The organism is Sphingopyxis indica (genome assembly GCF_900188185.1).
GTDB classification, from domain to species: domain Bacteria; phylum Pseudomonadota; class Alphaproteobacteria; order Sphingomonadales; family Sphingomonadaceae; genus Sphingopyxis; species Sphingopyxis indica.
In genome coordinates this window covers 173015-230685 of sequence record NZ_FZPA01000001.1, presented here as the reverse complement: position 1 = coordinate 230685, position 57671 = coordinate 173015, and the positions used below count along the sequence as shown (strand labels likewise).

Below are 57671 nucleotides of genomic sequence, written 5' to 3'. Positions count from 1 at the left end.
CGCGATCCCGCCTGCACCGCGAGGCGGAGCAAGGTGAGCATCATGTCCCATTCGCCGGGCATCGCGGCGAGTTCGGCGACCATCGGCTGCGAGATGCACGCGAGCCCGCCCCAGCGCCGCGTCGCGTCGATCCGCTCGAACCCCTGCGTCAGCACCGTGTCGCCGGTGACGAGGATCGCGGGCGACCCGGGCTTGGCGATCGCGGCATAGTGCGTGCCCCCGGCGCGCAGCCCGTCGGCGACGAGGATGATGCGGTCGTCGGGCTCGACGAGCGGCAGCAGGTCGCCGGCACCGCGCACCGGCGTCACCTTCATGCCGCGGCGCCGGATGCGGTCGCAGGTGGCGAGCAGTTCGCCCGGCACGGCGCCCACCGACACCGCGATGTGCGTGACGCCGACATCGGCGAGCCGCGCCGCCTGCCGTTCGAGCAGAGTCTCGCCCGCCACCGACACGAGCGCGCGCAGCCCGCCATCGGGCAGCGGCTCGCTGGCCCCCACCAGCGCGATCAGGGCCATGGGCCGTCAGGGATCTTGGAAAAGCGCATGGCGCCGAACCTTTAGGCGCAGACCGTCGATTGGCAAGCCGCTTCTGTGCCGCCATGCCGCCGCAATCCGGCGCGAATTCGCCTCCGCCGGACGCCGCTTTCGGCCCGTGCCGCAAAAGTGAAAAAATCCCGCCGAAACCGCGCGAATCACTGGCATATCGGCGCCCCATCGGCTAGGCCCGAAGCATCTCCCGATAAGCAGAAAAAAGGCCGGGTCTTGACCGAAGAAAATACGCCTATGCCGCCGTCCGAGGATGGCGTGTCGCCGATCAACATCGTCGATGAAATGAAGACGTCCTACCTCGATTACGCGATGAGCGTGATCGTTGCCCGCGCGCTTCCCGACGTGCGCGACGGCCTGAAGCCCGTCCACCGGCGCATTCTCTATGCCGCGCAGGAAGGCGGCTTCGTCCCCGGCCGCCCGTACAAGAAATCGGCGAAGATCGTCGGCGACGTGATGGGCAATTATCACCCGCACGGCGACAGCGCCATCTATGACGCGCTCGCACGCATGACGCAGGACTGGTCGCTGCGCGTGCCCTTGATCGACGGTCAGGGCAATTTCGGCTCGATGGACCCCGATCCGCCGGCGTCGATGCGTTACACCGAGGCGCGGCTTGCCAAGACCGCGATGGTGCTGCTGAACGATCTCGACAAGGATACGGTCGACTTTCAGCCCAACTATGACGCGAGCCGCGAAGAGCCGACGGTCCTCCCGGCGCGCTTTCCGAACCTGCTCGTCAACGGCGCGGGCGGCATCGCGGTCGGCATGGCGACGAACATCCCGCCGCACAATCTGGGCGAAGTGATCGACGCCTGCCTCGCGACGATCGACCGCCAGCTCGAGGGCGGCGCGCCGCTGTCGACCGAAGAGCTGATGCAGATCATCCCGGGTCCCGATTTCCCGACCGGCGCGATGATCCTGGGCCAGGGCGGCATCCGCAACGCCTATACCACCGGGCGCGGCTCGATCATGATGCGCGCGACGCACGAGATCGAGGAAGGCCGCGGCAGGGGAGAAGGGCGCCGCTCGATCGTCCTGACCTCGATCCCCTTTCAGGTCGGCAAGTCGGGCCTCGTCGAAAAGATCGCCGAAGCGGCGCGCGACAAGCGCATCGAGGGCGTCGCCGACATTCGCGACGAATCGAACCGCGAAGGGGTGCGCATCGTCATCGACCTGAAGCGCGATGCGACCGCCGACGTCGTGCTCAACCAGCTGTGGCGGCACACGCCGGCGCAGTCGAGCTTTCCCGCGAACATGCTCGCGATCCGCGGCGGCCGCCCCGAAATGCTGGGGCTGCAAGATATTTTGACGGCCTTCATCGCCTTCCGCGAAGAGGTGATCACCCGCCGCTGCAAATATGAGCTCGCGAAGGCGCGCGACCGCGCGCACATCTTGCTGGGGCTCGTCGTCGCGGTGTCGAACCTCGACGAGGTGGTGCGGATCATCCGCGGCGCGCCGAACCCCGCCGCGGCGCGCGAAGCGCTGCTCGCGCGCGAATGGCCGATCGGCGAAATCGCGCCCTATATCCGCCTCGTCGAGGCGATCGAGGGCGAGATGGAGGAAAGCGCCGTCTATCGCCTCTCCGAAATACAGGTGAAGGCGATCCTCGACCTGCGCCTCCACCGCCTGACCGCGCTCGGCCGCGACGAGATCGGTGACGAATTGAAGGAGCTGGCGGCGGTCATCGAGGAGCTGCTGTCGATCCTCGCCGATCGCGTCAAACTCTATGGCGTGATGCGCGAGGAACTCGTCGCGGTGCGCGACGAATTCGCGACGCCGCGCAAGACGCTGATGGCGCCCGCCGCCGACGGAATCGACGACGAGGATCTGATCGAACGCGAGGAGATGGTCGTCACGGTGACGATGGACGGCTATATCAAGCGCACCCCGCTCGACACCTTCCGCGCGCAGCGCCGCGGCGGCAAGGGGCGCGCCGGCATGGCGACGAAGGACGAGGATGTCGTCACCGAGCTGTTCGTCACCTCGACGCACACGCCGGTGCTCTTCTTCTCGACCCTCGGCCGCGTCTATCGCATGAAGGTGTGGCGCCTGCCCGAAGGCGGCCCCGCGACGCGCGGGCGGCCGATGGTCAACCTGCTCCCGCTCGAAACCGGCGAGACGATCTCGACCGTGCTGCCGCTGCCCGAGGATGAGGAGGAGTGGGGCAAGCTGCATGTCATGTTCGCGACCGCGAAGGGCAGCGTGCGCCGCAACAGCATGGACGCCTTCACCAACGTGCCGTCGAACGGCAAGATCGCGATGAAGTTCGAGGGCGAGGATGCCGACGACCGGCTGATCGGCGTCGCTCTGCTCGACGAAAGCGACGATGTGCTGCTCGCGACGCGGCAGGGCAAGGCGATCCGCTTTGCCGGCGACGATGTCCGCGAATTCCAGAGCCGCAACTCGACCGGCGTGCGCGGGATGCGCCTCGCGGCGGGCGACGAGGTGATCTCGCTGTCGATCCTGCACCGCACCGGCATCGCCGATCAGGAGGAGCGCGAGGATTATCTGCGCCACGCGCCGTGGAAGGGCGAAGACCCCGACCGCACGCCGCGCCGCATGGACGACGCGCGCTATGCCGAGCTGGCGGCGCGCGAGCAGTTCATCCTGACCGTCTGCGCCAATGGCTATGGCAAGCTGTCGTCGGCGGTCGAATATCGCCGCACCGGCCGCGGCGGCCAGGGGATCACCAACATCGACAATATCGGCCGCAACGGGCCGGTGGTCGCGAGTTTCCCCGCGACGCAGGCGCATCAGCTGATGCTCGTCACCGACCAGGCGAAGCTGATCCGCATGGGGCTCGACAGCCTGCGCGTCATCGGCCGCGGCTCGGCGGGCGTGCGGCTGTTCGACGTCGCCGAGGGCGAGCATGTCGTGTCGGCGGCACTGATCGAGGAGAGCGAGGAAGAGGCCGGCGAAGCGGTCGAGCCGGCGGAAGCGGCCAAGGACGGCGACGCATGAGCGCCGCCACCGCCTTCAAGATATTGACCGCGCAGCAATGGGCCGAGTTCGAGCGCGACCGGGTGTTCCGCGGCGCGCCGATCGACATCGCCGACGGCTATATCCACCTGTCGAGCGCCGAACAGGTCGAAGGGACGCTCGAGAAGCATTTCGCCGGGCAATCGGGGCTGCACATCGCCGAGGTCGATCTGACCCTGCTCGGCGACGCGATCCGCTGGGAGGAAGCGCGCGGCGGCGCGCTCTTTCCCCATCTTTACGGGGATTTGCCCATCGACGCGGTGGTGACGGTCACGAAGCGCGATTGACCGGCGGGCGGCGCCTCAGTCCCCTTCGGGCTGCGGCAGCAGCAAGGCCAGCAATATCGCGCGGCATTCGCCGTCGATCGTGCCGTCGATCAGTTCGGGGCGAAAGCGGCGCTGGAACGCCACCGTCGCCGCGAAACCGTCGGTCACGTCATAGCCGAAGCGTTCGAGCGCGAGCAGGAAACCCGCGTCGGTCCATAGCGGATCGGTGAGCTTTTTCGTCGGGCGCGGCAGCGCGAGGCGGCGGCGCGCGAGTTCGCCCCAGGGAAAAAGCTCGCCGGGGTCCTGCTTGCGCGCGGGGGCGACGTCCGAATGGCCGACGACATTGCCGCGCGTGACGGCATGGCGGTCCTTGATCAGATGGACGAGCCGGACGACCGAGGCGATCTGCTCGTCGGGAAAGGGGACATAACCCCATTCGTGCCCCGGATTGACGATCTCGATGCCGACGCTCGCCGAATTGACGTCGTTGATGCCGCGCCAGTGCGACGCGCCCGCGTGCCACGCGCGCTTGTCCTCGGGCACCATATGCGTGATCTGCCCATCCTCGCTGACGACATAATGCGCCGAGACTTTCGCGGCGGGGTCGGCGAGCCGGTCGATCGCTTCGGCGCCGGTCTTCATGCCGGTATAATGCAGCACGATCATCGAGACAGGCAGCGCGCGCTCGTCGAAATTGGGAGACCAGCGTTCGATAAAATCGCTCATGCGTGTCGCTGTCCATCCCTGCTGCCGCCCCGCCTCCGCTTGCGCCAGCGGGGGGCAAATTGCAAGTCAGGCCGCGCGCCGCACCTTCTGGTCGGCGGGCTCGTAGAGGCCGCGCAGCCGCGGGCTGGCGACGAACTGATCGGTCTGGCCGAGCACCGTTTCGCCCGCGCCGAGGACGAGGAAACTCTGCGGCGCGGCGGCGGCGCGCAACCGCGCGAACGCCTTTTCGCGCATCGGCTTGGCGAAATAGAGCAAGAGGTTGCGGCAGAAGATCAGATCGGCGGCACCGCCAAGCGGCGGCCGGTCGACGAGCATATTCTGCACCGAAAAATCGACGCGCCGGCGCAGATCGGCCTTGGCCAGCCACCCCGCCCCGGTCTGGTCGAACCAGCGCACCATGCGCTGCACCGGCAGCCCGCGCTGAATTTCGAACTGCGAATAGATGCCGGCGCGCGCGCGCGAAATCGCATGATAGCTGACGTCGGTGCCGACGATCTGGATCGTCCAGCCGGCCCAGCGCGCCTCCTGTTCGGCGAACAGCATCGCCATCGAATAGGCTTCCTGCCCCGTCGACACGCCGCAATGCCAGATGGTGATCCGGCGCGACGCGGCGTTGATCGTGCGCAGATGGTCGAGCGCGGTGGCGGCAATATCGTCGAAGACGCTGTGTTCGCGATAAAAGAAGGTCTCGTTGTTGAGCATCGCGTCGACCGTGTCGTCGAGCAGTTGGCGGCTGGTCGAGGTGACGAGCGCCGCGACGAGCGCGTCGAGGTCGGCGATCCCGTGGCGCTGCATCACCGGCTTCAGCGACATTTCGATGCGCCAGATGCGGCTCGGCGACAAGGTCTGTCCGGTGCGCGATTCGAGCACGGCCATCAGTACGCGATAGGCCGAATCGCTGCCGCCCCCACCGCCCATCATGGCTTGCGTCCCCCCGCGAGGCTGCCGAGCATCAGCGCGATGGCGTCGGGATTGAGCGTCGCCGCGGCGATGCCGGTCTTGCTCACCGCGCCGGGCATACCCCAGATCACGCAGCTTTCGGGCGCCTGCGCGAAGACCGTGCCGCCCGCCGCCTTGAGCCGCGCCGCGCCCTGTGCCCCGTCGCGTCCCATGCCGCTGAGGACCACCGCGACCCCGCGCTTGCCATAGAGTGCGGCGACCGAATCGAGCATCGGGTCGGCCGACGGGCAGCAGCCGTTCTCGACCGGATGGCGGTCGAGCGCGATTTCGGGGCCGCGCGCGCCCTCGACGACGCGCAGATGCGCGTCGCCCGGCGCGAGATAGACGTGGCCGCACTCGACCGCCATTCCGGCCGTCGCGACGCAAACCTTGCGCGTGGTCATCGTCGCGATCTGGCGCGCGTAAAATTCCATGAAGGCGTCGGGCAGATGCTGGGTAAGGAGGATCGGTGCGGTCACGCGCGGATCGAGGTGGGCCAGGAAATTGGCGAAGGCGGGGATGCCGCCGGTCGAGGCGGCGACCGCGATACATTCGGCGGGATGAATCCCCTCGAGCGCGGGCGCCGGCTTCACCGCGGCCGGCGGGAGGGCGCAGAGCACCGGAACCGCAAGCGGCTGCTGCCCGAGGGTCAGGATGCGTTCGGTCAGGATGTCGGCGAAGCGCCCCGAAAAGCTGCCGCGGCCCGGCTTCGCGAGCGTGTCGCTGGCACCGAGTGCGAGTGCTTCGATCGCCGCGGGACCGCCCTCGATGCAGTTCGACGACAGGATCAGCACGCGCGCCCCCTGCGCTCGCTCCAATATGTGCGGCAGCGCGGCGATGCCGTTCATGCCGGGCATCTCGATGTCGAGGACGACGACATCGACCGGCTCGCAGGCCAGATAGGCGAGCGCTTCGTGCGCCGAGGCGACCGACGCGCAAATCTTGAGTTCGGCACGCTGCTCGACGATCCGTTCGAGGATGCTGCGCACGACGAGGCTGTCGTCGACGAGCATCACGCGGACGCTGCGCGCCGTCGCGACTTCGGTAGCGCCGGCGGGCTCGGGAATCTCGGGTCGGGGTTGGGTCACCTTCAGCTCTCAGGCAACGCCGACGAGCTGCAGCTTTCCTTCGAGCGTTTCGCGATCGAACGGCTTCATCACATATTCGTCGGCACCCGCTTCGATCGCGGCGCGAATATGGTCGATGCTGTTTTCGGTCGTGCAGAAGACAACGCGCGGCCGTTCCTCAAGACCGAAGTCCAGATCATTGAAAGCACCGAGGAATTCCATGCCGCTCATCACCGGCATGTTCCAGTCGAGCAGGATGACGTCGGGGCGATTCGCGCGGCAAAAGCTGAGCGCCTCCTGCCCGTCGGCGGCTTCCTCGACCGCAAATTCCATACTTTCAAGGATATGACGCGCGACCTTGCGAATCACTTTGCTGTCATCGACGACCAGACAAGATTTCGACATTCTATATTCCCTCCGACCCCCCCGAGGTTCGCGCCGTTGTAACGCGAAGGAGTGTCCAGCCCGTTAATAAGCGCTCGCCACCGGTTCGGCGATGAGCCGCGCCGGATCGACGACGAGCAGCGAAGCACCCTGATGTTCGATCATCGCCTCGGCGATGCGCGCCCAGCCGGGCAGCAATTTGCCCGCGACGCGCGTTTCGGGTGCGTCGATGAAGCATACGTCCTCGATCGCGTCGGCGAGCAGCGCATAGCCGTGACCCGCAACGTCGACGACGATCACGCGCTGCCCCGCGGCAACCGGCACCGGGGCGAGCCCGACGACGACGTGCGGATCGATGAGCGTCAGCACGCGGCTGCGCAGCGCGAAGAGCCCCGCGACATGCGGCGGCGCGGCGGGAACCGCGACCGGCGTGCCGACGACGACGACCGAATTGATCGCGCGGCTGCGCAGCGCGACGCGCGTGTCGGCGATGCGCGCGACGAGGTAGAGCTTGTCCATCATGCGGCGCGGCCTCCCCCGACGCGCCGGCGCAACGCTTCGAGCAGCGCCTGGCGGTCGTAGCGATAAACGCTTTCCTCGTCGGACGCGGCCGCCTCCAACGAAGCGCGCAGCCGGATCATCGGCACATCGTCGCCGGCAACGCCGCACTGCGCCGGATCGTCGGCGAGACAGAGCATCACGTCGGGGCGTTCGCCGCCGGCTTCGTCGCTGCCGGCGACCCGATAGCCCGCCTGGCGGAGCAGCGGCGCGAGGAAATTGTCGCCCCAGCCATCCTGATCGCCCGCAAGAGTGCAGAGCGGCTGCCGTGTCTCGACGAGCGATGCCGCGACCGGTGCATAGCGTTCCATCAGCCAGAAAGGATCAATCACCTCGACCGGCTCGCCGCCGACGAGGACGACGCCTGCGATGAGTCCCGGCGTGGCGGCGGGCTGAACGGCGTCGGGCAGGCGGACGATGTCGATCACCGCGTCGATCGGATAGCAGAGCACCGCACGGCCGTCGTGGAGCCGCAGCAGCTTCACCGTGCCTTGCGTGTCGGGCAGGCGATCGGCGTGGACGGGGAAAATCTGTTCGCCGATCTGCGCGCGCACCTGTCCGGCGCTTTCGAAGAGCGCGAGGACGGGAACTTCTTCGACCCGCTCGATGACCGAAAGGCGCACGCCGCGCAGGCGTTGGTCGATGTCGCGGAAGAGCAGCAGTTGCGCCGCATCGCGCACGCTCGCGGCGGCATCCTCCGCCTCGCCGGCGCCGGCAGCGGCGCGCCCGCTTTCGGACGCGTCGATCGCCGCGGCGGCCATCACGCCCTGCACGTCGAGGAGCAGCACCGGCCGACCATTGTCGGGCAGCGTCGTTCCGGCGTAGAGGCCGGTCGCCATGATCGGCGGCGCGGCGGGTTTGATCACCAGTTCCTCATGGTCGTGGATCGCCGCGACGCTGATCGCATAGCTGAGCCCCTGCCCCGGCCGGACGATCACGATTGCGCGCTCGTCGGCATCGTCGCTTTCATCGACGTCGCAGTCGAGGATCGTTTCGAGGCGGAGCAGCGGGAATTGTTCGCCGCGCACGGTGACGAGTTCGCCGCCGCCGACGCGGTCGATGCGCACGCTGTCGCTGTTTTCGAGCAGAATCTCGCGAACCGCACCGCGCGGAATCGCGAAATATTGCGCCGCGGCGCGCACCATCAGCCCCGAAATGATCGTCAGCGTCATCGGCACGCGCAGCACGATCGCGAGCCCGCGCCCTTCCTCGTTACGCAGCTCGACGATGCCGCCGATCCGCTCGAGATTCGCCTTGACGATGTCCATGCCGACGCCGCGCCCCGACACCGAGGTCACCTTGGCGGCGGTCGAGAAGCCGGGGCGGAAGATCAGCTCGAGCTTGTCCTTCGGGCTGAGCGCGCGCGCTTCGGCGGCGGTCAGGATGCGCGAGGCGATCGCCTTTGCGGCCAGCGCGTCGGGCGACAGGCCGCGCCCGTCGTCGCGCACCTCGATCTCGATCTGGTTGCCCGACTGGCGCGCCGACACCGACAAGGTCGCGGTGACGCTCTTGCCCGCGGCGACACGCTGATCGAGCGGTTCGATGCCATGGTCGAGCGCGTTGCGGACGATGTGGATCAGCGGATCGCGGATATTCTCCATCATCTCGCGGTCGAGTTCGACCTCGCCGCCGGTGGCGCTGAATTCGACCTTCTTGCCCAGATCCTGCGCGAGATCGCGGACGATGCGCGGCAACGGAGCGAACAGCTTGTCGATCCGCTGCATCCGCATGTGGCTGACCGACTGGCGCATCGCGGCGATCGAATCGGAGAGGCGGTCGAACGAGGCGACGAGCGAGGCGTCGGCGCCGCTTTCGCGCAGCATCCGCGAAAATTCGTTGCGGGCGAGGACGATGTCGGTGACGCCGGTCATCACGCTGTCGAGCAGCGGCAGCGGCACGCGAATCGACCGCCACGCCTGAAGGTCGACCGAAAGATCGTCGGCTTCGGCGTCGGAGCGCGCGGGCTCGGCGGCGCTTTCGGCGGGGGCTACGGGCGCCGATCCGGTCGAGGCGAGCGCGGCGATGACCGCGCTGTCGTCGCCCGCGGGCTCGCTGCCCTGCGTGCCGAGCGCGGCGCAGAGATCGGACAGGCGATCGACGATGCCGAGGACTGCGGTGACGAGCGCCGCATCGGCCTGGCGCTGGCCGCGCCGCACCTGGTCGAGCGCATCCTCGGCCGCGTGCGCGAGCGCGGTGACGCGCGGCAGCGACAGAAAGCCCGAACTGCCCTTGATCGTGTGGACGAAGCGGAAGATCGCATCGAGCCGCTCGCGGTCGGCGGGATCGGCCTCCCACGCCACCAGCGCCCCGCCGGCTTCGGCAAGAATTTCCGACGTTTCGGCCAGAAAATCGTTCAGCAGATCGTCCATCGCGGTAACCGGTGCCCCCAATCGAGCGGCCACCATGGCGAACATTGGTTAAAGAGGGCTTTACCGGGGGAGCGACGAGCGGCCCGTCGCGGCTCAGGCCGGCTCCGGCAACCGTTCGATCCTGAGCGTCTTTGCCGCATCCTCAACTTGCGCCAGATCGAAAGCCGCCTGCATCCTCAGCAGCGTCGCCGCCGACACGCCGAAAGCCTTTTCGAAGCGAACCGCCATCTCCGGCGAAAGATCGGCGTGCCCGTTCAGCAAATTGCTCATCGCCGCGCGGCTCACCTGCAGATGATTGGCGGCCTGCGATACGTTCAGGCGATAGGGTTCCACCATATTGCGCCGCAGCCACGGCCCAGGGTGGACGGCTAAGGACGCATGAAGCTGGATAGTCATCAGTGATAATCCTCCAAATCGAGATCGCCGATGGTTCGATCATCGATCCGCGTGAACGTCAGCCGATAATTGCGGGTTACCGTCATGGCCCAACGTCCCGCGCGGTCGCCGCGTAACGGATGAAGCCCGAAATTGGGCGGCGTGCCAAGTTCGTCGAACGAGGCGGCGGCAACGATGAAGGCCAGCATGTCGCGGAGCCGGTCCGGCTGCATGACCCCTTTGGCCGAACCGCTTTCCGCAAAGCGACGCAGACCCTTGTGCCTGATACTCCCGATCTCCATGCCAATGTGTAAAGCATGGCTTGGCAATATGTCAAGTGTTAATTGACACGCGACATATCTATCGACCCTTGAGCACTGCGCCCACAAGCAGCGAAGTCGGGGTTTCGCGCGCGAGCATCACCTGTCCGTCATTCTGCGCCGCAACCGCCTGAACGAGCACGGCGGGGGCGGTGCGTGACGTCATGGCGGCGCTCGCCTCGCCTTCCTGCAGGATGCGTTCGACATCGGCATCGACGAGGATGCGTTCGGCCTCGGCATGGAGCGCGATCTCTATCCCCTCGCCCTGCCGTTCGCAGCCGATGTCGAGCCGCCCGCCGCGCACCAGCGCGTCGACGAGGATCAGCGCGAGGTTGAGGATGATCTTCACCGCGGGCTTGGGCAGCGGCTCGTCGCCGATCATCCAGTTGAGCTCGATCGGGCGGTCGGCCATGATCCCCTCGATCGCCGCCTTCGCCTCGGCGGGCGGCACTGCCTCGCCGAAACCGCCCGCCGAACCGAAGGCGAGCCGGAAGAATTTGAGCTTCGCCGCCGAGGTCCGCGCGCTCTGTTCGAGAAGATCGAGGCAGCGTGCGCGCATTTCGGGGTCTTTTTCGTCGGCGAGCAGTTCGAGCCCGTTGGCGAAGGCGCCCACGGGACTGAGCAGATCGTGGCAAAGGCGCGAGGCCAGCATGGAGGCGAAATCGACGCGGTCATCGGTCATAATGAATGCAAGGCTCCCCAGCGCAGCGTCCGGATGTTTCCGGCTCCCTCGCTCCTAGGGCAGCAGCCCCCGCGAGGGCAAGCGCAACCCCCTTGATTTTTGGCGTTTAGGGGCCACATCGCCGATGATGCCGGGGGACGATCAGATTTTGCATGTGACGCTGACCGAGGGTGCCGCCGGGCTGCGGCTCGACCGGGCGCTCGCCGAGGCGCTGCCCAATCTGTCGCGCGAGCGGCTCAAGACGCTGATCAAGGGCGGCCGCGTCGCCGATGCGAGCGGCGCGATCCTGTGGGACCCGGCGACGAAAGCCGCGGCGCCCGCTGTGCTGGAAATCCGCCTTCCCGTCGCTGCGCCCGCGCATAATATCGCGCAGGATCTCGATCTCGTCATCGCCTATGAGGACGTGCATCTGATCGTCGTCGACAAGCCCGCGGGGATGGTCGTCCATCCCGCCGCGGGCAATGCCGACGGCACGTTGGTCAATGCGCTGCTCCACCATTGCGCGGGGCAGCTTTCGGGAATCGGCGGGGTCGCGCGGCCGGGGATCGTCCACCGCATCGACAAGGATACGAGCGGGCTGATCGTCGCCGCGAAGCATGACAAGGCGCATGAGGGGCTGGCCAAGCAATTCGCGGCGCACAGCATCGACCGCCGCTATCTGGCGCTCGCGACCGGACGGCCGATGCCCGCGAACGGGACGGTCGACGCCGCGCTCGGGCGGTCGCCGACCAATCGCAAGAAGATGGCGGTGGTCGCCGCGGGACGCGGCAAGCGCGCGGTGACGCATTACCGGACGGTCGAGGCGCTGAACGGCGCCACCCTGGTCGAATGCCGGCTCGAAACCGGCCGCACGCATCAGGTGCGCGTGCATATGGCGCATATCGGCCATCCGCTCGTCGGCGACCCGGTCTATGGACGCGCCCGAAAGCCGCTGTCGGATATATTGAGAGCGCGGAATTTCACCCGCCAGGCATTGCACGCGGCCCATTTGGGTTTTATTCATCCGGTGACCGGTAACAAAGTCGCGCTCGATAGCGAAATCCCAGCGGATATGCGGGAACTGATCAATGAATTGCGCGTTTAGGTTTCGAATGAAAATCTATTTTGACCGCGGGACAAACCCGCGGCAGGATGATTTCAGGTTTTAGGGAAGACACTCTTTCAATGGCTAACAAAAGCAATGTCCCGGCCGTAGTGCCTGCACTGGGCGGCGAAGCCAGTCTGAACCGCTATCTGGCCGAAATCCGTAAATTTCCGCTCCTTACCCCCGAGCAGGAATATATGCTCGCCAAGCGCTTTCAGGAGCATGGCGACAATGAGGCGGCGGCGCAGCTCGTCACCTCGCACCTGCGCCTCGTCGCGAAGATCGCGATGGGCTATCGCGGCTATGGCCTGCCGGTCAGCGAGCTGATTTCGGAAGGCAATATCGGGCTGATGCAGGGGGTGAAGAAATTCGACCCCGAACGCGGCTTCCGCCTCGCCACCTATGCGATGTGGTGGATTCGCGCGTCGATTCAGGAGTTCATCCTGCGCTCGTGGAGCCTCGTGAAGATGGGCACCACCGCGGCGCAGAAGAAGCTGTTCTTCAACCTCCGCCGGATGAAAAACAACCTCGAAGCGTTCGAGGATGGCGACCTTAGCCCCGAGAATGTCGCAAAGATCGCCAAGGACCTTGGCGTCACCGAGGATGAGGTGGTCAGCATGAATCGCCGCATGGCGATGGGCGGCGACACGTCGCTCAACGTGCCGATGGGCGAGGATGGCGACAGCCAGTGGCAGGATCTGCTCGGCGACGAAGAGCCGTTGCAGGACGAACGCGTCGCCGAAGCCGAAGAGCGCGACGTGCGGCACGACCTGCTGGGCGAAGCGCTCGAAACGCTCAATGAACGCGAGCGCCATATCCTGACCGAACGCCGCCTGACCGACGATCCGAAGACGCTCGAGGATCTGAGCCAGGTCTATGACGTCAGCCGCGAGCGCGTCCGCCAAATCGAGGTGCGGGCATTCGAGAAGCTGCAAAAGGCGATGCTCAAGCTCGCCGGCGAGCGCCGCCTGATCGGCGCTTGAACCGAAGCATTTGCCGATGGCGCCGCCTGACCTAAGGTGGCGCCATGTGGCTTCTTCCCCTGCTCGCGGCTCTCGCCGCGCCCGTTGCAGCGGCGGCTCCGGTTTCGCCGGAGCACGCCGTCATCGACGCTTTCGATGCCGAAATCCCCTATCGGCCCGGCCCGGTGCGGATCGGCGACACCCGACATCTCGTCTATGAGTTGCACCTCACCAATTTCGCGTCGGAGCCGCTGACGCTGGACCGCATCGCGGTGGAGGATGCCGCGAACGGGACGGCCCTCCTCGCGCTGTCGGGCGAAGCGCTGGCGACGGCGCTTGGCCACATCCCGTCGGGAGGCGACCCGAAAGGGCCGACGATCGCGCCGGGCGAGCGCGTCATCGCCTATCTCGACGTTCCGCTGACGGGCGGCCGCGCGCCCGACGCGCTCGCGCACCGCGTGACGCTGGCGCGCCCGACGGGGGCGCACATCGTCGATGCCGGGCGCGTCGCGATCGACGCGCGCCCCCTCCCTCGTCTCGGCCCGCCGCTGCGCGGAGGTCCGTGGGTCGCCGTCTATGCACCCGAAATGGAGCGCGGCCATCGCCGGGTGCCCTATGCGGTCGCCGGGCACGCGACGATCCCGGGCCGTTTCGCGATCGACTGGATGAAGGTCGACGCCGAGGGCCGTTTCGACCGTTCGGACGGCAAGACGCTGGCCGATTCGCTGAGCTATGGCGCCGAGGTGCTCGCCGTCGCCGATGCGGTGGTGGCCGCGACGCGCGACGATTTCGCCGAGCCCGAATTGCGCGCCGACCTCCCAAAAGTCGCGATCGGCGACGCGACGGGCAATTTCGTCGCGCTCGATCTCGGCGACGGCCGCTATGCCTTTTACGAGCATCTGCAGCCCGGCCTCCGCGTGAAGCCCGGCGACCGGGTGACGCGCGGGCAGGTGATCGGGCGCCTCGGCCTGACGGGTCAGGGCAGTGCGCCGCACCTCCACTTTCACGTCGCATCGGCGCCCTCGCCGCTCGCCGCCGAAGGCCTGCCCTTTCTGATCGAGGGTGCGACGCGGATCGGCGGTTATCGGTCGATCGGCGACCTCGGGACGCCGTGGCGGCCGGCACCACCGCTCGCCCCCGGCCCGGCGCTGCCGCCGGCGAACAGCGTCGTCCGCTTTCCCGAATGAGCCGCTTGTCCGACCGCCCCGCGCTGCGATAGAGACGCGGCGATGAGCCCCGCGACCAAAGCCCGCCGCCGCAAACTCCCCTGGTATCTGCGGCCGTTCAAATGGCTGCTCTGGTTCATCGCGATCAGCGCGGCGTGGGTGCTGCTCTATGCCGTCGTGCCGCCGCCGGTGACCTTTACCATGCTCGCCGATTCGGGTGGCATCACCAAGGACTGGACCGGCCTGTCACATATCGACCGCAACATGGTGCGCGCGGTGATCGCGGCCGAGGACGGCAAATTTTGCAGCCACAATGGTTTCGACCGCGAGGCGATCGAACAGGCGATCGAACGCAATGCGAAGGGCAAGAAATTGCGCGGCGGATCGACGATCAGCCAGCAGACCGCGAAAAATGTCTTCCTGTGGCAGGGGAGCGGCTGGGCGCGCTATGTGCGCAAGGTGCCCGAGGTGTGGTTCACTTTTCTGATCGAGACGATCTGGGGCAAAAGGCGGATCATGGAAGTCTATCTGAACGTCGCCGAGACGGGGATCGGCACCTATGGCGTCGAGGCGGGGGCGCAGCGTTATTTCAAGCATGGCGCGGGCAAGCTGACGCCCGCCGAGGCGGCGCGCATCGCCGCGATCCTGCCGCTGCCCAAGAAGCGCGAGGCGATCAGCCCGTCGGGCTTTACCCGCCGCTATGGCAACACGATCCGCGCGCGCATCGGCGTCGTGCGGCGCGATGGGCTGGATGCGTGCGTTTATCGGTAGCGCGGTCGGTGTGGGGAGCGGACAAGCCTCCCAACCGTGAGCCGTCGCCCGCCAGCAGTCCCGAAAACCGCTGCGCCCTTCGCGTCAGTTCTGGCTGCTCGCCGTCGTCGTGACCGCCGGCTTCGGCGTCACCGCATCGGCGGCGACGACACGCTTCGTTTCGCCGGCGGCCGAAATGGCGCGCTCGAGGGCGGCGACCTGCGGGCATTCGCCGCGGCACACGCGCTGCGCATCGGCGAGCTTTTCGCGCGCGATCTCGACCGCGCCCTTGTCGGCGAGCGCTTCGCCCTGTCCGGTCAGCGCGGTGAGGTCGTTGGGTTCGAGCAGCAGCGCCTCGCGATAGAGGCCGATCGCCTTGCCCGGCAGGCCCTGCGCGCGCGCGACCTGCGCGAGCGCGATGATCGCCGAGCGGTTGCGCGGGTCGGCGGCGAGCGCCGATTCATAATAATCGACCGCGGCGTCGAGATTGCCCTGATGCTGCGCGGCTTCGCCTTGCTTCTGAAGCGCCACCGAGGCGGGCAGGATGTCGTTGTCGGCGCGCTGCGCATCGGAGGCGACGGGCAGGCTGGCGAGGATCAGACCGGCCGAAAGAGCCAGAAAGCTGACGCGCATTGCATTCTCCCAATATCTGGTTCGCGGCGATGCTAACATGGCGCTGTCAGCCTTGCGAGGAAAAAGCCGTCGCATCCGTCGTGCCCCGGCGACAGCAGAAAACCGTGCCCCGCGGCGCGCCCGACGCCTTCGGGAAGATAGCCCGTGTCGGCGCTCCAGCCGGGATGGCGCTTCAGAAAATCGTCCACCTGGTCTCGCCCCTCGCGTGCGATGATCGAACAGACGGCATAGAGAAGTTTGCCCCCCGGCGCCACCAGATCGGCACCTATATCGGCGAGGCGCGCCTGATCGGCGATGTGGCGACCCAGCCGCGCGGGGGTCAGCCGCCAGCGCAGTTCGGGACTGCGCCGCCACGTCCCGCTGCCCGAGCAGGGAGCGTCGACGAAGACGCGGTCCGCGCGTCCCTGCCAGTCGGCGAGCATCGCGCTTTCCTGCCCCGGGTTGAGCAGCCTCGTTTCGATGCGCGTCGCCCCTGCGCGCGCGGCGCGCGGCGGAAGCTGCTGGAGGCGCGCGCGATTGGTGTCGCAGGCAAGGATGGCGGCGGCATCGCCGGTGAGCGAAGCGATCGCGAGCGTCTTGCCGCCGCCGCCCGCGCAGAGATCGACGATCGCCATGCCGGGTGCGGCATCGAGCGCCGCCGCCGCATATTGGCTCGCGGCATCCTGCACCTCGAACGCCCCCTCGGCATAGGCGGGATGCTGCGCGGCGGCGGTTTCGGGCGGCAGGCGCCAGCCATCGGACGCGCCGGCGATCGCTTCGCCGTCGGGGAAGAGCGCGGCGAGGTCGTCGCGCTTCGCCGCGATACGGTTCGCGCGCAGGTCGAGCGGCGCGCGCGCTAGCATCGCCTCTCCCTCCCCTTCACCGACGAGCGGGTCGAAGAGGTCGGTGAGCGCCGGTGGGGCCAGCCCCGGCTCGGCGCGCGGTTCGTCGGGCGAAATCGGCGCGGGGCCATAGGATGAGCCGTCGAACAGCGCCGCGAGCCCCGGATCGGCGTCGGCGAGCAAGAGCATCGCCGCGCGCCCCGACGGCGGCGCCGACCGCACCGCGCGGACCGCGTCATAGACATGGGCGCGGATCGCGCGGCGGTCCTTCGACCCCGCATAGCGGCGCGCACGCATCGCTTCGGCGAAGATCGCGTCGGCGGGCGCGCCACCCTCGCGCGCCGCGGCGGCGATGGCGTCGAGGATCTCGATCGCGGTCTGAATGCGCGCGGCGGGGGTCATGGATGGTGCCCAAGTTCGTCATTGCGAGCGCAGCGAAGCAATCCAGAGCGGCGTAAACCTCGCTGGATTGCTTCGCTGCGCTCGCAATGACGGAGCAAGTGCCTAACCCACCGGATAGTTCGGCGCCTCGCGGGTGATCGCGACGTCGTGAACATGGCTTTCGCGCAGGCCCGCGTTGGTGATCTGAACGAAGGTCGCGCGCTCGCGCAAATCCTTGAGCGTGCGGCTGCCGGTATAGCCCATCGCCGCCTTCACGCCGCCGACGAGCTGGTGGATCACGTCCTTTGCCGGGCCCTTGAACGGCACCTGCCCCTCGATGCCTTCGGGGACCAGCTTCATCTGGTCCTTGATGTCCTGCTGGAAATAACGGTCGGCCGAGCCGCGCGCCATCGCGCCGACGCTGCCCATGCCGCGATAGCTTTTGTAGGTGCGACCCTGATAGAGGAAGGTTTCGCCCGGTGCTTCCGCCGTGCCGGCGAGCAGCGAGCCGACCATCACGCTCGACGCACCCGCCGCGAGCGCTTTCGCAATGTCGCCCGAAGTGCGCAGCCCCCCGTCGGCGACGATCGGGACGCCCAGCTTTTCGGCGGTCTCGACGCTGTCGAGGATCGCGGTGAGCTGCGGCACGCCGACGCCTGCGACGACGCGCGTCGTGCAGATCGAGCCGGGGCCGATGCCGACCTTCACCCCGTCGGCGCCCGCATCGACGAGCGCGCGCGTGGCATCGCCGGTCGCGACATTGCCCGCGAGCACCTGCACCCGGTTCGACAATTTCTTGATCTTCTCGACCGTCGCGCCGACCATCTTGCTGTGCCCGTGCGCGGTATCGACGACGATCAGGTCGCATTCGGCATCGAGCAGCGCCTCGGCGCGTTCGACACCGCCATCGCCAGTGCTCGTCGCCGCGGCAACGCGCAGCCGCCCGCTCGCATCCTTGGTCGCCTCGGGATAGGTGACCGCTTTCTCCATATCCTTGACGGTGATCAGCCCGACGCAGTGATAGGCGTCGTCGACGACGAGCAGCTTTTCGATGCGGCGCTGGTGCAGCAGGCGGCGCGCTTCGTCCTGGCCGACGCCGGGACGCACGGTGGCGAGATTGTCGGCGGTCATCAGCTCGCGCACCGGCTGCCTGGGGTTTTCGGCGAAGCGCACGTCGCGGTGGGTCAGGATGCCGACGAGCTTGCCCGCGGCCTCGACCACCGGGATGCCCGAGATATTATGCTGCGCCATCAGCGCGATCGCGTCGGAAAGCGAGGCGTCGGGACCGATGGTGATCGGGTTGACGATCATGCCGCTTTCGAAGCGCTTGACCTGCCGCACGGCCGCCGCCTGTTCCTCGACTGTCAGGTTGCGGTGGAGCACGCCGATGCCGCCGATCTGCGCCATCAGGATGGCCATGTCGGCCTCGGTCACCGTGTCCATCGCCGACGAGAGGATCGGGATGTTGAGGCTGATCTCGCTCGTCAATCTGGTCGCGAGATTGGCGTCGGACGGCAATATGTCCGAAGGCCCCGGCACCAGCAGCACATCGTCGAAGGTGAGGCCGGTCTTGATCTGCATGGATGCCACTTTCTGCTGCGGGCGGCTTCCGCCCCGGCAGCAAAGGGGCGATGCGCGCGATTCGTTTGGTGGCGGCCCATGTAACCAGTCGCGCCGTGCCGCGCCAGTGGGCGACGCACGATTATTTCGCACTGCAAAGCTATGCGAAGCCCCGGACGGGTGGAACCGGTTGCCTCGTGTGATGGCGCTCGTTAGACCACCGCCTCCATAACATCCAAGGGGAAGAGGTCCAACCGCATGGAATTGACGAACCAGACGCGAGCTGCCCCGGGCGGCCGATCGACCGCCCTCGCCGCCTTCGCCGCGGTGACCGTCCTGTTCTTCGCCTGGGGGTTCATCACGTCGCTGATCGACCCGCTGGTCGCCGCGGTGAAGGGTATCTTCACGCTGAGCGATGCCGAGGCGCAATTGTCGGCCTCCGCCTTCTTCATCGCCTATGGCGTCATGTCCTTCCCCGCCGCGGCCTTGATCGCGCGCGTCCATTCGGTGCCCTCGATCCTGATCGCGCTCGCGACGATGGTCGGGGGCTGCCTGGTCATGCTCGCCGCGGCGAACCTTGCCGTCTATCCGCTGGTGCTGCTCGGGCTGTTCATGCTCGCGAGCGGGATCACCGTGCTGCAGGTCGCGGCGAACCCGCTCGCCGCCGCGCTCGGCGACCCGAAGCGCAGCCATTTCCGCCTGACCCTGAGCCAGACCTTCAACAGCTTCGGCACCTTCATCGGCCCCCTGATCGGCGCGCACCTGTTCCTGCAGGGGGTCGAGGTCAAGGAGGGTGCGGTCGTGACCGAGGCGGTGCGCAAACAGGCGCTCGCCGGGATCGATTCGGCCTATTTCTGGATCTGTGGCCTGATCGCGGCGCTGTTCCTCTTTTTCTGGATCAGCCGCCGCATCGTCGACGCCGCCGTGCCGCCGCCGCCGCTCGGGACCGCGCGCGCCAATATCTTCGAACTGATGGGCGAAGCCTTCGCCTCGCGCTGGGCCAGGCTCGGCGCGCTCGCCATCTTCCTCTATGTCGGCGCCGAAGTCGCGATCGGCACGCAGATGGCGCTGTTTCTCAACAGCGACGCGGTATGGGGCCAGTCCGACGCGCCTTTCGGCGTGCCGCTGCTCGGCTTTACCATGGGCAGCGACGGTGTCGCGGGCGTCTCGCTCCAGGAAGCGGGCAAGGCGGTCGCCTTTTACTGGGGCGGCGCGATGGTCGGGCGCGCGATCGGGTCGCTGCTGCTCGCGCGCGTTTCGGCGACGAAGCTGCTCGCGACCTTTACCGCGATCGCCTGCGGTCTCTGCCTCTATGTCGTCACCGTCGGCGGCGCCACCGCGGGCTTCGTCGCGCTCGCGATCGGGCTGTTCAACTCGATCATGTTCCCGGTGATCTTCACGCTGACGCTCGAGCGCGCCGGGGCGCGGGCCGAGGCGACGTCGGGGCTGCTCTGCACCGCAATCGTCGGCGGCGCAGCGATCCCCGTGCTTGTCGGCAGCCTGTCCGACGCCTGGGGCTACGGCACCGCGCTGATCCTGCCTGCGCTCTGCTATGCGCTGCTGTGTGCCTTCGCGCTCGCCGCGGCGCGCACGCCGCCGGTGCAGGCGGCGGCCGCGGCCACGGTCCATTGATCGGGCACGGCGGCCCGGCGGCAGGCCCCGGCCGGGGGCGCTGAGCTTGGCGGGGCTGTCGATCGAGCGTGCCCGCAAGCGTTTCGGCGACGTCGAGGTGCTGAAAGGCGTTTCGATCGACGTCGCCGACGGCGAGTTCGCTGTGATCGTCGGGCCGTCGGGCTGCGGCAAGTCGACGCTGCTTCGTGCGGTCGCCGGACTCGAGGATCTGACGGGCGGGACAATCCGCATCGGCGCGCGCGACGTCACCGGCCTCGGGCCGTCCGAGCGCGGCATCGCGATGGTGTTCCAGAGCTATGCGCTCTATCCGCACCTCAGCGCCTATGACAATATGGCGTTCGGCCTGCGGATCGCGAAGGCAAGCAAGGCCGAGATCGACGCCGCGGTGCAGCGCGCCGCCGAAATCCTGAACATCGAAGCGCTTCTCGACCGCAAGCCCGCCGCGCTGTCGGGCGGCCAGCGGCAGCGCGTCGCGATCGGCCGGGCGATCGTGCGCAAGCCGCAGCTTTTTCTGTTCGACGAGCCGCTGTCGAACCTCGACGCCGACCTGCGCGTCCGAATGCGCTATGAATTCGCCGAACTGCACCGCGCGCTCGGCACGACCACTCTCTATGTCACCCACGATCAGGTCGAGGCGATGACGCTCGCCGACCGGATCATCGTGCTGCGCGATGGCCGTATCGAGCAGGCCGGCACGCCGCGCGCGCTTTACGAGCGCCCCGCCAACCTGTTCGTCGCGCAATTCATCGGCGCGCCGCGCATGAACATTCTGCCCGCGACGGTCATCGAGGGCGGCGCGGCGATGCTGGCCGAGGGCAGCGCGATCGCGCTGCCGCCGGGTATAAGCCTGCCCCCCGGCACGCCGGTTTCGGTCGGAGTGCGGCCTGAAGATGTGACGATCGGAGCGGCGGACGGCCTGCCCTTTGCGATCGCCTTCGTCGAACGGCTCGGCGGGCTTGCGACGCTGCACCTGCGCGGCGCGGGACGCGCGACGATCGCGTGCCAGATCCGCGACGACGGGCGGCTGCGCGAAGGCGAGCGCGTTCCGGTCGGCTTTCCGGCCGACCGGCTTCACCTGTTCGATGCCGATGGCCGCCGCCTTGCGGCGGAAGCCGAGGAAGATGCTTGCCATGGCGCCGTGTAACCGGTTACTTTGGCAATCTTCCGTGCCCGGCGCGCGACCGGCCGGAGTCGCGAAGGCGGCCCGGCCCATGGGGAAGAGGGGGGTGAGCCTATGGCAACATTGAGGGACGTGGCCCGCGAAGCGGGCGTTTCGGTCGCCACCGCCTCGCGCGCGATCAACGGCCACAGCAATGTCACCGGCCCGACGCGCGCGGCGGTGATGGCCGCGGTGAAAAAGCTCAATTTCGTCCCGCACAGCGGCGCGCGCAGCCTGACGCGGCGCAAGAGCGACACGGTCGGGGTGATCCTGCCCGATCTGTTCGGCGAGTTTTTCTCCGAGATCATCCGCGGCATCGACCTTGTCGCGCATGAGGCCGGGCTGCATCTGCTGCTCGGCAATATGCACGGCAGCGCGCACGAAACCGCAGCGGCGATCGCCGCGATGCGCGGGCGCGTCGACGGGCTGCTCGTCATGCCGCCCGAACTGAAGCCCGAAACGCTCGCCGCGCACCTCGACCCGGTCCTGCCGACGGTGCTGCTCAACTATGATGCAGCGACGCTCGATCTGCCCTATGTCGCGGTCGATAATTATCGCGGCGCGTGGACGATGACCGAGGCACTGCTTGCACGCGGCGCACGGCGCATCGTCCATATCGCCGGACCCAAGCACAATCGCGACGCGCGCGACCGCCAGCGCGGTTTCGCCGATGCAATGGCGAAGATCGCGGGCGAACGCAGCCCGGTGATCCTGCCCGGCGACTTTTCGGAGGAAGCGGGGGCCGAGGCGGCGCGCCTGCTGCTCCAGGGCCAATTGCCCGCCGACGCGGTCTTCGCCGCGAACGACCTGATGGCGGTCGGCTGCATCATGCAGCTCGCCGAGGCGGGCAAGTCGGTGCCGGGCGACCTGATGGTCGCGGGGTTCGACGACATTCCGCTCGCGCGGCACGTCAGCCCGGGATTGACGACGATGCAGGTCAAGATCGACCAGCTCGGTTCGACGGGGATGATGATGCTGCTCCGCCTGCTGCGCGGCGATGCGCTGGGTGCGGCGAGCGCGACGATCCTGACCCCGACGCTGATGGCGCGCGGGACGACGCTGGAATCGCATCCGGCGGAGGCGCAGGCGCTCGCACGATGAGGCTGGCGGCGCAACCAACGGCATGGAGCTGACGCGGCGCCGGATGACGGGCGCGCTTGCCGCGCTGCCCCTGTTTGCCGCGCTCGGCGGCTGCGGCGCGCGGCGCGGCGACGCGCTGACCATCTGGGCGATGGGTAATGAAGCGGCGGCGCTGCCGCGCCTCGTCGAGACGATGCGGCGCGCGCCCGAGGCGCCGCGCGTAAGGGTGCAGCCGCTGCCCTGGTCGGCGGCGCATCAGAAGCTGCTCACCGGTTTCGCCGGCGGGTCGCTGCCTGCGATCGGACAGGTCGGGAACAGCTGGATCGCCGAAATGGCGACGATCGGCGCGATCGCCCCCGTTCCCGCTTCGATGCAGGGGCTGCTCGCCGACCAATTCGCGGCGGTGGTCGATACCAACCGCATCGGCGGCGAGGTCTGGGCGGTTCCCTGGTATGTCGATACGCGCCTGCAATTTTATCGCACCGACAGGCTTGCGCGCGCCGGACACGATACGCCGCCGCTCGAATGGGCGGCGTGGAAGCGCATGTTGCACGACGTGAAGCGCCTCGCCGGCGACGGCAATTATGCGCTGTGGCTGCCGCTCAACGAATTCGAGCAATTGCTGACCATCGCCCAGTCGGCGGGCGCGCGGCTGCTGCGCGATGCCGACGGGCGCGGCGCCTTTTCGGACCCCGAGTTCAAGGCGGCGCTCGCCTTTTACAAGTCGCTGTTCGACGAAGGGCTCGCGCCGCGCGTGTCGGCGACGCAGATCGCGAACCTGTGGAACGAGTTCGCGCGCGGCTGGTTCAGCGTCTTCATTTCGGGGCCATGGACGATCGGCGACCTTGGCGAGCGGCTGCCGCCCGGCTTTCGGGGCAAATGGGCGACGGCCCCCAATCCCGGCCCGGACGGCATCGGATCGGCGGCGCCCGGCGGATCGAGCCTCGTGGTTTTCGCCGACCATCGCGCGAACGACCATGCGTGGGATTGCCTCGCGCAGCTGCTCGCGCCCGCGGCGCAGATCGAGTTCCATGCGCTGACCGGCGACCTGCCCGCGCGGCGCGCGGCGTGGCAGCAGGCCGGGCTTGCGAGCGACCCTGTCGTCGCGCCATTCGCTACCCAGCTCGAACGCGCCCGCGCGCTGCCGAAAGTGCCCGAATGGGAGCGGATCGTGACCGCGATGCAGCTGGTCGCCGAGCGCATGGTGCGCGGCGAATACAGCGTCGACGAGGCGGCGGCACAGATCGACGCGCGCGCCGACCGGCTGCTCGAAAAGCGGCGCTGGATGCTGGAGAAGGGGCGCGCGCTGTGAATGCCGAGCGGCGAGCGGAGGAGGCGCGCGCGGGGTGGGCGATGACCGGCCCGGCGCTTGCGGCGATCCTGATCTTCTTCCTGATCCCGGCGCTGGCATCGCTGCTGCTCAGTTTTACCGATTTCGACATTTATGCGCTCGGCGACATCGCCAATCTGCGCTTCGTGGGGCTGGAGAATTACGCGCGCCTGGTCGAAAATCCGCTGTTCTGGAACGCGATGGGCAACAGCCTGCTGTTCGTGGCGATCGGGACGCCGCTCGTGGCCCTTCTGTCGCTCTGCGCCGCGATACTCGTCCATTCGCGCTGGCTGAGCTGGCGCCCGGTCTGGCGCGTCGCGCTGTTCGCGCCCTATGTGACGACGCTCGTCGCGACCGCGGTCGTCTGGCGCTATCTGCTCCACACGCGCTACGGCCTCGTCAACTATCTGCTGTCGCTGGCCGGCGCGGGGCCGATCGACTGGCTCGGCAGCCCGACCGCCTCGCTGCCCGCGATCCTGATCTTTGTCGCGTGGAAGACCTTCGGCTATAATATGATCATCTTCCTCGCCGCCCTGCAAACGGTGCCGCGCGAACTCGACGAAGCCGCCCGGATCGACGGCGCGGGATGGTTGATGCGGCTGCGCCACGTCACCCTGCCCGCGATCGCCCCGACCTTGCTGCTCGTCTCCGTGCTGACCGTCGCGGCGATGTTCCAGCTTTTCGCCGAGCCCTATGTGATGACCGAGGGCGGCCCCGCGCAATCGACCGTCACCATCCTCTATTTCATGTACGAGGAAGGGTTCAAATGGTGGAACCTCGGCTCGGGCGCGGCGGTCGCGGTGCTGCTCTTCCTCTGCATTCTCGCGGTCACGCTCGTGCAATTGCGCTTCGCCAGGCGCGCGGGGGCGATTTGATGCGCCGCGCGCTGGTCACCGGCTTCGCCGCGCTCGTCGCGCTCTTGACCATAGCACCGCTGCTGTGGATGCTGTCGGTCAGCTTCATGGCGCCGGGCGAGGCGGCGCAATTTCCGCCGCCGCTGCTTCCCGAAAATCCCGGCCTCGAAAATTACCGGCAGCTTTTCGGCACCTATGGCGTGGGGCGCTTCCTCGCCAACAGCCTGTTCGTCTCGACGCTCGCGACACTGCTCGCTTTGCTCTTCACCGTCCCCGCGGGCTATGCCTTTGCCAAGCTGCGCTTTCGCGGCCGCGATGCGGTCTTCCGCCTGCTCGTCGCCGCGCTCGTCGTGCCGGGGCAGATCGGAATGCTGCCCTTGTTCCTCGAGCTGAAGGCGATGGGGCTCGTCAACAGCTATGCCGGGGCGCTCGTCCCATGGCTCGCGGGCATCTTCGGCATCTTCCTCGTCCGCCAATATTGCCTGTCGATCCCCGACGAAATGCTCGAAGCGGCGCGCATCGACGGCGCGAGCGAAGGCGAAATATTGCGCCATATCGTGCTGCCGCTGCTGACGCCGGTGGTCGTGACGCTCGCGCTCTTTGTCTTCCTGTCGAGCTGGAACGATTTCATGTGGCCGCTGATCGTCCTTGCCGACCAGCAACTCTATACGCTCCCCGTCGCACTCGCGGCCCTGAGCCGCGAGCATGTGCAGGACAATGAGCTGATGATGGCGGGCGCGGTGGTGACCACCCTGCCGGTCCTCATCCTCTTCCTCGCGCTTCAGCGCTTCTATCTGAGCGGCCTGCTCACCGGGAGCGTCAAGGGATGAGCCGCCTTCACCTCACGGCGACAAGGCAAGCGTGCCGTTTGCAGCAGCATCGTCGCCCCCGTGACAAGGACAATGGATGACGAACAGCGCTTTCCCCGACGATTTCCTGTGGGGCGCCGCAACCGCCGCCTATCAGATCGAGGGCTCGCCGCTCGCCGACGGCGCGGGGGCGAGCATCTGGCAGCGCTTCAGCCACGATCCGCGGCTGATGGCGGCAAAGGGCGAGACGGGCGATGTTGCGTGCGACCATTATAACCGCATGGACGCCGACGTCGCGCTGATGAAGGCAATCGGGCTCAAGGCCTATCGCTTCAGCGTCAATTGGGGCCGCGTGCTGCCCGAGGGGGTGGGCCGGGTCAACGAGCCGGGGCTCGATTTCTACAAAAAGCTGGTCGACGAGCTGCTCAAACACGACATCGAACCCCTGCTGACCCTGTACCATTGGGACCTGCCCGTCGCGCTCGACGATCGGGGCGGCTGGCTCAATCGCGACAGCGCCGACTGGTTCGCCGACTATGCCGCGACCATGTTTCGCGCGCTCGACGGCCGCGTGCGGAAATGGGTGACGCTCAACGAGCCGTGGGTGATTACCGATGGCGGCTATCTCCACGGCGCGCTCGCGCCCGGCCATCGCAACCTGTTCGAGACGCCGATCGCGAGCCATAATCTGATGCGCGCGCACGGGCGCGCGGTCGAGATCTATCGTTCCGAGGGGGCGCACGAGATCGGCCTCGTCGTCAATATCGAGCCCAAATATCCGGCGAGCGACAGCGCCGCCGACATCGCTGCGACCGAGCGCGCGCACGCCTATATGAACCGGCAATATCTGGATGCCGCGCTGAAAGGACGCTATCCCGCCGAACTGGCAGGGATTTTCGGCGAGGCGTGGACCGAATGGCCCGCGGAGGACATGGCCCAGATCCACCAGCCGCTCGATTTCGTCGGCATCAACTATTATACGCGCAGCGTCGTGAAGGACGATCCGGGCGCGTGGCCGGTCGGCGCCGCGCCGGTGCCGCAGAATGCGACGCACACGACCACCGGCTGGGAGGTCTGCCCGCCCGCGCTGACCGACATGCTGCTGTGGTTCAGGGACAGCTATGGCGATATCCCGGTCTATATCACCGAAAATGGCGCCGCCTTCTACGATCCGCCGCAGGCCGGCCCCGACGGCATCGACGACCCGCTGCGTTGCGACTATCTGCGCACGCATATCGCCGCGATCGGCGATGCGATCAAAAAGGGCGTCGATGTGCGCGGCTATATGGTCTGGTCGCTGCTCGACAATCTCGAATGGTCGCTTGGCTATTCGAAGCGCTTCGGCATCGTCCATGTCGACTATGCGACGCAGGTCCGGAGCCCCAAGCGCAGCGCGCGCTTTTACGCCAATATCATCAAGACCAATGGAGGAAATCTCGCATGAAACGCTGGCTGATCACCCTGTTCGCGGCGCTGCTCGCCCTGCCCGCCGCGGCGAAGGACAAAGCCGATCGCGTCAGCGCGATGACCTATAACATCCGCCTCGACCTCGCCTCCGACGGCGCCGACGCCTGGCCGCATCGCAGGAAGGCGCTGACCGGCCTCGTCGCTTATTATGCGCCCGATTTCGTCGGAATGCAGGAAGTGCTGCTGCACCAGAAGCGGCAGGTCGAGGCCGACCTGCCCGCCTACACCTTCGTCGGCGTCGGCCGCGACGACGGCAAGGAGGCCGGCGAATTTTCGATGCTCGGCTATCGCCCCGATCGCTTCTCCCTGCTCGGCTCGGGCACTTTCTGGCTGTCGCCGACGCCCGATACGCCCAGCAAGGGCTGGGACGCCGCGCTGCCGCGCATCGCGACCTGGGCGCGGCTGAAGGACAGGAGCGCCGCGCAGAACTTCCTCGTCGTCAACACGCACTTCGACCATATCGGCGAGGTGGCGCGGGTCGAGAGCGCGAAGCTGATCCGCCGCTGGATCGGCGCGCATCGGCAGGCCGGCGACGCGGTGGTGCTGATGGGCGATTTCAACAGCGAGACGGGCAGCGCGCCCTACAAGGCGATCCTCGCGCCGGGCGCCGGGCTGATCGCGCTGCACGACACGCAGGATATCAGCCGCACGCCGCATTTCGGCCCCGACGGCACCTTCACCGGCTTCAAGATCGAACAGCTTGCCGGCAGCCCGATCGACCATATCTTCGTGAACGACGGCGTCGCGGTGCTGCGTCACGCAACGATCACGCAGCAGACGGGGGGCCGGCTGCCCTCCGACCATTATCCGGTGCTGGCCGACCTGTGCGTCGGCAAGGGCTGCTGATCGTGCGGCGGTGGCTGACGATCCTCGTCGCGCTGCTTGTCGCCGCCTGTGCGGCGACACCGCCGCGGCCGGCCGCCGCGCCACCGCCCGCACGCAGCGCCACCGAACTCACCGAGGGCTGGCAATTTCGTTTCGACGACGCGTTGACGCCCGAGGCGGCGCTCGCCCTGCCCGACAGCGAATGGCAGGCGGTCACGCTGCCGCATACGTGGAACCGGCTCGGCGAATATCGGATCGGCCGCACCGGCGCGACCGACAACCGGCAGGGCAAGGGCTGGTACCGGCTGCGCCTCGACGGCCGCACCCTGCCCGCCGGCAAGCGCCATGTCATCGAATTCGACGCGGTCGGCAATATCGCCGATCTGTGGGTGAACGGCCGCCATGTCGGACGGCACGCGGGCGCCTGGTCGCGCTTCCGCTTCGACCTGACCGGCTATCTCGATCCGGCGGCGGCCAATGTCCTGCTGCTGCGCGCCGACAACAGCGCGCCCGCCCCGGGAAGCAGCACCGCCGACGTGATTCCGCTCGACGGCGATTTCTTCATCCACGGCGGCCCCTATCGCGGCGTGCGCCTGCTCCATGTCGCGCCGAGCCATATCGCGCTCGGCGATCATGGCAGCGCGGGCGTGTTCGCGACCCCGGTGGTCGAGAGCGACGGGTCGGGGCGCCTCGACGTCCGGGTCGAACTCGAAGGCATTGCCGCCGGACAAAGCCTCGTCGCGACCTTGCGCGATGCCGAAGGCCGCAGCATCGGCGAAGCGACGCGGCCGGTCGCGGCGGGTCGGCGCGGCCTCGAATTTTCGATCGACGTCCCCGCGCCGCACCGCTGGGACGGGCGCGCCGATCCCTATCTCTATCGCCTCGACACGCGCCTCGCCGATGCAGACGGCACGCTCGACGCGGTGAGCGTGCCGGTCGGCTTTCGCACCATCCGCTTCGACCCCGAACAGGGCTTTTTCCTCAACGGCAGGCATCTGCCGCTCCATGGGGTGTCGCGGCACCAGGACTATCTCGGCAAGGGCTGGGCGCTGACCCGCGCCGACCATGAGCGCGACATGGCGCTGATCGCCGAAATGGGCGCGAACACCGTCCGCTTTGCCCATTATCAGCATGCGCCCGACTGGTACGAACTCGCCGACCGCTACGGCATGATCGTCTGGTCGGAGATTCCGTTCGTGAACAAGATCTCGTTCGGCGCGGCAACTGCATCGCCCGATCTCGTCGCCAACGCGCGCACGCAATTGCAGGAGCTGATCCGGCAGAATTACAATCATCCCTCGGTCGTGACCTGGGGGGTCGGCAATGAGGTCGATCTCGACGTCGCGCTCGGGCGGCTCGATCCCAAGGCCGATGCGCGGCCGCTGCTGCGCGAATTGAACGCGCTCGCACATGCCGAGGACCCGACGCGGCCGACGGTGATGGCCGATTGCTGCGAAGCGACGCACGAGACGCTGACGCCGGACGCCAGGCCCGTCCAGCCGCCGCTGACCGGGATCACCGATCTCGTCGGCTATAACCGCTATTATGGCTGGTATTACGGCAAGCCCGCCGACCTCGGCCCGCATCTCGACCGGATGCACGCGCGCTATCCCGCGGTGCCTTTGTCGGTCAGCGAATATGGCGCGGGCGGCGCGCTCACCCAGCATGTCGCCGATCCGGCAAGCCACAAGATCAATGCCGGCGGGCGCCCGCACCCCGAGGAATATCAGAGCTGGCTCCACGAACAGAGCTGGCCGCAGCTGCGCGACCGTCCCTATCTGTGGGCGACGTGGATCTGGAACATGTTCGATTTCGCTTCGAAGGTACGGCAGGAGGGCGACGCGACCGACATCAACGACAAGGGGCTGGTCACCTATGATCGTAAGGTCAAGAAGGACGCCTTTTTCTATTACAAGGCGCAATGGTCCAACGCGCCGGTCGTCCACATCACCGGCCGCCGCTGGCGCGATCGCACCGATGCGAAAACCGCGATCAAGGTTTACAGCAATGCGCCGCGCGTGGCCTTGACGCTCAACGGCGCCTCGCTCGGCGACATTGCCTGCGCGGACCGGATTTGCACATTTCCCGATGCAACGCTGGCGCCGGGCGAGAATGTCGTGACGGCGCGCGCGGACTTTCCGTCGGGGCCGGTGCGCGACGAGGTGCGCTGGACGCTCGCCGCGCCGTGACGGCCCGAGGGCAATCGACTGTAATGAACGCGTAGGAGCGTTCGTGCGTCCCCGCGGAGCCGAAGGCGGCGCGTAGCGCCAACGCGGGAACCCATCTTCGGCCGGTTCAACATGGCACCGGCCGGAAGATGGGGCCCCGCCTTCGCGGGAGCGCACATGTTTACGCTTACTCGGCCTTCGCCTCGTCGAGCCAGCCGCCGGTGAAACCGATGCGCTTGAGCCCGCGAATGATGTGCGGATTCTTGCGCATCACCTTCCACACCAGCCCGCTGCGGTGATTTTCCATCATCGCGAGGATCGGGCCCTGGTCGATGCCGAGATAGTCGCCCGCGACCCATCCGTGCTGCGGATCGACCGCGCCCGATTTCGATCCGGCATCGGTGAAGGTGAAGCTGGGGTTGATCGCGTCCTTGAAGCCATAGCGGCTATAGAGCCGCGCCCCATATTTGACGCGCATCGCCATCAGCGCGGGGATCGCCGCTTCGGGCGCGAAGGCGACCGAGCCGCCGGGCGCGGTCGGGACGATCGTGCCGTCGTCGACGATCCGCTTCGCACTTACCCCGCGCGCCATATAGCCGTTGAAGCTGCGCGGCGTGCCGTTGACGCTATATTCGTCCTTCGAATAGCCGGGGCCGTCCGACGCGGTCCAGCCCCAGATGTCGGCGCTGTAGTCGGTCCAATTATTCGGATTGTCGGCGCCATAATCGCGCTGTGACAGCGTAGCGCGGCGGCTGTTTTCGAAATAGTCGATGCCCTTGCCGCGCATGAACGCGTCCCGGATGCCGCGGAAATCGACCCAGACATGGCTGTATTGATGGCCGAAGAGCGGCTCGAACTGCAGGAAGTCGCGGCCATAGAAGCGGCCCCAATCCTCGTCGAGACGCGCAGCCCAGCCCTTGTCCCAGGCGTCCTTGCTCACGGCATGCGTCGGCGAGCCGAGCGCGAGGATGTAAACGAGCATCCCTTCATTATAGCCGACCCAGTCGTGCGTCCCGAAATCGCCGCCCGCGCCGCGTTCGGGATACCAGCCCATCGCGATCGCGTCGGGTCCGCCGCCGTTGCCCGAGGGGATGCTGCTGTTCCTGCGCTGGACGAAAGTCCAGTCGACGCGGGCGTAGATTTTTTCCGCAAGGTCGCGAATCTCGGCCTCTACCGCCGTGTCGCGGTCGTAATAGCTTTGCGCGAAGAGCACGCCGCCGAGCAGCAGCGTGGTGTCGACGGTCGACAGCTCGGTCTTGCCGCGGCGCGTGCCGTCTTCATTGTTCAGGAAATGATAGAAAAAGCCCTTATAGCCGCTGACGCCGCTCGCCGCCGGTCCCTGCGGCGCGGTCCAGTAGAAGCGCAGGCAATCGCGCGTCCGCTCCGCCGCTTCGTCGCGGGTTACATAGCCGCGCTCGGCGCCGATCCCGAAGGCGGTGAGCGCAAAGCCCGTCGAGGCGATCGACGAGAAGGGATTGCTCGGCCAGCGATCGGGCGCGAGGCAGCGTTCGCGGCTCGTCGTATCCCAGAAATAGCGGAAGGTCCGCTCGCTCAGATCCTCGGCAAATTGCGCCTCGGTCAGCGGCGCGAGCGCCGGCGGGGCGGACGAGGGCGCAGGCGCCGTCGTCGCGGCGGGCGTGCAGGCGGCGAGCGCCAGGAAAGGCAAGGCGAGCGACCCGAGCCGGAAAGTCATATCATACTCCAAAGATTAGGGGCTGGCCCCTAAAAGCGGGCGCCCGGTCGCGGGAGGGGGTGTGACCGGACGCCCGCTGGTTCGACCGGTTCAGAATTCGAAACCGGCCGAAAGCTTGATCGTCCGCGGCGGATTGCCGCCGACCCCGATGCCGCTGATGCTCAGATATTCCGGGCTCGAAGGGTCGTTATTATAGTCGACATAGTTGCGATCGTTGAACAGGTTGATGATGTCGACGCGCAGCCGCAGCCGCGATTCGTCGCTCAGGAAGCGGAATGGGATGTATTTGGTGACCGCGATATCCATCTGGCGGAAGCCCCAGCGATCGCCGTTGCCCTTGGCCTCGTTCGAAATCACGTCGCGCGACGGATTGGCGCCGCCGGTATTGACGAACGCCTTCAGATAGGGCGGCGACATGATCTGGAACTTGCCCGACAATGTGACGCCGATCGGCAGGTCGACCGACCCCGCGGCGACGAAGCGATGCTTGCGCACGCCACTCGATCGCACGACCGGATAATCGTCAAGCGACGGATAATCGAGGCTGAACACTTCGCCGAACTGCCGGTTTTCCTCGGCCTCGGTATAGGTGTAGGTCGCGCTCAAGCTCCAGGGCGAAGCCACCGAATAATTCTTCGTCAGCTTGAGGTAAGCCGAGTCCGCGCTCGTTTCGAGACCGTTGGTGCCGATGATGATCGAACCGAATCCCGGAGGCGCAAAGCCGAAGGGCGAATTCGGAGCGTCCGGCGCCGGCGGGAAGAAAGAGCCGTCCGGACGGCGATTGCCGAGCAGATAGGCAAAGCCGTCGCGGCTTTCGATATGGCTGTAACCGACTTCGGCCTCGAACAATTGCGTCAGCCGCCCGCGCAGGCCCAGGCTGAACTGGTCCGAATAGGGCACTTTCAGATCGTTGTTGATGAAGCGGAGCTCGCGGCCACCGCCCGCCCCAGCTCCGGCAAGCAGCTGATCGCGGCCCTCGGGCGTCAGATAGATCGGATCCCACGGCACGCAGGTGGGACTGGGGTCGCATGTGTTGTTCGGATCGCCCGTGATGAAGTTGAAGGTGCGCGTGGTGAAGGATCCGACGCTGATTTCCTGCTGCAGGAAGTCAAACTGGTTGCGGTCGTACGACCGGCCATAGCCGCCGAACAGCGCGAAGCGGCCCTCGTCGTCGAGTTCATAGGTAAAGCCGACGCGCGGCTGCCACGCACCGGTGAACGCCTTGCGCTCGGTGCCCGTCGAGATGAAATCGTTGATGTCGTAATCGGCGTTGATCAGATTCGGATAATTGGCCGGCGACACTGCGTCGACCGCATCCTGCGGGTGGACGAAATCGAGGAAGGCGGGGGTGCGCTCATAGTCCCAGCGCACGCCGATGTTCAGCGTCAGGCGGTCGGTGACTTCCCAATCGTCCTGCAAATAGATGCCGAACTGCCAGTTGTCCGAATTGACGATCGGGTTGCCGTTGCCGGTCTGCGCTCCGAACTGGAGGCGGTAGGGGATGGTGTCGTTGAACCCGTCGGGATCGGGGTAGGCGACATTATAGGTATAGACCGGATTGAAATTGTTGAGCTGCAATGTGTTGAGCTCGACCCATTTGCTCTTCACACCGAACTTGATCGTGTGACCCTCGAACCCGGTGTAGGTGAAGTCGTTCTGGATGCCCCAGCCCTTCTGCCCCTTGTCCTGATAGTTGGAGCCGCCGCCGATTCGCAGCAAGTCTCCGCGAACGACCACACCAGGCTGCGGATTGGTCGGCGAAGGCCCGGCATAGGCGAACAGCGAGCCGTCGCTGAACTCGACCGGAGTCGGCGCCCATTTGACGTCTTCATAGGTTATTTTGAGATCGTTGATCCAAGTGTCGGCGGTGTGTTCCCAGCGACCGGTGAAGCGCAGTTCCTTGACGTTCTGCGCGCTGATCGTGCTGCGCGCATTGATGCCGTTGTTCAGGAACTCGCCACTCTCCTTGCGATATTTTCCTGACAGCTCGAACAGGTCGCTGCTCGTCGGCGATACGTCGATCTTTCCGAAGAAGAGATCCTCGTTGAAGGTCGAATTGGTCTGCCCGAAATAACCCTGATATTCCGAGGGGAAGAAGGAGACGGGCAGGCTGAGGCCCGGAGTGATTTCGCGCGGGACCTCCTGGCGCTTTCCTTCATAGGTCACGAAGAAGTGCATCAGGTCCTTGATGATCGGCCCGCCAAGCGCGCCGCCGAACTGGAAATCCTTCGTCTTGACCTTGCCGGGATTGTCACCGAATTTTTCGAGCGGGGTCGCGGCGCGCAGGCTCTGGTCGGTGTAGTCGACAAAGGCTTCGCCGTGGAATTCGTTGGTACCCGAGCGCGTCACCGCGGTAATCGCGACCGAGCTGACCTGGTCGAATTCGGCCTTGTAGTTCGACGAAATCACACGATATTCGCCAACTGCAAGCTGCGGGAACGGGTTGCCCTGCGTCGAATCCTGACCGGTAATGCCGTTCTTGAGGACATAGTCCTTTTGGCCGATGCCATCGATGAAGATGTTGACCGTGCGGCTGTCCTGCGCGCCGCCCTGCAACCGCGATTGACCATTCCCGCCGGTGACGAACTGGACACCCGGCGCGAGGTCGGCGAAGGCAAGGAAATTGCGGTTGTTCTGCGGCAGCGTCTCGATCTGGCGCTGGCTGATGTTCGTGCCGATCTCGCCGCCTTCCATCGTGCGGATGCGGGTGCCGGTGACGATGATCGCGTCTTCGCCGCCGGTCGCGATGTCGGGCGCCGAGAAATCGAAATCGAGCACGGCGTTTTGCGCGACGCTCAGCGTGAATTCGTCGGTGCTGCGCACCCCGTCCGGCGTCGTCAGCTCGAGCCGATAGGTGCCTACGGGGAGCGATGCGAAATTATAGCCGCCGTTCGCATCGACCGCGACGCTGCGCTGGAAGCCGGTGTTGACGTTGATCGCGGTGACCTGGCTGACCCCGCCCTCGGCTTTCACCGTGCCGCGCAGCGAAGCGTTCGACACTTGCGCGTGCGCGGGTGCCGCAACGCCGAGCGCGAGCGCGCCGGCGGCGCTGCTCCATGCGAGCGCGGCGGCGAGTGCGCGGGCACGCGAACGGCGCGCACCATGAATGTGATGAGACTGTACTGACGTCACGGCATCCTCCCTTTTTGTAGCCCCGGCGCCCGCGCTCGCTTCTTCCGTCGGCCGGCCTTGCCACCGGCATGACGACGAATCGCGGGATAGCCCGTCTTGGTATTTTGGGTTTGTAACCGGTTTCACAATCGCTGTATAGGGGGCAAGCAACACGGGCGAACCTATGGCGTTCGCTTCGAAAAGGGTGGATTTCAGCCGTTTCTCCGTGCTGAAGGCCCAAGACAATATTTTGGGAAGGACGAATCATGCCGTCGATGCCGCGCAACCTCACGCACCTGACGCTCGCGACATTATTGCTCTCCGGCGCGCTTTCGCCCGCCCCGCTGCTGGCGAAACCGGCGGCCGAATCGGCGCCGGTCGATTCGACCGGATGGGAAAAGCCCGACCCGAAGATGGACCGCTTCATCGCCGATCTGATGGCGAAGATGACGCTCGAGGAAAAGATCGGCCAGTTGTCGCTGCTCACCAGCGACTGGGATTCGACCGGGCCGACGATGCGCAAGGGCTATCAGGAGGATATTCGCAAGGGGCGCATCGGGTCCGTCTTCAACGCCTTTACCGCCAGATATACGCGCGACCTGCAACGGCTGGCGGTCGAGGAAACGCGGCTGAAAATCCCCCTGCTCTTCGGCTATGACGTGGTTCATGGCCACCGCACCATCTTCCCCATCTCGCTCGGCGAAGCCGCGAGTTGGGATTTGAATGCCATTGAAAAATCAGCAAGAATTTCCGCGGCAGAAGCCGCGGCCGAGGGCCTTCACTGGACCTTCGCGCCGATGGTCGACATCGCGCGCGACCCGCGCTGGGGCCGCGTGTCCGAAGGCGCCGGCGAGGACGTCTATCTGGGCAGCCGCATCGCCGAGGCGCGGGTACGCGGCTTTCAGGGCAGCGACCTCAAGGCCACCGACACCATCTTGGCGACCGTGAAGCATTTCGCCGCCTATGGCGCGGCGCAGGCGGGGCGCGACTATAATACGGTCGACATTTCCGAACGGACGCTGCGCGACATCTATCTGCCGCCGTTCAAGGCCGCCGCCGATGCCGGCGCCGCGACCTTCATGACCTCGTTCAACGAATATGACGGCATTCCCGCCTCGGGGAATCACTATCTGCTGACCGACGTGCTGCGCGACAAATGGGGCTTCAAGGGCTTCGTCGTAACCGATTACACGTCGATCAACGAAATGGTCGCGCACGGCTATTCGAAGGATCTGAAACAGGCGGGCGAGCAGGCGATCAACGCCGGGGTCGACATGGACATGCAGGGCGCGGTCTATATGGAAAACCTCGCGAAATCGGTCGCCGAGGGCAAGGTCGACGTCGCGCGCATCGACGCCGCGGTGAAGGCGATCCTCGAGATGAAATACCGCCTCGGCCTGTTCGACGATCCCTATCGCTATTCGGACGAGGCGCGCGAAAAGGCGACCGTCTATCGCGCCGACTTCCTCGACGCCGCGCGCGACGTCGCGCGCAGGTCGATGGTGCTGCTCAAGAACGACGGCGCCCTCCCCCTCGCCGCGTCGGCGAAGTCGATCGCGGTGATCGGCCCGCTCGGCGACAGCAAGGCCGACATGATCGGCAGCTGGGCGGCCGCGGGCGACCGCAAGACGCGTCCCGTAACCCTGCTCGAAGGGATGCAGGCGCGCGCGCCGAAGGGGCAGACCGTCGCCTATGCCAAGGGCGCGAGCTACGCCTTCGAGGATTCGGGCAAGACCGACGGCTTCGCCGAGGCGATCGCGCTCGCGCAGAAGTCCGACGTGATCGTCGCCGCGATGGGCGAGCGCTGGGACATGACCGGCGAGGCGGCGAGCCGCACCTCGCTCGACCTGCCCGGCAACCAGCAGGCACTGCTCGAAGAACTCAAGAAGACCGGCAAACCGATCATCCTCGTGCTGATGAGCGGGCGGCCGAACAGCATCGAATGGGCGAACGACCATGTCGATGCGATCCTCGAGGCCTGGTACCCCGGCACGATGGGCGGCCATGCGATCGCCGATGTGCTTTACGGCGACTATAATCCGTCGGGCAAATTGCCGATCACCTTTCCGCGCAACGTCGGGCAGGTGCCGATCTTCCACGACATGAAGAACACCGGGCGGCCGATCGACCCCGCGCAGCCGAATGCCAAATATGTCTCGCGCTACCTCAACACGCCGAACACGCCGCTCTATCCCTTCGGCTATGGCCTCAGCTACACGAGCTTCACCTATTCGCCTGTGACGCTGAGCAAGACAAGCATCCGGCCCGGCGAGCCGCTGACCGCGACCGTCACCGTCACCAACAGCGGCGCGCGCGACGGCGAGGAGGTCGTCCAGCTCTATGTCCGCGACCTCGTCGGATCGGTGACGCGGCCGGTGAAGGAGCTGAAGGGGTTTCAGAAGCTGATGCTCAAGAAGGGCGAATCGCGACGGGTGAGCTTCACCCTGACCGACGCCGACCTCGCCTTCACCCGCGCCGACATGAGCTGGGGCAGCGAGCCCGGCCAGTTCAAGCTGTGGGTCGGGCCGTCGTCGGCCGAAGGGTCCGAGGCCGATTTCGAGCTGACGAAATAGGAGGCGAAGGATGCGCCATCATCTCTCGCTCGCCGCGCTCGCCGTCCCGCTGATGCTCGCCGGCGTCGCTTCCGCTAAGGAGCAGCCGGCCCCGCGGCCGAACATCGTCTATATCATGTCCGACGATCACGCCTATCAGGCGATCTCGGCCTATGGTTCGGCGCTGTCGAAGCTCGCGCCGACGCCGAATATCGACCGCATCGCAAAAAATGGCGCGGTCTTCACGCGCAGCTTCGTCGGCAATTCGCTGTGCGGGCCGAGCCGCGCGACGATGCTGACCGGACGGCAGAGCAATGCGCACGGCTTCACCCAGAACGGCCAGCATTTCGACAACAGCTCGTGGGTATGGCCGCGCGCGCTGGCGCAGGCGGGCTATACGACCGCGATGTTCGGCAAATGGCACATCAACGGCACGCCCAAGGGCATCGGCTTCGACGACTGGAAAGTGCTCGACGACCAGGGCGAATATTACAACCCCGACATCATCACGCCGAAGGGGCGCAGCATCGTGGCGGGCTATACGACCGATCTGATCACCGACTACAGCCTCGACTGGCTGAAGAACGGGCGCGACAAGTCGAAGCCCTTTGCGATCCTGATCCACCACAAGGCGGCGCACCGCAATTTCATGCCGGCGCTGCGCCATATCACCAAATATCAGGGGGTCACCTTCCCGGTCCCCGCCAATTATTTCGACGACTACAAGAGACGCAAGGCCGCCGCCGCGCAGGAAATGAACATCTATCGCGACATGTATGAGGGGCATGACCTCAAGATGACCGTCGCGAAGGGATCGGCGCGGCTGCGCTACAATCGCTGGCCGGGCGCCTTCGACCGGATGACCCACGACCAGCAGGCGCAGTGGGACGCCGCAATGCAGGCCGACAACGACAAGATGAACGCGGCGAACCTTTCGGGCCGCGACCTCGCGCTGTGGAAATATCAACGCTACATGCAGCAGTATCTGGGCACGATCGCGGCGGTCGACGAGGGCGTCGGCAAGGTGCTCGACTATCTGGAGGAGAGCGGGCTCGCGAAGAATACGGTGGTGATCTACACCTCCGACCAGGGCTTTTACCTTGGCGAGCATGGCTGGTTCGACAAGCGCTTCATGTACGAGGAGTCGCTGCGCACGCCCTTCCTGATCCAATATCCCGGTCATATCCGCCCCGGAACGAAGATCGCGGCGCCGATCCAGAATATCGACTATGCGCCGACCTTCCTCGACCTTGCCGGGGTGAAGGGCCCCGACACGATCCAGGGCCGCTCGCTCGTCCCGCTGTTCGGCGGCCGGACGCCGGCAAACTGGCGCAAGGACATCTATTACCACTATTACGAGTTCCCGGGCTTTCACTCGGTGCGCGCGCATTACGGGATGCGCGACGATCGCTACAAGCTGATCCGCTTTTACAGCGACGACATCAACGCCTGGGAATTCTATGACCTGAAGAGCGACCCGCACGAGATGCACAACCGTATCGACGACCCCGCGATGCAGAGCCGGATCGCCGCGATGAAGAAGCGCCTCGTCGCGCTGCGCCGCCAATATGGCGACAGTGACGGCCCGGCGGTCGATGCGCCGTTGAATTAGAGCAGTTTTCGACCAATCTGGGTCGTCGTGATTGCGCCAGACAGCCCGCTGGCGAGGCGTCGGCGTGCGGCAGGGGCTGGTTGCCCCTGCAAGCGACGCAACGCTGTCCAGCGGGCTGTCTGGCGCAACCGCTGTGCGGCGGGCCGCTTTTGGCCCATCGCAGCGTCGCTCGTCGCGCACGATGTCCCGCATCGCACGGCTCCTCGCTTCTCGCGCTGGGCCAAAATCGGCTCCGTCCCGGCGACCCAGATTGGTCGAAAACTGCTCTAGGGCATGATCGACGTTGATTGAGTCAATAATCAATAGATCGTGTGTCCCCGCGCAGGCGGGGACCCATCTCCGGACGGTGCAAGATAGCGCCGTCGGGAGATGGGCTCCCGCCTCCGCGGGAGCACACAGCCTGTCCATTCAAAGATGATTTCGCACTTGGATGAATTGCAGGAAGTCCGGTGCAGATTTATGATCCGGCGCCCTTGAGCCCCAGCTCCTCGGCCGCGACGCGCTGAAGCGCTTCGGCGACGCGCGGGTCGAGGCCGATTTCGTGCGCGGCGAGTTCCTTTCTGCCCAGGCTGCGCGGATCGACGCCGGTGACGCGGCCGAACACCACGAGCGCCTCGAGATAATAGCCCGCGGCGCTCGCGTGATATTGGTCGTAGCTCCACAAATCGACCTGTCCGAAGGCGGTCCCGTCATAGGGATCGGGGTCGGCGACGCCTTCGGCCATCGCGCGGTTCCATGCCTCGCCGACCGGCAGGACGCCGTCGATGTCGGTGGACGCCGCATCGACGCCGTCGAGCGCCTTGCGCAGATCGAGCGCCATGCGATCGACCGGTTGGCCATGCCAATGACCCGAAGGCTTGTAGACCTGGTCGGCGCGCGACCAGGTCGCGGTGAGGTAAACGCGCACGTCGGAATTGGCGCGGGTCACGGCAGCGGCGAGGGCCGGGGCGCTCTTCGCGGTCACCGCCGGATTGCCCGGATGCTCGGGATCGAGCACGCTATAGTCCTGCATCACGACGACGTCCCACGGCTTCGCGATCACGTCCAGCCGGTCGGCGAGATGCTGCGCGAGCGTCGTCCCGCCGCGCAATTCGTGCGAGACTGTCCAATCCTGCCCCGCCTGCTCGGCAAAGCGGCGGAACAGCGCCGGCACGCCGCCGACCCCGCCGCCGTTGAGATCGGTCACCGTATCGACGCGATAGCGCAGCACCGCCGAATTGGCGCCCTGGGTGAAGCTGTTGCCGATGAAGAGGATCGACCGGGGCTCGTCGGCGCGCGCGGCGGGGGTGGCGGCGAGTGCCGTTGCCAGCAGCAAGCCGTTCAAAAAGCGGAATATCGTCATGGCAAGGACGATAGGGCGAGGTCGCGGGCGCGGCAAGGCGCCCGCGGCGACCGGGACGAAATTATCCGGCAAGCACCCAGAACAGCCCGCCGATGAACAAGAAAACTCCGGCGGCGAACATCGCATATTCGCCAATGCCCACGCGAAGCGCTCGGCGATGGTCGTGCCGAAAGGCCTCGATGCTGGTCTGGAGTTCGGCCATGCCCGTCACCCGCCCCACATCGAGGTGACGCCCCCGCTTGAGAAATATCAGCGCTTCCTGCGCCTCTTCCTTCGTGATGGCGGGATAGCGGCGGAAAATATCCTCCGCACGCGCCGCCTGAGCCTGCGCAGCAGACCCGTCCTTGTCGTCTGTCATGATCACATCCGTCATTGCGCCCCGCTAGGAGACGCACCGTCATCGGGGCGCCCAAACGGCGCCCGGCGAAGGTTCAGACAGGGCGGGCCGGCGGCGCGCGCGCGGCATAGGGGCGACGGCGGGCGAGCGCGACGCCGCAAGCGGCGACGGGTTCGTAGACCGGAGCCGCGGCAACCGGCGCCGCGAGGATGATCGCCGGCGGCAACCCGGCAGGACCGGGACCACCCGATGCACGCCGATCGTCGTCGCCATTGCGGCAGGCGGCGCCGATCTTGACCGCAGCGGAGCGAAGGACCGGCCCCGATCCGGTCTGCAGTGCGCCCACGACCGGCTTCTGCGCATGACCGTCGAACGCCGCGCTGTCGCGGGGGGCGCCGACGACGCCGAGCGACGCCAGCGCAAGCCAAGCGAGCAGGCCCGCGAAGCGCTTGCGTCCGAGAGACAGGATCGAAATCATGCGCCGATGTCGTTAAGCGCTGCGCCGCACAAGGTAAAGCCAACGGAAGCAAGACGTTCTCACCGCATCGCGAAATTTTGCCGCGAAAATGGAGCAAAGTCGGCTTAAACGCCGCCCCCGCCGCCCGTTAATCTCCGCATGACCACACACGCGACATCTTCGGGTGAGCCGGTAGGGCGGCTCCTTGGCTGGCTGGGGCTACGCCCCGGCGGCAGCGGCATCGCCGCCGATCCGGGCGCGCCGCCCGACGGAAACCCCAGTCGCGTCCGGCAGGTTCGCGCCGATCTGATCGAGGCGATCGGCCGCTTTCTGCTCGACAATGATCTCGACGTGTCGCCCGCCAATCTGGTGATCGCACACGGCGCCTTTTCGGGCAGCAATCCGCGGCTCGCGCGTCAGGTCGCGGCGCGCGCAGTCACCCACGGCGGGGTAACCCAGCAGTGGATCGACGAGATCTGCGGCGAAGAGGCGGACCCCAAGGGGCAGGCCGACCTCGACCGCCTGATGGCGAAGCTCGAAACCAATCTCGAAGCCTTTCAGACACGCAGCAAGGCGGCGCACCAGATGACGCGCGACTATGGCAGCGAACTCGAAGAACATCTGACCGACCTCGAACAGCTGCAAAAGACCGGCCAGATCGTCTCGAATCTCGCCGATCTCGCCAAGGCGATGCTCGAACGCACGCGCAAGGCCGAGGACGAGATGCGCAAGAGCGAGGACGAGGCCAAATCGCTGCGCCGCAACCTCGCGCGCGCCAAGCGCGACGCCGAGGTCGACTATCTGACCGGGCTGCCGAACCGCCGCGCGTTCGAGGCCCTGTTCGACCGCCACTATCGCGAAGGCAAGGAAACGCCGTTCGCGCTGAGCGTCGCCTTTTGCGACATCGACAATTTCAAGGCGATCAACGATATCCACGGCCACGATGCCGGCGACCGCGTGCTCAAGGTCATCGCCGATACGCTGGCGCAGATTTCGAACGATAATTGCCACGTCGCGCGCCACGGCGGCGAAGAGTTCGTGATGCTGTTCCGCGGGTTGACGCCGCGCGAGGTCGCGAAGAAGCTCGACGATGCGCGCGAGCGGCTCGCCGACCGCCGCCTGATCAACCGCAAGACCGATCAGCCCTTCGGGGTCATCACCTTTTCGGGCGGGGTAGCCGATGTCTTCGGCTATCCCGAACCGCGCGCCGCGCTGAAAGCCGCCGACGAAGCGCTTTTCCGCGCCAAGCAGGCCGGACGGAACCGCATCGAGATCGCCTGACGGCTACAAGCCGCCCTCTTGCGGGGGCGCACGGGGGTGGGACGACGGGGGTGCGTCCCACCCCTTTTATTCTGTGCAGTGTGTCCCCGCGAAGGCGGGGACCCATCTCCATCCGGTCCAAGATGGCACCGGCAGGAGATGGGCTCCCGCCTTCGCGGGAGCACACGGATTTTCATTCGGAGCGAACAGCTGCCCCATCCTGCCAGCCGCCGCCGAGCGCGAGGAAGAGCGCGACGAGATAGGTCGAGCGCTGCTGCTCGGACTGGGCGATCGCCGCCTGCACCTCGGCGAGCGAGCGTTCGGCGTCGAGCACGACCTGGAAATTCTCGCGCCCCGCCCGATAGCGCAGCCGCGCGATCCGCGCCGCCTCCCCTGCCTCATCCGCCGCGCGGCTCAGCGCCGCGAGCCGGTCGAGCTCGCCGGCATAGTTGGCGAGCGCGCTTTCGGTTTCCTGCAGCGCCGAAAGCCAGGTGCCGTCGAACGTCGCGAGCGCCGCGTCGGCGCCCGCCTCGGCCTGTCGCAGCCGCGCGCGGGCGACCGCGATATTGGGAAAGCTCCAAGAGATCAGCGGACCGATCGAGAAACGGAAATTGTCCGAATCGCCGATTCCCGAAAGCGAAGTCGCTGTCGATCCGATCGAACCGCCGATGCTGATGCTCGGATAAAGGTCGGCGGTCGCGACATTGACCCGCGCTGCTGCCGCCGCAAGCTCGCGTTCGGCGCGGCGGATGTCGGGACGGCGTGCGAGCAGGGTCGCGCCGTCGCCGACCGGAATCGGCCGGTCGAGCTGGGGCGGCGCCTGGCATTGCAACGCGACTTCGGGCGCCTCGGCGGGCGGCTTGCCGGTGAGCACCGCGAGCCGGTAGAGCGCCGCCGAACGCTGCGCGGTCAGCGTCGGCAAGGTCGCCCGCGTCTGTTCGAGCAGCGCCCCCGCCTGCCCCGTGTCGAGCCGCGTCGCGCGGCCGCCCTCGAACAGGCGGCGCGTCAGGTCGAAGGTCTGTTCCTGAATGCGCAGCGTTTCCTGCGCGACCGCGAGCTGGCGGTTGTACGAGCAGACATCGGCATAGGCGCGCGTCGTTTCGGCGGCGACGGTGATGCGGGTCAGGTCGAACGCCGCCTGCACCGCGTCGGCGTCGGCGCGGCTCGCGCGGATCGCGCTTTCGACGCGGCCGAACAGGTCGACCTGATAGCCGACGTCGAGCCCGACATCATAGCTTTCACCCTCGACCGGGCCGATACCGGTGGTCGCGCCCGACTGGCGGGCATAGGCGCCGCTCGCGCCGGCGCTCGTCGTCGGCAGGCGGCCGGCCTGCGATTCCTTGAGCACCGCGCGCGCCTGCGCCAGATTGGCGGCGGCGACGCGCAGGTCGGTGTTGGCCGCAAGCGCCTGCTGAACCAGCGCATCGAGTGTCGGATCGCCGAACAGGCTCCACCATTCGCCCGGAGGCTGGTCGCCGGTGAAGGCGGGCGACTTGCCCGCTTCGAGGAAGGGCGCCTGCGACGGCGCCGCCGGTTCGGGCGAATGATAGGCGGGGCCGACGGCGCACGCCGACAGGGTGAGCGCGCTGGCGGCAAGAAGGATCGAGCGGGTCATCACTGCGCCTCCACCGGCGCGTCGCCCGCCCGGCGGCGGCGATCCTTGACCCAATTCTTCCCCCGCTCGGCGAGTCCGCGGCACACGACGTAGAAGACCGGGGTGAAGATCAGCCCGAAAATCGTCACACCGAGCATCCCGAAGGACACCGCGGTTCCGAGCGCCCGGCGCATCTCCTGCCCCGGCCCCGTTGCGATGGCGAGCGGGATGACGCCGAAGATGAAGGCGAAGCTGGTCATCAGGATCGGGCGCAGGCGCGAGCGCGCAGCATGGACGGCGGCTTCGATGGTCGACATCTTCTCCTCTTCCTCGCCCTGTTTCGCGAATTCGACGATCAGGATCGCATTCTTCGCCGCGAGCGCGATGAGAACGACGAGGCCGACCTGCGTGAGGATATTATTGTCCATCCCGCGCAGATTGACCCCGAGCATCGCCGCGAGGATGCACATCGGCACGATCAGGATCACCGCAAGCGGGAGCGGCACCGATTCATATTGCGCCGCGAGCACGAGGAAGACGAACACCACCGCGAGCAGGAAGATCAGCACCGCGCTGCTCCCCGCCGCCTTCTGCTGATAGGCGAGCGCGGTCCATTCATAGGCGAAGCCGTCGGGCAGCGTCTTGGCCGCAATATTTTCCATCGCGGTGAGCGCGTCGCCCGACGACACGCCGGGCGCCGCCTGCCCCTGCAATTCGACCGCGGGGAAGAGGTTGTAGCGCACCACGCGCGTCGGGCCGCTGTCGTTGCGGAAGGTCGCGACCGACGACAGCGGCACCATCTCCCCCGTCGACGAGCGCACCTGCAGCCGCCCGACATCCTCGAGCCGGCTGCGCGCGGTCGGTTCGGCCTGCGCGGTCACGCGAAAGGTGCGGCCGAGGAAGTTGAAATCATTGACATAGGTCGAGGCGAGATAGGTGCCGAGCGCGGCATAGACCTGGCTGGGCTCGACACCCAAAATCAGCGCCTTGTCGCGGTCGACGTCGGCAAAGATGCGCGGGCTGCCGGTGTTGAACAGCGAAAAGACCTGCGTCACCTGGTCGTTCTGCGCCGCGGCGCCCATCATCGCCTGCGTTGCCTTTTCAAGGTCGTGATAGCTTTGCCCGCTGCGCCCCTCGATCATCATCATAAAGCCGTTGCCGTTGCCGAGCCCCTGCACCGCCGGCGGCGCGATGACGAAGGCATTGGCCTCGGGCAGCGCCATGGCGAGCGCACCCGACAATTTCTGCGACAGGGCGGTGGCGCTGAGCTTGCTGCCGCGCTCTTCCCAATCCTTGAGGCGAATGAACATCGTGCCGGCGTTCGAGGCGGTCGAGAAGCTCGACCCGTCGAGGCCCGCGAAGGACGCGGTGCCGTCGATGCCCTCCATCTGCGAAACGACCTCTTGCGTGCGCGCCAGCACTTCGCTGGTGCGATCGAGCGAGGCGCCCGGCGGCAGCTGCACGACGCCGATCAGGAAACCCTGATCCTGCTCGGGAATGAAGCCCGTCGGCGTCGCGGTGAGCCGCCAGCCGGTCGCGGCGAGCAGCACCGCATAGATGATCAGCATCAACCCGGTCTTGCGAACCAGCTTCGCCGTCGTGTGCCCATAGCGATCCGAAAGCCTATCGAACCCCTGGTTGAACTTGTCCGCGGCGCGGCGGCCGAGGCGCAGCACCGGATTCTTCGGCTCGGCGTGATGCCCCTCCTCGTGCGGCTTCAACAGCAGCGCGGCGAGCGCGGGCGACAATGTCAGCGAGGTCAGCGTCGAAAACACCGTCGCCGCGGCGATGGTCACCGCGAACTGCTGATAGAAGATGCCGGGGATGCCCGGGACGAAAGCGGTCGGCACGAACACCGCGATCAGCACGAGGCCGATCGCGAGCAGCGCGCCCGACACCTCGTCCATCGTCCGATGTGCCGCCTCGCGCGGGCTGAGCCCTTCGCGGATATGCTTTTCGACCGCCTCGACCACGACGATCGCGTCGTCGACGACGATGCCGACCGCGAGCACGAGCGCGAAGAGCGACAGCGAGTTGATCGAAAAGCCGAGCGCAAGCTGCACCGCGAAGGTGCCGACGAGCGACACGGGGATCGCGATAATCGGGATGATCGCCGCGCGCCACGTCTGGAGGAAGACCATCACGACGAGGACGACGAGCACGAGCGCCTCGACGAGCGTGTGCTGCACCGCTTCGACCGAGGCCGCGACATATTCGGTCGGATTATAGGGTATCTGATATTCGAGCCCCGGCGGGAAATCCTTCGACGCCGCCTCGACCTCCTTGAGCACGAGATTCGAGGCGTCGAGCGCATTCGCGCCGGGCTGCTGGATCACCGCCATGCCGACGCCGGGCTTGCCGTCGAACACGCCGCGGACGCTATAGTCCTGGCTGCCGAGCTCGACGCGCGCGACGTCCTTCAGCCGGGTGATCGCGCCATTCTGAACGTCGGTCTTGATCACGACATTGGAAAATTGCTCGGGCGAGACGAGGCGCCCCTGCACTTCGAGCGGCAGCTCGAAGGCGGGGTTGCCCTTGCCATAGGGCGGCGCGCCGACCGAGCCGCCCGCAACCTGGACATTCTGCGTTTCGAGCGCGGCGATGATCTCACCCGCGGTCAGATTGCGCGCTGCCGCCTTGTCGGGGTCGATCCACACGCGCATCGAATAGAAGCCGCCGCCGAAAATCTGCACCCCGCCGACGCCGTCGAGGCGAAGCAGCCGGTCGCGCAGCGTCGAATTGGCGTAATTGCCAACATAGTCGATGTCGATCGCGGGATCGGTCGAGGTCAGCGCGACGATCATCAGGAAGCCCGATTCCTGCTTGTTCACCTGCACGCCGATCTGGCGCACCTGTTCGGGCAGCCGCGGCTCGGCGAGCGCGACGCGGTTCTGCACCAGCACCTGTGCGGCATCGAGGTCGGTGCCCGGTTCGAAGGTCACGGTGATCTGCGCCACCCCCTGCGTCGAGGAGGATTGCAGATAGAGCATATTCTCGACGCCGTTGATCTCCTGCTCGAGCGTCGAGGCGACCGTTTCGGCGATCGTGTCGGGCGACGCGCCGGGATAGGAGGCGGTGATGCTGATCGTCGGCGGCGCAATTTCCGGATATTGCGACAGCGGCAGCTGCGGATAGGCGAAGGCCCCGATCAGCGTGATGAAGATCGCGATGACCGCCGCGAAGATCGGGCGGTCGACGAAGAAGCGGCTGAATTTCACTGGGCGCTCGCCTTCTTCGCGGCGGCGCCCTTGGCGGCGGGCGCCGCGCCCTTTTCGGTCACGACCTTGCCGCTGGCGGTGATGCGCCCCGGCTGCGTCTTTGCCGGCTGGCCCGGCATCGCGCGCTGGATGCCGCCGACGACGACACGCTCCTTCGCGGTCAGCCCCGAACGGATCACGCGCAGCCCGTCGATCACCGGGCCGAGCGTCACCGGGCGCGCCTGCACCTTGCTTTCGGGGCCAATCACATAGACGAGCCGGCGCGCGGCGTCGGTGACGATCGCGGTGTCGGGAACCATCACCGCATCGTGCGGCGCCGAGGCGGCGAGCTGGAGCTGGCCGAACAGGCCGGGACGCAGCTTGCCGTCGCTGTTGGGAACGCGCGCCCGCACCGTGATCGTTCCCGATCCGGTGGAGAGCGCATTGTCGACAAAGTCGATCCGGCCCTGATAGCGATAATCATCCTCGCCCTGCAGGCGGATGCGCACCGGCGATCCGAGCAGCTTGTCGCCGCGATTCTCATAGGCAAGCAGGTTCGATTCGGACCCCTGGAAGCTGAAGTGCAGCGGGTTGGTCGACACGATCGTCGTCAGCACCGTCTGATCGGCGGTCACGGCATTGCCGGGATCGACGAGCCGCTGCGAGACGCGGCCCGAAATCGGCGCCGTGACGCGCGTGAAGCCGACGTTGAGTTCGGCGGCGCGCACCGCGGCGCGGCTCGCCGCGACATTGGCCTCGGCGGTGCGCAGCGCGGCGCGGCGCTGTTCGACCTCTTCCTGGCTCGCCGCCTGCGACGCGGCGAGCGTCGTCGAGCGCGCGAGTTCGGTCTTCGCATTGGCGAGCGTCGCCTGCGCGCTCGCCAATTGCGCGCGCGCCTGATCGAGCGCCGCCTGCGCGGGGCGCGCGTCGATGCTGAACAGCAATTGCCCCGCCTTCACATATTGGCCGTCGGTGAAATGGGTGCGCGTCAGATAGCCCGACGCGCGCGGGCGCACCTCGACGCTCTGGATCGCTTCGAATCGCCCCACATAATCGTCCCATTCGGTGACCTGCTTGACGAGCGGATTCGCCACGGTGACGGGCAATTGCGGCGGGCCGCCCTGCCCCTCGCCGCCGCCCGAGCAGGCGGCGAGCAGCATCGAAAGGGCGAGCAAAGGCGCGAGGAGAGGGCGCATGGGCATGGGCTTTTTCTTTTCTTTACGGGCGGTTCGGCATCGCGCGGCATGAGGGAGGGGGGAGGTGCCGCGTGATACCTTTGCGCCGACTAATCCGCATTGGCGAGCAAGTCAACAGTTGTTGATTTATTTCTCAGCCATGATAGACCCTGACCATGACGAAAACCACGGTCAGGAAGCGCGAAGCCGCCGCGACGCGCGCCGCGATATTGGCGGCGGCGCGCGAGCGTTTCCTGCGCGAAAGCTATGACAGCGTCGGCCTGCGCGAAATTGCGGGCGATGCAGGCGTCGATGTCGCGCTGATCAGCCGCTATTTCGGCGGCAAGGAAGGGCTGTTTCGCGAGGTCGTGGCGGTCGACAAGGAAGAAAAGCTCATCCGCGAGCCGCTGACCGCGGCCGAGCTTCCCGCCTATCTCGCCCAGCTCGTCGTCGAGGATGGCGACGACCACCGGCAGCATCGCATGGAAATGTTCGTCATCATGCTGCGCTCGGCCTCCTCGCCCAAGGCGGGGCAGATCATCCGCGATCTCGTCCATCTCGACGTCCTCGGCCCCCTCGCCGAAATTATCGGCGACGAACATGCCGAACTGCGCGCGAACATGCTGCTCGCGATCCTGATGGGAATCGGGGTGCTGCGCACGATCATGCGAGTCGATGCGCTCGACGGTTCGCCCGATCAGCGCGCCGAATGCGAAGACCGGTTTCGCTGCCTGTTCGAAGCAGCGCTGAGCTGTTGAAAGAGCGCCCGAGGACGCAGGCTTGCCCGACCGGGATTGCCGGTTTAGGCGCATGGCTGTGAGTCCCGTCAAGCCCTCCGCTCCTTCCTCGCTCGCTCCGTTCCGTTTCCCTGCATTTCGCGCGATCTGGATCGCGAACCTCGCGTCGAACATGGGATCGACGATCCAGGCGGTCGGGGCTGCCTGGTTGATGACGGAACTGACGCCCTCGCACCTTTATATCGCGCTCGTTCAGGCGAGCGCGACGATCCCGATCATGCTGATCGGCGTCTTCGCGGGCGCGATCGCCGACAATTTCGACCGCCGCCGCGTGATGCTCGCGGCGCAGACGGGAATGCTGATCGTCTCGGCATTGCTCACGCTCATCACATGGTCGGGCGCGATCACGCCCTTCCTTCTCCTCTGTTTCACCCTCGCGGTCGGCTGCGGCACCGCGCTCAATGCCCCGGCGTGGCAGGCCTCGGTGCGGTTGCAGGTCGGGCACGAACATCTGCCGCAGGCGATCGCGCTCAACACCATCGCCTTCAATCTCGCGCGCAGCGTCGGCCCGGCGCTCGGCGGGCTGCTCATTTCCTTTGCGGGGCCGGCATTCGGCTTCGGGCTCAATGCGCTGAGCTATGTCGCGCTGATCGTCGTGCTGCTGCGCTGGCGTCCGGAGGTCAACCCGCCGAAACGCTCGCCGATCCTCTCGGCGATCGCGACCGGCATCCGCTTCTGCGCCCAGTCGAACCCGGTGCGCCGCGTGCTCGTGCGCGGCTTCGCCTTCGGTTTCGGCGCGGCCGGATTCCAGGCGCTGCTGCCGTCGGTCGTGCGCGACCGGCTGCACGGCACCGAACTGACGTTCGGCTTGGCGCTCGCCGGCTTCGGCGCCGGGTCGATCTTTGCCGCGCTGTGGGTCGGCAAGGCGCGCCACCGCTGGGGCAGCGACACGCTGATCGGCGCCTCGTCGCTGGTTTTCGCCGCGATGCTCGTCACGATCGCCTTTTCGCGCAGCCTGCCGCCGGTGGTCGCGGCCGCCTTCGTCGCGGGCATATGCTGGGTCTGCACGATGACGACGCTCAACGTCGCGATGCAATTGCGCTCGCCCGAAGCGATCCTCGGCCGCTGCCTGTCGATCTATCAGGCGGTGACCTTCGGCGGCATGGCGCTCGGTGCATGGCTGCTCGGCACGCTCGCCGACATCTGGACGCTGCCCGCGGCGATCCTCGCAGCGGCGGGCTGGCTGACGCTGTCGGCGCTGCTGCTGCGCGCCGTCGCGCCGATGCCGCGCCGCGACGAGGGGCGCGTCGTCCCCTGACGCGGCTTGCATCGCCGCCGGTCTGGACCGAAAAGCGGGGACAAGGAGTGAGCATGAGCGATTGGCAGCAATGGGTCGGCCGCGAAGACCGGCGGAGCGACCGGGTCGAGGCGGGCGCATTGACACGCTGGCTCGCGACGCTCGACCGCGCGGCAGGCACCGATGGCGCCGTGCCGCAAGGCTTCCACTGGTGCCTCGCGCTGCCCGACGCGCCGACCGCCGCGCTTGGCGCCGACGGCCATCCGCGCCGCACCGATGGCGCCGAAAGCTTCATGCCCCCTGTGCCCCTGCCCCGCCGCATGTGGGCGTCGAGCCAGGTCGAATTCCTGCACCCGCTGCACCCCGGCGAAGCGATCGAGCGCCGCTCGCGCATCGCCGCGATCACCGCCAAACAGGGCGGCAGCGGCGCGCTCGTCTTCGTCGAGATCGCGCACGAAACGCATGGCGACCGCGGCCTCGCGGTGCGCGAAAGCCAGTCGATCGTCTTTCGCGATGCCGCCGGCCCCGACGCGCCGCTGTCGCCGCCCCCCGCCGGCGGCGGACGGTTCGACCCGAGCGAATGGGACGCGCACCGCACGGTCGAGCCTTCCGAAGCGCTGCTCTTTCGCTATTCGGCGCTGACCTTCAACAGCCACCGCATCCATTATGATTTTCCCTATGCGACCGCCGAAGAGCGCTATCGCGGCCTCGTCGTCCACGGACCGCTCACCGCGACCCTGCTGCTCGACCTTGCGCAGCGGCGCTTCGGCGACAATGCGCTCGCCCGCTTCGCCTTTCGTGGGCTTTCGCCCGCGATCGCCAGCGAGCCGCTGCATCTCGTGCTGCGTGGCGGCGGCGATGCGATCGAGCTCGGCGCCTTTGCGGACGACGGGCGGCCGGTGATGCAAGCGACCGCCGCGCTGTGACCGATATGCACGCCTCGGCGCCGCTACCGGTGCGGCAAATCGGCTTCGGCGACCTCTCGGATGCCGTTCTCGTCCGCGAGGTGCCGGTCGAAATGCCGATTTCGGTCGAGGTCGGCGGTATCGGCTATGCGGTGATGATGGCGACCCCCGCCGACCTCGAAGATTATGCGGTCGGCTTCGCCCTCTCCGAAGGGCTGGTCGAGCGCGCCGCCGAGATCGAACGCGTCGATGTTCAGCCGCTCGAAGGCGGGATCGCGCTCCGCCTGTGGCTGGCGCCCGAACAAAGCCGCCGCGCGCTCGACCGCGCGCGCCGCCGGGTCGGCGAGAGCAGCTGCGGCCTTTGCGGTCTCGAAAATATCGAGGAGGTGCTGCGCCCGCTGCCGCGCATCACGGCGCGCCTCGAAACCGACCGCCACGCGGTCGCGAAGGCACTCGCCGCGCTGGCCGATCATCAGCCGCTCGGGCGCGCGACCGGCGCGGCACACGCCGCCGCCTTCTGTTCGGCCGCGGGCGACATTCGCTGCGTGCGCGAGGATGTCGGGCGCCACAATGCGCTCGACAAGCTGCTCGGCGCGCTCGCGCGCGGCGGCGTCGATGCCGCGAGCGGTTTCATCCTGCTTTCGGCGCGGTGCAGCTACGAACTCGTCGAAAAGACGGTGCGCGCCGGCTGTCCAATGCTCGTCACCATTTCGGCGCCGACCAGCCTTGCCGCCGAGCGCGCCGCGGCGGCAGGCCTGACCTTACTCGCGCTCGCCCGCGCCGACTCGGCGCTGCTGATCTGCGGCGAGCCGGATCTTTAGCGCCCGATCATATTTCATTGAAGCGCGTGTGCTCCCGCGAAGGCGGGAGCCCATCTCCTGCCGGCTCTATCTTGAACCGGCCGGAGATGGGTCCCCGCCTACGCGGGGACACACCAACTCTGAAGTCCGTCCTCTTCAGGTGAAATCGAACGGAACAAACTCTAGAGCAAATTGCGCGAAATCTGAATCATCCGCATCCCCGAGCGAAGACGAGGGGCTCGTTCGAGCGGAGCGAGAACCGCAGCGTCGCCGCCTCGACTTCGCTCGGCAGAGCCCCTCGTCTTCGCTCGGGGAAACGGTGCAGATTTCCGGCACGATGCTCTAGACCGCAATCCGCACCGGGATCGACTTCGCCGCCGGACAGCCGCTCGTCCGGTCATAATAGTCGAGCGGCAGCAGCGGGTTGAGTTCGGGATAGTAACCCGCGATCGCGCCGCGCGGCATCGGATAGTCGATCAGGGTCAACCCCTCGACCCGCCGCGCAATGCCGTCGCTCGCGATCGTTTCGAGCGCGACCGTCGCGCCGGCCTCCAGTCCGCGCGCCGCGCGGTCCTCGGCGTTGACGAACAGCACCATCCGGCCGCCCCTGACGCCGCGATAGCGGTCGTTGTAGCTGTAGATGGTCGTATTGAACTGGTCGTGCGAGCGCACGGTCGCGAGCCGCAGCATATCGGCTTCGTCGACCGGCGCATCGACGTGCAGGCCGGGCAGGATGAGGAAATTCGCCTTGCCGTTCGGGGTCAGCCATGCGCGGCGCCGCGGCGCTATGTCGAGATGGAACCCCTGCGGCGCCTTGATCCGCTCCGAAAAACCTTCGTAGATTGCGGGATAGACCTCGGCGATCTTGTCACGGATCGCGCCATAATCGTCGATATAGCGCACCCAGTCGACGCGGCTTTCGGGCAGCGTCGCCATCGCCATGCGGCAGACGATCTCGACCTCGGGCAGCAGATCCGGGCTCGCCGGGTCGAGCACCCCGCGCGAGGCGGTGACGTTCGACATCGAATCCTCGATCGTCACAAATTGTTCGCCGTCCGCGGTCTCGATGCGTTCGGATCGCGCGATCACGGGCAGGATCAGCGCCTCCTTGCCGTGAACGAGATGACCGCGGTTGAGCTTGGTCGCGATGCCGACGGTCAGGTCGAGCTTTGCCATCGCCGCATAGGCGCGCTCGGTATCGGGCACCGCGCGCACGAAATTGCCGCCGAGGCCGATGAAGACCTTCGCCTCGCCCGCCAGCATCGCTTCGACCGATTCGACCGTATGATGGCCGTGCGCGCGCGGCGGATCGAAGCCGAAAACCTCGCGGACGCGGTCGAGATAAGCCTCGCTCGGCCGCTCGTCGATGCCGACGGTGCGGTCGCCCTGGACGTTCGAATGGCCGCGGATCGGCGAGATGCCGGCGCCGGGCTTGCCGTAATTTCCCTTGAGCAGCAGCAGGTTCGCGACCTGCTGCAACAGCTGCGACCCCTTCTGGTGCTGGGTAAGACCCATGCCGTAACAGATGATCGTCGCGTTCGAGGCGATATAGATTTCGGCGCAGCGGCGGATCTGTTCCTCCGATATGCCCGACACCGCGACGATTTCGTCCCAGTCCTGCGCCATGACGTCGTCGCGCAGCGCCTCGAACCCCTCGCTATGCTCGGCGATGAAGGCATGATCGAGCACCGCCTCCCCCGCCGCCTCGCGCTCGAACAGCACGCGCATCATGCCCTTCAACAGCGCGAGGTCGCCGCCGATCTTCACATGCACGAACTCGCTCGCGATCGGCGTCGAGCCGAAGGTCGCCATCTGCGCGATGTCCTGCGGTTCGGTGAAGCGGATCAGCGCGCGCTCGGGCATCGGGTTGACCGCGACGATCGGCACGCCGCGTTTGCGCGCCTCGACGAGGCAGGTCATCATCCGCGGCGAATTGGTTCCGGGGTTCTGGCCGATGACGAAGATCGCCTGCGCATGGTCGAAATCGTCGAGGATCACCGTGCCCTTGCCGACGCCGATCGCGGGCGGCAGCCCGCGGCTCGTCGGCTCGTGGCACATGTTCGAACAATCGGGAAAATTGTTGGTGCCATATTCGCGGACGAAGATCGAATAGAGGAAGGCCGCCTCGTTCGGGGTGCGGCCCGAGGTATAGAATTCGGCACGGTGCGGACTGTCGAGTCCGCGCAGATGCCGCCCGATCGTCGCGAACGCCTCGTCCCAGCTCACCGGCACATAATGGTCGCTCGCGGCGTCGTAGCGCATCGGTTCGGTGAGCCGCCCCTGCATTTCGAGCCAATAGTCGGACTGCGCCATCAGCTCGGCGACGCTGTGCCGGGCAAAGAAGTCGCGCGTGACGCGGAATTTGGTTGCCTCGTGCGCGAGCGCCTTGGCGCCGTTTTCGCAAAATTCGAAGGTCTTGGTGCAGCTCGCGTCGGGAAAGGCGCAGCTTGAACATTTGAAGCCGCCCGGCTGGTTCATCGCGAGCAGCGCGCGCGACCCCTTGGTCACCACGCTCTGTTCGAGCAGCACCTTGGCGGTCGCCGCGGCGGCGCCCCATCCGCCGGCAGGCGCGGTATAAGTCTTGTAGTGCAGCTTGCGGTCGGCCATGGCGTCGGTCCCGGCGTTGTGGGAGTGGCATTAGAGCATTTTGCGCTCGCAATATCCACTCCGCTGTCGGCGAAACATCAAAGCGGAGGGGCTCTTTCGAAACAATGACCGTGACCGCCGCATTCCGCCTCGCCCCCCTCCCCTTGACCGCATTGATGCTGCTGCCGGTGTCGGCACCGGCGCAGGAGCAGCCGATCATCGTCACCGGCACCGGCCTCGCCGATACGCCGGCGACGCCCGCCTATGACATCACCCTCATCGACCGCGACGCGCTCACCGCAACCGCCTCGGGGCGGCTCGAAGATGCGCTCGCGTCGGTCGCGGGCTTCCAGCAGTTCCGCCGTTCCGACAGCCGCGCGTCGAACCCGTCGGCGCAAGGCATCACCTTGCGCGCGCTCGGCGGCAATGCGACAAGCCGCGCGGCGATGCTGCTCGACGGCGTGCCGGTCGCCGATCCCTTTTTCGGCTATATCCCCTTTTCCGCCCTCGCCCCCGAGCGGCTGGCGAGCGTGCGGGTCACGCGCGGCGGGGGGTCGGGGCCGTTCGGCGCCGGCGCGCTTGCCGGGACGATCGAACTTGCGAGCACCAATGCCGAGGCACTCGGCCCGTTGAGCGGCACGCTGCTCGTCGACGATCGCGGCGAGAGCGAGGCGAGCGCGACGCTCGCCGCCCCGCTCGGCGCCGGTTTCGCCGTCGTCTCGGGGCGCTGGGACCGCGGACAGGGCTATTATACCACCCCCGCCGACCAGCGCGTCCCCGCGACCGCGCGCGCCGCCTATGACAGCTGGTCGGCGCAGATCCGCCTCGTCGCCCCGCTCACCGATACGGTCGAATTGCAGGCGCGCGCGATGGCGTTCGACGATCGCCGCACCCTGCGCTTCGAGGGCGCCGATTCGTCGAGCGAGGGACAGGAAGCGAGCCTGCGCCTCGTCGGGCGCGGCGCTTGGCAGTTCGACGCGCTCGCCTATGTTCAGGCGCGCAATTTTACGAATATCGTCATCTCGTCGAGCCGCTTCACGCCGGTGCTCGACCAGCGCAATACGCCCTCGACCGGCCTCGGTGGCAAGCTCGAACTGCGCCCGCCGGTCGGCGGCAATCATGTGCTGCGTCTCGGCCTCGACTATCGCCGCTCTGATGGCGAACTATTTGAAGATGCGCTGAGCGCGATGACCGGCCAGGTCACCGCGCGCCGCAACGCCGGGGGCACCAACAGCGATCTCGGCCTCTTCGTCGAGGACGACTGGAGCCTCGGCGCGCTGACGCTGACCGCGGGCGCGCGCGCCGACCGCTATGTCATCGCCGATGGCTTCTTTATCGAGCGCGATGGCGCGGGCGTGGTCGTCGCCGACGACCGCTTCGCCGGCCGCTCGGGCTGGCAAGGCTCGGTCCGCGGCGGCGCGATGTGGCAGGCGAGCGACGCGCTGCGGCTGCGCGCCGCGGCCTATAGCGGGCTGCGGCTGCCGACACTCAACGAGCTTTATCGCCCCTTCGTCGTCTTTCCCGTCACCACCCTCGCCAACGCCGAACTGCGCAACGAGCGGCTGGTCGGCTATGAAGCCGGGCTCGACCTTACGCCCGCAAAGGGCATCGACCTGTCGGCGACCTTGTTCGACAACAAGGTCAAGCACGCCGTCGCCAATGTCACCATCGGCCCCGACCTGCGCCAGCGGCGCAATATCGACGCGATCCATGCGCGCGGGGTCGAGCTGTCGGCGGGGATCGCGCGCGGGATCGTCGGCTTTCGCGGATCGGCGGCCTACACCGATGCCGAGGCGCAAGGCAGCGGCCCCGCCGCCGCGCTCGACGGCAACCGGCCCGCGCAGACGCCGCGCTGGGCCGCGAGCGCGACGCTGAGCCTGGCGCCCGCGCCCGGCTGGAGCCTGGCGGGGACGCTGCGCTATGTCGGTGCGCAATATGAGGATGATCTCGAAAGCGACATCCTCGACGCCGCGACGACGCTCGACCTCTATGCCGAAGTCCCGCTCGCGCAGCGCGCCCGGCTCGTCCTGCGCGCCGAAAATGTCACCGATACGCGGGTGATGACGCGCAACCAGGGCGGCTCGATCGACCTCGGCACCCCGCGAACGTTGTGGATCGGGGTGACATTCGGGAAGTGACCGGTGGCAGGTGAACTGCGCCAGGCAAATCAAGTGTGTCCCCGCGGAGGCGGGGACCCATCTCCTGCCGGTTCGAAATAGCGCCGCCGGATGATGGGGACCCGCCTTCGCGGGCGCATGCAGTTTCTCAATTCACGAAATTTTAGAGCAAATTGCGCGAAATCTGAATCATCCGCATCCCCGAGCGAAGACGAGGGGCTCGTTCGAGCGGAGCGAGAACCGCAGCGTCGCCGCCTCGACTTCGCTCGGCAGAGCCCCTCGTCTTCGCTCGGGGAAACGGTGCAGATTTCCGGCACGATGCTCTAGCCGATGTTGCGGGCAAGCTCGCGGTTGAGCCACAGCGCGACCAGCGTGCCGATCGCACCCGAGAGCAGATAGGCGCCCGCGGCGAGCAGGCCGAATTCGCTCGACAGCCACAGCGCGACCAGCGGCGCGAAGCCCGCGCCGAACAGCCAGGCGAGGTCCGAGGTGAAGGCCGACCCCGTGTAGCGGTGGCGCGGCTGGAATTCCGACGACAGCGCCCCCGACGACTGGCCGAAGGACAGGCCGAGCAGCGCAAAGCCGAGCAGCATGAACGCCGCCTCGCCCGCCTCGCCGGCGCCCAGCAGCTGCGGCGCGAAGCCGCTGAACGCCGCGATCGCCGCCGCGGTGACGCCCAGCATCGTGCGGCGTCCGACGCGGTCGGCGAGCAGGCCCGAGACGATGATCGCGAGCACGCCGACGAAGGCGGCGACCGCCTCGATCAGCAGGAAACGCGCGGGCGTCTCGTCGGTGAACAGGAACACCCACGACAGCGGGAATACCGTCACCATATGGAACATCGCGAAGCTCGCGAGCGGCGCAAAGGCGCCCGCGGCGATCACCTTCCAGTTCGAGCGCAGCGTCTCGAGCATCGGGGCGGGCTCGAGGTCGCGGTGCTGGAACGAGCGTTCATATTCGGGGGTGACGACGATGCGCAGCCGCGCGAACAGCGCGACGACGTTG

Annotated in this window: 46 protein-coding genes (2 of these 46 running past the window's edge); 23 read left to right on the top strand and 23 right to left on the bottom strand. The window is 67.0% G+C overall.

Going from position 1 to position 57671, the window contains the following annotated elements; translation table 11 throughout:
• A protein-coding gene (locus CHB69_RS00945; protein ID WP_089214114.1) for a hypothetical protein crosses the window boundary here: on the bottom strand, positions 1-515 show its 5' end (the start). The gene continues 700 nt to the left of window position 1, outside the view; 515 of the gene's 1215 nt are visible here — the first part of the coding sequence; its start codon is at positions 513-515; the stop codon falls past the left edge of the window.
• 267 nt (positions 516-782) lie between these two features.
• Here CHB69_RS00945 and gyrA point away from each other — a divergent pair, with 267 nt between their 5' ends.
• Both gyrA and CHB69_RS00935 read left to right on the top strand, forming a co-directional pair.
• The gene (gene gyrA / locus CHB69_RS00940; RefSeq protein WP_170935427.1) at positions 783-3509 is read left to right on the top strand and encodes a DNA gyrase subunit A; all 2727 of its coding nucleotides are present in this window, start codon (positions 783-785) and stop codon (positions 3507-3509) included.
• The gene (locus CHB69_RS00935) at positions 3506-3814 is read left to right on the top strand and encodes a DUF952 domain-containing protein (protein WP_089214112.1); all 309 of its coding nucleotides are present in this window, start codon (positions 3506-3508) and stop codon (positions 3812-3814) included. The genes gyrA and CHB69_RS00935 overlap by 4 nt, the downstream gene beginning before the upstream one ends.
• 15 nt (positions 3815-3829) lie before the next feature.
• Here CHB69_RS00935 and CHB69_RS00930 read toward each other — a convergent pair whose 3' ends face one another.
• From CHB69_RS00930 to CHB69_RS00890, 9 genes are all read right to left on the bottom strand, one after another.
• The gene (locus CHB69_RS00930; RefSeq protein WP_089214111.1) at positions 3830-4519 is read right to left on the bottom strand and encodes an N-acetylmuramoyl-L-alanine amidase; all 690 of its coding nucleotides are present in this window, start codon (positions 4517-4519) and stop codon (positions 3830-3832) included.
• A gap of 66 nt (positions 4520-4585) precedes the next feature.
• Positions 4586-5440, bottom strand: coding sequence for a CheR family methyltransferase (locus CHB69_RS00925; protein WP_245836428.1), 855 nt, complete (start codon positions 5438-5440; stop codon positions 4586-4588).
• Positions 5437-6546, bottom strand: coding sequence for a chemotaxis-specific protein-glutamate methyltransferase CheB (gene cheB / locus CHB69_RS00920; RefSeq protein ID WP_245836427.1), 1110 nt, complete (start codon positions 6544-6546; stop codon positions 5437-5439). The genes CHB69_RS00925 and cheB overlap by 4 nt, the downstream gene beginning before the upstream one ends.
• Positions 6547-6555: 9 nt before the next feature.
• Positions 6556-6930, bottom strand: coding sequence for a response regulator (locus CHB69_RS00915; protein ID WP_089214109.1), 375 nt, complete (start codon positions 6928-6930; stop codon positions 6556-6558).
• Between the two features lie 63 nt (positions 6931-6993).
• Positions 6994-7431, bottom strand: coding sequence for a chemotaxis protein CheW (locus tag CHB69_RS00910; protein ID WP_245836426.1), 438 nt, complete (start codon positions 7429-7431; stop codon positions 6994-6996).
• On the bottom strand, positions 7428-9872 hold the full coding sequence (locus CHB69_RS00905) for a chemotaxis protein CheA (protein ID WP_245836425.1): 2445 nt from the start codon (positions 9870-9872) through the stop codon (positions 7428-7430). The genes CHB69_RS00910 and CHB69_RS00905 overlap by 4 nt, the downstream gene beginning before the upstream one ends.
• A 57-nt stretch (positions 9873-9929) precedes the next feature.
• On the bottom strand, positions 9930-10232 hold the full coding sequence (locus tag CHB69_RS00900; RefSeq protein ID WP_089214106.1) for a HigA family addiction module antitoxin: 303 nt from the start codon (positions 10230-10232) through the stop codon (positions 9930-9932).
• Positions 10232-10513, bottom strand: coding sequence for a type II toxin-antitoxin system RelE/ParE family toxin (locus tag CHB69_RS00895; RefSeq protein ID WP_089214105.1), 282 nt, complete (start codon positions 10511-10513; stop codon positions 10232-10234). The genes CHB69_RS00900 and CHB69_RS00895 overlap by 1 nt, the downstream gene beginning before the upstream one ends.
• 58 nt (positions 10514-10571) lie before the next feature.
• Positions 10572-11213: a histidine phosphotransferase family protein gene (locus tag CHB69_RS00890; protein WP_089214104.1), complete on the bottom strand. Its 642-nt coding sequence runs from the start codon at positions 11211-11213 to the stop codon at positions 10572-10574.
• A 127-nt stretch (positions 11214-11340) separates the two neighbouring features.
• Between CHB69_RS00890 and CHB69_RS00885 the strand changes: the two genes are divergently transcribed.
• The 4 genes from CHB69_RS00885 to mtgA all read left to right on the top strand — a co-directional run bounded on the left by CHB69_RS00885 (position 11341) and on the right by mtgA (position 15196).
• A complete protein-coding gene (locus CHB69_RS00885) occupies positions 11341-12297 on the top strand; it encodes an RluA family pseudouridine synthase (protein WP_089214717.1) in 957 nt (318 codons plus the stop codon).
• Between the two features lie 80 nt (positions 12298-12377).
• Positions 12378-13280: an RNA polymerase sigma factor RpoH gene (gene rpoH / locus CHB69_RS00880; RefSeq protein WP_089214103.1), complete on the top strand. Its 903-nt coding sequence runs from the start codon at positions 12378-12380 to the stop codon at positions 13278-13280.
• A 44-nt stretch (positions 13281-13324) separates the two neighbouring features.
• A complete protein-coding gene (locus CHB69_RS00875) occupies positions 13325-14446 on the top strand; it encodes a M23 family metallopeptidase (RefSeq protein WP_089214102.1) in 1122 nt (373 codons plus the stop codon).
• Between the two features lie 42 nt (positions 14447-14488).
• Positions 14489-15196 carry a monofunctional biosynthetic peptidoglycan transglycosylase gene (gene mtgA, locus CHB69_RS00870; protein WP_089214101.1) on the top strand — a complete coding sequence of 236 codons (708 nt, stop codon included), beginning with the start codon at positions 14489-14491 and terminating at the stop codon, positions 15194-15196.
• Between the two features lie 84 nt (positions 15197-15280).
• Here the strand turns inward: mtgA and CHB69_RS00865 are convergent, their stop codons facing one another.
• From CHB69_RS00865 to guaB, 3 genes are all read right to left on the bottom strand, one after another.
• Complete coding sequence (locus CHB69_RS00865) at positions 15281-15808, bottom strand: tetratricopeptide repeat protein (RefSeq protein WP_089214100.1); 528 nt, start codon at positions 15806-15808, stop codon at positions 15281-15283.
• 32 nt (positions 15809-15840) lie between these two features.
• Positions 15841-17031 (bottom strand): RsmB/NOP family class I SAM-dependent RNA methyltransferase, encoded by a 1191-nt coding sequence (locus CHB69_RS00860; protein ID WP_089214099.1) that lies wholly within the window; start codon positions 17029-17031, stop codon positions 15841-15843.
• A 102-nt stretch (positions 17032-17133) separates the two neighbouring features.
• The gene (gene guaB, locus CHB69_RS00855) at positions 17134-18591 is read right to left on the bottom strand and encodes an IMP dehydrogenase (protein WP_089214716.1); all 1458 of its coding nucleotides are present in this window, start codon (positions 18589-18591) and stop codon (positions 17134-17136) included.
• Positions 18592-18828: 237 nt separating this feature from the next.
• On the opposite strand from guaB, the gene CHB69_RS00850 reads away from it, so the two are divergent.
• The 9 genes from CHB69_RS00850 to CHB69_RS00810 all read left to right on the top strand — a co-directional run bounded on the left by CHB69_RS00850 (position 18829) and on the right by CHB69_RS00810 (position 29915).
• Complete coding sequence (locus CHB69_RS00850) at positions 18829-20202, top strand: MFS transporter (RefSeq protein ID WP_089214098.1); 1374 nt, start codon at positions 18829-18831, stop codon at positions 20200-20202.
• Positions 20203-20248: 46 nt separating this feature from the next.
• Positions 20249-21346: an ABC transporter ATP-binding protein gene (locus tag CHB69_RS00845; RefSeq protein WP_089214097.1), complete on the top strand. Its 1098-nt coding sequence runs from the start codon at positions 20249-20251 to the stop codon at positions 21344-21346.
• 90 nt (positions 21347-21436) lie between these two features.
• Positions 21437-22462, top strand: a complete 1026-nt coding sequence (locus CHB69_RS00840; RefSeq protein WP_089214096.1) for a LacI family DNA-binding transcriptional regulator — start codon at positions 21437-21439, stop codon at positions 22460-22462.
• A gap of 22 nt (positions 22463-22484) precedes the next feature.
• Positions 22485-23753 carry an extracellular solute-binding protein gene (locus CHB69_RS00835; protein ID WP_089214095.1) on the top strand — a complete coding sequence of 423 codons (1269 nt, stop codon included), beginning with the start codon at positions 22485-22487 and terminating at the stop codon, positions 23751-23753.
• Positions 23754-23794: 41 nt separating this feature from the next.
• Positions 23795-24646, top strand: coding sequence for a carbohydrate ABC transporter permease (locus CHB69_RS00830; protein WP_089214714.1), 852 nt, complete (start codon positions 23795-23797; stop codon positions 24644-24646).
• Entirely contained in the window at positions 24646-25455 is an 810-nt protein-coding gene (locus CHB69_RS00825) for a carbohydrate ABC transporter permease (RefSeq protein WP_170935385.1), read from the top strand. The genes CHB69_RS00830 and CHB69_RS00825 overlap by 1 nt, the downstream gene beginning before the upstream one ends.
• Positions 25456-25531: 76 nt before the next feature.
• Positions 25532-26878: a GH1 family beta-glucosidase gene (locus tag CHB69_RS00820; protein ID WP_089214094.1), complete on the top strand. Its 1347-nt coding sequence runs from the start codon at positions 25532-25534 to the stop codon at positions 26876-26878.
• Positions 26875-27747, top strand: a complete 873-nt coding sequence (locus CHB69_RS00815) for an endonuclease/exonuclease/phosphatase family protein (protein WP_089214093.1) — start codon at positions 26875-26877, stop codon at positions 27745-27747. Before CHB69_RS00820 ends, CHB69_RS00815 begins: the two co-directional genes overlap by 4 nt.
• 2 nt (positions 27748-27749) lie before the next feature.
• Positions 27750-29915: a glycoside hydrolase family 2 protein gene (locus tag CHB69_RS00810; RefSeq protein WP_089214713.1), complete on the top strand. Its 2166-nt coding sequence runs from the start codon at positions 27750-27752 to the stop codon at positions 29913-29915.
• A gap of 166 nt (positions 29916-30081) precedes the next feature.
• On the opposite strand, the gene CHB69_RS00805 is transcribed toward CHB69_RS00810, so the two are convergent.
• Positions 30082-31587, bottom strand: a complete 1506-nt coding sequence (locus CHB69_RS00805; protein WP_089214092.1) for a glucoamylase family protein — start codon at positions 31585-31587, stop codon at positions 30082-30084.
• A gap of 90 nt (positions 31588-31677) precedes the next feature.
• The gene (locus CHB69_RS00800) at positions 31678-34719 is read right to left on the bottom strand and encodes a TonB-dependent receptor (protein ID WP_089214091.1); all 3042 of its coding nucleotides are present in this window, start codon (positions 34717-34719) and stop codon (positions 31678-31680) included.
• 245 nt (positions 34720-34964) lie between these two features.
• On the opposite strand from CHB69_RS00800, the gene bglX reads away from it, so the two are divergent.
• Together bglX and CHB69_RS00790 are read left to right on the top strand one after the other, a co-directional pair.
• Positions 34965-37271, top strand: coding sequence for a beta-glucosidase BglX (bglX, locus tag CHB69_RS00795; RefSeq protein WP_089214090.1), 2307 nt, complete (start codon positions 34965-34967; stop codon positions 37269-37271).
• A 10-nt stretch (positions 37272-37281) separates the two neighbouring features.
• Positions 37282-38862, top strand: coding sequence for a sulfatase family protein (locus CHB69_RS00790; protein ID WP_089214089.1), 1581 nt, complete (start codon positions 37282-37284; stop codon positions 38860-38862).
• 457 nt (positions 38863-39319) lie between these two features.
• Here the strand turns inward: CHB69_RS00790 and CHB69_RS00780 are convergent, their stop codons facing one another.
• The 3 genes from CHB69_RS00780 to CHB69_RS00770 all read right to left on the bottom strand — a co-directional run bounded on the left by CHB69_RS00780 (position 39320) and on the right by CHB69_RS00770 (position 41019).
• Positions 39320-40204, bottom strand: coding sequence for a PEP-CTERM sorting domain-containing protein (locus CHB69_RS00780; RefSeq protein ID WP_089214087.1), 885 nt, complete (start codon positions 40202-40204; stop codon positions 39320-39322).
• A gap of 61 nt (positions 40205-40265) precedes the next feature.
• The gene (locus CHB69_RS00775; protein ID WP_141133886.1) at positions 40266-40562 is read right to left on the bottom strand and encodes a hypothetical protein; all 297 of its coding nucleotides are present in this window, start codon (positions 40560-40562) and stop codon (positions 40266-40268) included.
• Between the two features lie 73 nt (positions 40563-40635).
• Complete coding sequence (locus CHB69_RS00770) at positions 40636-41019, bottom strand: hypothetical protein (protein WP_089214085.1); 384 nt, start codon at positions 41017-41019, stop codon at positions 40636-40638.
• A 138-nt stretch (positions 41020-41157) separates the two neighbouring features.
• Here CHB69_RS00770 and CHB69_RS00765 point away from each other — a divergent pair, with 138 nt between their 5' ends.
• On the top strand, positions 41158-42279 hold the full coding sequence (locus CHB69_RS00765) for a diguanylate cyclase (RefSeq protein ID WP_089214084.1): 1122 nt from the start codon (positions 41158-41160) through the stop codon (positions 42277-42279).
• 172 nt (positions 42280-42451) lie between these two features.
• Here the strand turns inward: CHB69_RS00765 and CHB69_RS00760 are convergent, their stop codons facing one another.
• From CHB69_RS00760 to CHB69_RS00750, 3 genes are read right to left on the bottom strand one after another with little or no spacing between them, the layout of a single operon-like run.
• Positions 42452-43873, bottom strand: a complete 1422-nt coding sequence (locus CHB69_RS00760) for an efflux transporter outer membrane subunit (RefSeq protein WP_089214083.1) — start codon at positions 43871-43873, stop codon at positions 42452-42454.
• Positions 43873-47070, bottom strand: coding sequence for an efflux RND transporter permease subunit (locus CHB69_RS00755; protein ID WP_089214082.1), 3198 nt, complete (start codon positions 47068-47070; stop codon positions 43873-43875). The genes CHB69_RS00760 and CHB69_RS00755 overlap by 1 nt, the downstream gene beginning before the upstream one ends.
• Complete coding sequence (locus CHB69_RS00750) at positions 47067-48251, bottom strand: efflux RND transporter periplasmic adaptor subunit (protein ID WP_212541872.1); 1185 nt, start codon at positions 48249-48251, stop codon at positions 47067-47069. The genes CHB69_RS00755 and CHB69_RS00750 overlap by 4 nt, the downstream gene beginning before the upstream one ends.
• Positions 48252-48400: 149 nt before the next feature.
• Between CHB69_RS00750 and CHB69_RS00745 the strand changes: the two genes are divergently transcribed.
• The 4 genes from CHB69_RS00745 to fdhD are packed head-to-tail and all read left to right on the top strand — an operon-like array spanning position 48401 to position 51984.
• Positions 48401-48982, top strand: a complete 582-nt coding sequence (locus CHB69_RS00745) for a TetR/AcrR family transcriptional regulator (protein WP_089214080.1) — start codon at positions 48401-48403, stop codon at positions 48980-48982.
• 52 nt (positions 48983-49034) lie between these two features.
• Positions 49035-50279, top strand: a complete 1245-nt coding sequence (locus tag CHB69_RS00740) for an MFS transporter (protein ID WP_089214079.1) — start codon at positions 49035-49037, stop codon at positions 50277-50279.
• 53 nt (positions 50280-50332) lie between these two features.
• Positions 50333-51184: an HTD2 family dehydratase gene (locus tag CHB69_RS00735; RefSeq protein WP_089214712.1), complete on the top strand. Its 852-nt coding sequence runs from the start codon at positions 50333-50335 to the stop codon at positions 51182-51184.
• A 5-nt stretch (positions 51185-51189) separates the two neighbouring features.
• Positions 51190-51984, top strand: a complete 795-nt coding sequence (gene fdhD, locus CHB69_RS00730; protein ID WP_089214711.1) for a formate dehydrogenase accessory sulfurtransferase FdhD — start codon at positions 51190-51192, stop codon at positions 51982-51984.
• 321 nt (positions 51985-52305) lie between these two features.
• Here fdhD and CHB69_RS00725 read toward each other — a convergent pair whose 3' ends face one another.
• Positions 52306-54570 carry an FdhF/YdeP family oxidoreductase gene (locus tag CHB69_RS00725; RefSeq protein ID WP_089214078.1) on the bottom strand — a complete coding sequence of 755 codons (2265 nt, stop codon included), beginning with the start codon at positions 54568-54570 and terminating at the stop codon, positions 52306-52308.
• A gap of 104 nt (positions 54571-54674) precedes the next feature.
• Between CHB69_RS00725 and CHB69_RS00720 the strand changes: the two genes are divergently transcribed.
• Complete coding sequence (locus tag CHB69_RS00720) at positions 54675-56687, top strand: TonB-dependent receptor plug domain-containing protein (protein ID WP_089214077.1); 2013 nt, start codon at positions 54675-54677, stop codon at positions 56685-56687.
• 302 nt (positions 56688-56989) lie between these two features.
• Here CHB69_RS00720 and CHB69_RS00715 read toward each other — a convergent pair whose 3' ends face one another.
• Positions 56990-57671, bottom strand: partial view of an MFS transporter gene (locus tag CHB69_RS00715; protein ID WP_089214076.1) — the 3' portion only. 644 nt of this gene lie beyond the right edge of the window; only the last 682 of its 1326 coding nucleotides appear in the window; the start codon falls outside the window, past its right edge; its stop codon occupies positions 56990-56992.

Coding starts and splice junctions, on each gene's coding strand:
- gyrA (WP_170935427.1), top strand. CDS start 783: ATGCCGCCGTCCGAGGATGGCGTGTCGCCGATCAACATCGTCGATGAA.
- CHB69_RS00935 (WP_089214112.1), top strand. CDS start 3,506: ATGAGCGCCGCCACCGCCTTCAAGATATTGACCGCGCAGCAATGGGCC.
- CHB69_RS00930 (WP_089214111.1), bottom strand. CDS start 4,519: ATGAGCGATTTTATCGAACGCTGGTCTCCCAATTTCGACGAGCGCGCG.
- CHB69_RS00925 (WP_245836428.1), bottom strand. CDS start 5,440: ATGATGGGCGGTGGGGGCGGCAGCGATTCGGCCTATCGCGTACTGATG.
- CHB69_RS00915 (WP_089214109.1), bottom strand. CDS start 6,930: ATGTCGAAATCTTGTCTGGTCGTCGATGACAGCAAAGTGATTCGCAAG.
- CHB69_RS00910 (WP_245836426.1), bottom strand. CDS start 7,431: ATGATGGACAAGCTCTACCTCGTCGCGCGCATCGCCGACACGCGCGTC.
- CHB69_RS00905 (WP_245836425.1), bottom strand. CDS start 9,872: ATGGTGGCCGCTCGATTGGGGGCACCGGTTACCGCGATGGACGATCTG.
- CHB69_RS00900 (WP_089214106.1), bottom strand. CDS start 10,232: ATGACTATCCAGCTTCATGCGTCCTTAGCCGTCCACCCTGGGCCGTGG.
- CHB69_RS00895 (WP_089214105.1), bottom strand. CDS start 10,513: ATGGAGATCGGGAGTATCAGGCACAAGGGTCTGCGTCGCTTTGCGGAA.
- CHB69_RS00890 (WP_089214104.1), bottom strand. CDS start 11,213: ATGACCGATGACCGCGTCGATTTCGCCTCCATGCTGGCCTCGCGCCTT.
- CHB69_RS00885 (WP_089214717.1), top strand. CDS start 11,341: ATGCCGGGGGACGATCAGATTTTGCATGTGACGCTGACCGAGGGTGCC.
- rpoH (WP_089214103.1), top strand. CDS start 12,378: ATGGCTAACAAAAGCAATGTCCCGGCCGTAGTGCCTGCACTGGGCGGC.
- CHB69_RS00875 (WP_089214102.1), top strand. CDS start 13,325: ATGTGGCTTCTTCCCCTGCTCGCGGCTCTCGCCGCGCCCGTTGCAGCG.
- mtgA (WP_089214101.1), top strand. CDS start 14,489: ATGAGCCCCGCGACCAAAGCCCGCCGCCGCAAACTCCCCTGGTATCTG.
- CHB69_RS00865 (WP_089214100.1), bottom strand. CDS start 15,808: ATGCGCGTCAGCTTTCTGGCTCTTTCGGCCGGTCTGATCCTCGCCAGC.
- CHB69_RS00860 (WP_089214099.1), bottom strand. CDS start 17,031: ATGACCCCCGCCGCGCGCATTCAGACCGCGATCGAGATCCTCGACGCC.
- guaB (WP_089214716.1), bottom strand. CDS start 18,591: ATGCAGATCAAGACCGGCCTCACCTTCGACGATGTGCTGCTGGTGCCG.
- CHB69_RS00850 (WP_089214098.1), top strand. CDS start 18,829: ATGGAATTGACGAACCAGACGCGAGCTGCCCCGGGCGGCCGATCGACC.
- CHB69_RS00840 (WP_089214096.1), top strand. CDS start 21,437: ATGGCAACATTGAGGGACGTGGCCCGCGAAGCGGGCGTTTCGGTCGCC.
- CHB69_RS00835 (WP_089214095.1), top strand. CDS start 22,485: ATGGAGCTGACGCGGCGCCGGATGACGGGCGCGCTTGCCGCGCTGCCC.
- CHB69_RS00830 (WP_089214714.1), top strand. CDS start 23,795: ATGACCGGCCCGGCGCTTGCGGCGATCCTGATCTTCTTCCTGATCCCG.
- CHB69_RS00825 (WP_170935385.1), top strand. CDS start 24,646: ATGCGCCGCGCGCTGGTCACCGGCTTCGCCGCGCTCGTCGCGCTCTTG.
- CHB69_RS00820 (WP_089214094.1), top strand. CDS start 25,532: ATGACGAACAGCGCTTTCCCCGACGATTTCCTGTGGGGCGCCGCAACC.
- CHB69_RS00815 (WP_089214093.1), top strand. CDS start 26,875: ATGAAACGCTGGCTGATCACCCTGTTCGCGGCGCTGCTCGCCCTGCCC.
- CHB69_RS00805 (WP_089214092.1), bottom strand. CDS start 31,587: ATGACTTTCCGGCTCGGGTCGCTCGCCTTGCCTTTCCTGGCGCTCGCC.
- bglX (WP_089214090.1), top strand. CDS start 34,965: ATGCCGTCGATGCCGCGCAACCTCACGCACCTGACGCTCGCGACATTA.
- CHB69_RS00790 (WP_089214089.1), top strand. CDS start 37,282: ATGCGCCATCATCTCTCGCTCGCCGCGCTCGCCGTCCCGCTGATGCTC.
- CHB69_RS00780 (WP_089214087.1), bottom strand. CDS start 40,204: ATGACGATATTCCGCTTTTTGAACGGCTTGCTGCTGGCAACGGCACTC.
- CHB69_RS00775 (WP_141133886.1), bottom strand. CDS start 40,562: ATGACAGACGACAAGGACGGGTCTGCTGCGCAGGCTCAGGCGGCGCGT.
- CHB69_RS00770 (WP_089214085.1), bottom strand. CDS start 41,019: ATGATTTCGATCCTGTCTCTCGGACGCAAGCGCTTCGCGGGCCTGCTC.
- CHB69_RS00765 (WP_089214084.1), top strand. CDS start 41,158: ATGACCACACACGCGACATCTTCGGGTGAGCCGGTAGGGCGGCTCCTT.
- CHB69_RS00760 (WP_089214083.1), bottom strand. CDS start 43,873: ATGACCCGCTCGATCCTTCTTGCCGCCAGCGCGCTCACCCTGTCGGCG.
- CHB69_RS00750 (WP_212541872.1), bottom strand. CDS start 48,251: ATGCCCATGCGCCCTCTCCTCGCGCCTTTGCTCGCCCTTTCGATGCTG.
- CHB69_RS00745 (WP_089214080.1), top strand. CDS start 48,401: ATGACGAAAACCACGGTCAGGAAGCGCGAAGCCGCCGCGACGCGCGCC.
- CHB69_RS00740 (WP_089214079.1), top strand. CDS start 49,035: ATGGCTGTGAGTCCCGTCAAGCCCTCCGCTCCTTCCTCGCTCGCTCCG.
- CHB69_RS00735 (WP_089214712.1), top strand. CDS start 50,333: ATGAGCGATTGGCAGCAATGGGTCGGCCGCGAAGACCGGCGGAGCGAC.
- fdhD (WP_089214711.1), top strand. CDS start 51,190: ATGCACGCCTCGGCGCCGCTACCGGTGCGGCAAATCGGCTTCGGCGAC.
- CHB69_RS00725 (WP_089214078.1), bottom strand. CDS start 54,570: ATGGCCGACCGCAAGCTGCACTACAAGACTTATACCGCGCCTGCCGGC.
- CHB69_RS00720 (WP_089214077.1), top strand. CDS start 54,675: ATGACCGTGACCGCCGCATTCCGCCTCGCCCCCCTCCCCTTGACCGCA.